The organism is Streptomyces clavuligerus, assembly GCF_005519465.1.
In the GTDB taxonomy this organism is placed as follows: domain Bacteria; phylum Actinomycetota; class Actinomycetes; order Streptomycetales; family Streptomycetaceae; genus Streptomyces; species Streptomyces clavuligerus.
Genome location: NZ_CP027859.1, coordinates 288358 through 346028 on the forward strand (window position 1 = coordinate 288358; position 57671 = coordinate 346028).

The 57671-nt window shown below is 70.3% G+C and carries 40 protein-coding genes and 7 pseudogenes (2 of these 47 only partly in view); 19 read left to right on the forward strand and 28 right to left on the reverse strand.

Annotated elements, in window-relative coordinates; all coding sequences use genetic code 11:
• The 14 genes and pseudogenes from CRV15_RS29565 to CRV15_RS37980 all read right to left on the reverse strand — a co-directional run.
• Nucleotides 1-753, reverse strand: partial view of an acyl-CoA dehydrogenase family protein gene (locus CRV15_RS29565; protein ID WP_003954575.1) — the 5' portion only. The gene continues 435 nt to the left of window position 1, outside the view; the window shows 753 of its 1188 coding nt (coding positions 1-753); the start codon lies at nt 751-753; the stop codon falls past the left edge of the window.
• A 31-nt stretch (nt 754-784) separates the two neighbouring features.
• Complete coding sequence (locus CRV15_RS29570; protein WP_003963017.1) at nt 785-1987, reverse strand: aminotransferase class I/II-fold pyridoxal phosphate-dependent enzyme; 1203 nt, start codon at nt 1985-1987, stop codon at nt 785-787.
• A gap of 65 nt (nt 1988-2052) precedes the next feature.
• Nucleotides 2053-3054: a 2,3-diaminopropionate biosynthesis protein SbnB gene (gene sbnB / locus CRV15_RS29575; protein ID WP_009999030.1), complete on the reverse strand. Its 1002-nt coding sequence runs from the start codon at nt 3052-3054 to the stop codon at nt 2053-2055.
• Nucleotides 3055-3085: 31 nt separating this feature from the next.
• Nucleotides 3086-4105, reverse strand: coding sequence for a 2,3-diaminopropionate biosynthesis protein SbnA (sbnA, locus tag CRV15_RS29580; protein WP_003954578.1), 1020 nt, complete (start codon nt 4103-4105; stop codon nt 3086-3088).
• A gap of 39 nt (nt 4106-4144) precedes the next feature.
• A complete protein-coding gene (locus tag CRV15_RS29585) occupies nt 4145-5725 on the reverse strand; it encodes a condensation domain-containing protein (protein ID WP_003954579.1) in 1581 nt (526 codons plus the stop codon).
• Nucleotides 5726-5767: 42 nt separating this feature from the next.
• A complete protein-coding gene (locus CRV15_RS29590) occupies nt 5768-7057 on the reverse strand; it encodes an ATP-grasp domain-containing protein (RefSeq protein WP_009999032.1) in 1290 nt (429 codons plus the stop codon).
• Nucleotides 7054-7233 carry an MbtH family protein gene (locus CRV15_RS29595; RefSeq protein ID WP_009999033.1) on the reverse strand — a complete coding sequence of 60 codons (180 nt, stop codon included), beginning with the start codon at nt 7231-7233 and terminating at the stop codon, nt 7054-7056. Before CRV15_RS29595 ends, CRV15_RS29590 begins: the two co-directional genes overlap by 4 nt.
• On the reverse strand, nt 7230-11117 hold the full coding sequence (locus CRV15_RS29600) for a non-ribosomal peptide synthetase (RefSeq protein ID WP_003954582.1): 3888 nt from the start codon (nt 11115-11117) through the stop codon (nt 7230-7232). Before CRV15_RS29600 ends, CRV15_RS29595 begins: the two co-directional genes overlap by 4 nt.
• A 13-nt stretch (nt 11118-11130) precedes the next feature.
• Nucleotides 11131-14991: a condensation domain-containing protein gene (locus CRV15_RS29605; RefSeq protein WP_003963018.1), complete on the reverse strand. Its 3861-nt coding sequence runs from the start codon at nt 14989-14991 to the stop codon at nt 11131-11133.
• Nucleotides 14988-16784 (reverse strand): non-ribosomal peptide synthetase, encoded by a 1797-nt coding sequence (locus CRV15_RS29610; RefSeq protein ID WP_003963019.1) that lies wholly within the window; start codon nt 16782-16784, stop codon nt 14988-14990. Before CRV15_RS29610 ends, CRV15_RS29605 begins: the two co-directional genes overlap by 4 nt.
• An 88-nt stretch (nt 16785-16872) precedes the next feature.
• A complete protein-coding gene (locus CRV15_RS29615) occupies nt 16873-18570 on the reverse strand; it encodes an ATP-binding cassette domain-containing protein (RefSeq protein ID WP_003954584.1) in 1698 nt (565 codons plus the stop codon).
• Nucleotides 18567-20291, reverse strand: coding sequence for an ABC transporter ATP-binding protein (locus CRV15_RS29620; protein ID WP_009999035.1), 1725 nt, complete (start codon nt 20289-20291; stop codon nt 18567-18569). The genes CRV15_RS29615 and CRV15_RS29620 overlap by 4 nt, the downstream gene beginning before the upstream one ends.
• 31 nt (nt 20292-20322) lie before the next feature.
• Complete coding sequence (locus CRV15_RS29625) at nt 20323-22665, reverse strand: amino acid adenylation domain-containing protein (RefSeq protein ID WP_157849249.1); 2343 nt, start codon at nt 22663-22665, stop codon at nt 20323-20325.
• An 865-nt stretch (nt 22666-23530) separates the two neighbouring features.
• Nucleotides 23531-24597, reverse strand: a pseudogene (locus CRV15_RS37980) (IS630 family transposase).
• A 244-nt stretch (nt 24598-24841) separates the two neighbouring features.
• Between CRV15_RS37980 and CRV15_RS29640 the strand changes: the two are divergent.
• From CRV15_RS29640 to CRV15_RS29660, 3 genes are all read left to right on the forward strand, one after another.
• On the forward strand, nt 24842-25441 hold the full coding sequence (locus CRV15_RS29640; protein ID WP_029183231.1) for a DUF6058 family natural product biosynthesis protein: 600 nt from the start codon (nt 24842-24844) through the stop codon (nt 25439-25441).
• Between the two features lie 1874 nt (nt 25442-27315).
• Complete coding sequence (locus CRV15_RS29655) at nt 27316-28449, forward strand: pentapeptide repeat-containing protein (protein WP_249042866.1); 1134 nt, start codon at nt 27316-27318, stop codon at nt 28447-28449.
• 237 nt (nt 28450-28686) lie between these two features.
• On the forward strand, nt 28687-28887 hold the full coding sequence (locus tag CRV15_RS29660) for a hypothetical protein (protein WP_009999042.1): 201 nt from the start codon (nt 28687-28689) through the stop codon (nt 28885-28887).
• 228 nt (nt 28888-29115) lie between these two features.
• Here the strand turns inward: CRV15_RS29660 and CRV15_RS36380 are convergent, their stop codons facing one another.
• On the reverse strand, nt 29116-29616 hold the full coding sequence (locus CRV15_RS36380; protein ID WP_174391453.1) for a hypothetical protein: 501 nt from the start codon (nt 29614-29616) through the stop codon (nt 29116-29118).
• 11 nt (nt 29617-29627) lie between these two features.
• Between CRV15_RS36380 and CRV15_RS36115 the strand changes: the two genes are divergently transcribed.
• A complete protein-coding gene (locus tag CRV15_RS36115) occupies nt 29628-29789 on the forward strand; it encodes a hypothetical protein (RefSeq protein WP_003954597.1) in 162 nt (53 codons plus the stop codon).
• Between the two features lie 1095 nt (nt 29790-30884).
• Entirely contained in the window at nt 30885-31289 is a 405-nt protein-coding gene (locus CRV15_RS29670) for a hypothetical protein (RefSeq protein ID WP_003954599.1), read from the forward strand.
• On the opposite strand, the gene CRV15_RS29675 is transcribed toward CRV15_RS29670, so the two are convergent.
• Nucleotides 31230-31742, reverse strand: coding sequence for a hypothetical protein (locus CRV15_RS29675; RefSeq protein ID WP_003954600.1), 513 nt, complete (start codon nt 31740-31742; stop codon nt 31230-31232). The genes CRV15_RS29670 and CRV15_RS29675 overlap by 60 nt on opposite strands.
• 281 nt (nt 31743-32023) lie before the next feature.
• Between CRV15_RS29675 and CRV15_RS29680 the strand changes: the two genes are divergently transcribed.
• Complete coding sequence (locus CRV15_RS29680; protein WP_003954601.1) at nt 32024-32554, forward strand: hypothetical protein; 531 nt, start codon at nt 32024-32026, stop codon at nt 32552-32554.
• A gap of 683 nt (nt 32555-33237) precedes the next feature.
• Complete coding sequence (locus CRV15_RS37040) at nt 33238-33738, forward strand: peptidoglycan recognition protein family protein (protein WP_269075813.1); 501 nt, start codon at nt 33238-33240, stop codon at nt 33736-33738.
• A 338-nt stretch (nt 33739-34076) separates the two neighbouring features.
• Here CRV15_RS37040 and CRV15_RS29695 read toward each other — a convergent pair whose 3' ends face one another.
• From CRV15_RS29695 to CRV15_RS29705, 3 genes are read right to left on the reverse strand one after another with little or no spacing between them, the layout of a single operon-like run.
• On the reverse strand, nt 34077-35423 hold the full coding sequence (locus tag CRV15_RS29695) for a cytochrome P450 (protein ID WP_003954605.1): 1347 nt from the start codon (nt 35421-35423) through the stop codon (nt 34077-34079).
• A gap of 1 nt (nt 35424) precedes the next feature.
• Entirely contained in the window at nt 35425-36408 is a 984-nt protein-coding gene (locus tag CRV15_RS29700) for a (-)-delta-cadinene synthase (RefSeq protein ID WP_003954606.1), read from the reverse strand.
• Complete coding sequence (locus CRV15_RS29705) at nt 36389-37417, reverse strand: class I SAM-dependent methyltransferase (protein ID WP_003963030.1); 1029 nt, start codon at nt 37415-37417, stop codon at nt 36389-36391. The genes CRV15_RS29700 and CRV15_RS29705 overlap by 20 nt, the downstream gene beginning before the upstream one ends.
• 264 nt (nt 37418-37681) lie before the next feature.
• On the opposite strand from CRV15_RS29705, the gene CRV15_RS29710 reads away from it, so the two are divergent.
• The 5 genes and pseudogenes from CRV15_RS29710 (at nt 37682) to CRV15_RS29740 (ending at nt 44789) form a co-directional block, all read left to right on the forward strand.
• Nucleotides 37682-39067, forward strand: a complete 1386-nt coding sequence (locus CRV15_RS29710; protein WP_003954608.1) for a protoporphyrinogen/coproporphyrinogen oxidase — start codon at nt 37682-37684, stop codon at nt 39065-39067.
• Between the two features lie 633 nt (nt 39068-39700).
• A pseudogene (locus tag CRV15_RS37045) lies at nt 39701-40387 on the forward strand (beta-ketoacyl [acyl carrier protein] synthase domain-containing protein); the annotation flags it as partial.
• A gap of 191 nt (nt 40388-40578) precedes the next feature.
• A pseudogene (locus CRV15_RS37050) lies at nt 40579-40821 on the forward strand (hypothetical protein); the annotation flags it as partial.
• 989 nt (nt 40822-41810) lie between these two features.
• On the forward strand, nt 41811-42629 hold the full coding sequence (locus tag CRV15_RS29730) for a DUF5995 family protein (RefSeq protein ID WP_009999054.1): 819 nt from the start codon (nt 41811-41813) through the stop codon (nt 42627-42629).
• A gap of 1770 nt (nt 42630-44399) precedes the next feature.
• Complete coding sequence (locus CRV15_RS29740; protein WP_003954617.1) at nt 44400-44789, forward strand: beta/gamma crystallin family protein; 390 nt, start codon at nt 44400-44402, stop codon at nt 44787-44789.
• Between the two features lie 230 nt (nt 44790-45019).
• Here CRV15_RS29740 and CRV15_RS29750 read toward each other — a convergent pair whose 3' ends face one another.
• A complete protein-coding gene (locus CRV15_RS29750; protein WP_009999055.1) occupies nt 45020-45541 on the reverse strand; it encodes a hypothetical protein in 522 nt (173 codons plus the stop codon).
• A gap of 275 nt (nt 45542-45816) precedes the next feature.
• Between CRV15_RS29750 and CRV15_RS29755 the strand changes: the two genes are divergently transcribed.
• Both CRV15_RS29755 and CRV15_RS29760 read left to right on the forward strand, forming a co-directional pair.
• Nucleotides 45817-46365, forward strand: coding sequence for a GNAT family N-acetyltransferase (locus CRV15_RS29755; protein ID WP_003963035.1), 549 nt, complete (start codon nt 45817-45819; stop codon nt 46363-46365).
• Between the two features lie 53 nt (nt 46366-46418).
• Entirely contained in the window at nt 46419-47333 is a 915-nt protein-coding gene (locus tag CRV15_RS29760; protein WP_003954622.1) for an IS982 family transposase, read from the forward strand.
• Nucleotides 47334-47528: 195 nt separating this feature from the next.
• Here CRV15_RS29760 and CRV15_RS29765 read toward each other — a convergent pair whose 3' ends face one another.
• Together CRV15_RS29765 and CRV15_RS37985 are read right to left on the reverse strand one after the other, a co-directional pair.
• Nucleotides 47529-48698: a cytochrome P450 gene (locus CRV15_RS29765; RefSeq protein WP_009999056.1), complete on the reverse strand. Its 1170-nt coding sequence runs from the start codon at nt 48696-48698 to the stop codon at nt 47529-47531.
• Nucleotides 48699-48772: 74 nt separating this feature from the next.
• Nucleotides 48773-49071: pseudogene (locus CRV15_RS37985) on the reverse strand (Tn3 family transposase); the annotation flags it as partial.
• 190 nt (nt 49072-49261) lie between these two features.
• On the opposite strand from CRV15_RS37985, the gene CRV15_RS29775 reads away from it, so the two are divergent.
• The 3 genes and pseudogenes from CRV15_RS29775 (at nt 49262) to CRV15_RS37060 (ending at nt 51477) form a co-directional block, all read left to right on the forward strand.
• Complete coding sequence (locus CRV15_RS29775; protein ID WP_003954625.1) at nt 49262-50401, forward strand: NsdA family TPR-like regulatory protein; 1140 nt, start codon at nt 49262-49264, stop codon at nt 50399-50401.
• 175 nt (nt 50402-50576) lie between these two features.
• Nucleotides 50577-50828, forward strand: a pseudogene (locus CRV15_RS37990) (DUF6924 domain-containing protein); the annotation flags it as partial.
• A gap of 121 nt (nt 50829-50949) precedes the next feature.
• Nucleotides 50950-51477 (forward strand): DUF6924 domain-containing protein, encoded by a 528-nt coding sequence (locus CRV15_RS37060; protein WP_230864328.1) that lies wholly within the window; start codon nt 50950-50952, stop codon nt 51475-51477.
• A gap of 355 nt (nt 51478-51832) precedes the next feature.
• On the opposite strand, the gene CRV15_RS29790 is transcribed toward CRV15_RS37060, so the two are convergent.
• Nucleotides 51833-52336 (reverse strand): NUDIX hydrolase, encoded by a 504-nt coding sequence (locus CRV15_RS29790; RefSeq protein ID WP_029183233.1) that lies wholly within the window; start codon nt 52334-52336, stop codon nt 51833-51835.
• A gap of 164 nt (nt 52337-52500) precedes the next feature.
• On the opposite strand from CRV15_RS29790, the pseudogene CRV15_RS29795 reads away from it, so the two are divergent.
• Together CRV15_RS29795 and CRV15_RS29800 are read left to right on the forward strand one after the other, a co-directional pair.
• Nucleotides 52501-52689 (forward strand): annotated as a pseudogene (locus tag CRV15_RS29795) (IS701 family transposase); the annotation flags it as partial.
• A gap of 279 nt (nt 52690-52968) precedes the next feature.
• Nucleotides 52969-53736 (forward strand): RNA ligase family protein, encoded by a 768-nt coding sequence (locus tag CRV15_RS29800; RefSeq protein WP_003954630.1) that lies wholly within the window; start codon nt 52969-52971, stop codon nt 53734-53736.
• Nucleotides 53737-53970: 234 nt separating this feature from the next.
• Here CRV15_RS29800 and CRV15_RS29805 read toward each other — a convergent pair whose 3' ends face one another.
• The 5 genes and pseudogenes from CRV15_RS29805 to CRV15_RS29820 all read right to left on the reverse strand — a co-directional run.
• Nucleotides 53971-54354 (reverse strand): peptidase inhibitor family I36 protein, encoded by a 384-nt coding sequence (locus CRV15_RS29805; protein WP_003963039.1) that lies wholly within the window; start codon nt 54352-54354, stop codon nt 53971-53973.
• Nucleotides 54355-54488: 134 nt separating this feature from the next.
• Nucleotides 54489-55448: a hypothetical protein gene (locus tag CRV15_RS29810; protein ID WP_003954632.1), complete on the reverse strand. Its 960-nt coding sequence runs from the start codon at nt 55446-55448 to the stop codon at nt 54489-54491.
• Nucleotides 55449-55956: 508 nt separating this feature from the next.
• Complete coding sequence (locus CRV15_RS37515) at nt 55957-56088, reverse strand: hypothetical protein (RefSeq protein ID WP_009999063.1); 132 nt, start codon at nt 56086-56088, stop codon at nt 55957-55959.
• A 122-nt stretch (nt 56089-56210) separates the two neighbouring features.
• A pseudogene (locus tag CRV15_RS29815) lies at nt 56211-57014 on the reverse strand (IS701 family transposase); the annotation flags it as partial.
• A 49-nt stretch (nt 57015-57063) separates the two neighbouring features.
• On the reverse strand, nt 57064-57671 hold the 3' portion of the coding sequence (locus tag CRV15_RS29820; protein WP_003963042.1) for a GNAT family N-acetyltransferase. 379 nt of this gene lie beyond the right edge of the window; 608 of the gene's 987 nt are visible here — the last part of the coding sequence; its start codon lies off the right edge, out of view; it ends in the stop codon at nt 57064-57066.

The window sequence follows — 57671 nt, forward strand, 5'->3', positions numbered from 1 at the left end:
GCTGGCGAGTATGAAACTGCGTTCCCGCTCCATGGTCCAGTTGAACACCGCCATGCCGGCGCCCTCGGGGCCGAGCAGCGCGTCGGCGGCCACCTCGCAGCCGTCCAGGTGGACCTCACCCATGGGGGAGGTGCGCAGCCCCATCTTCGAGACCGGCCGGGACACCGTGAGCCCCGGGGTGTCCCGGTCCACGAGGAAGGCGCTGACCCCGGCGAAGCCTCGTTTGGCGGGGTCCACGGCGAAGACGAGCAGCACATCGGCGATCGGCGCGTTCGACACGAACACCTTGGAGCCGTTGAGGACATAGGTGCCGCCCGTCCTGGTCACGGTCGTCGCCATGGCGAAGGCGTCGGATCCGGAGCCGGGCTCGGTCATGGCGTGCCCGGCGATCACGTCACCCGCGCACATACCGGGCAGGTAGCGTTCCCGCTGCCCGGGCGAGCCGAACCGGACGATCGGTGAGGTACCCGCCCACAGATGGGCGTGGAGCGAGAAGATGAGGCCGTTGTCGCGGCAGCCGTAGCCCAGGCTCTCCAGCGCGGTCATCATGGTCGTGGCGTCGGCCGCCAGTCCACCGTGCTCGACGGGCACCGGCAGCCCCAGTAGGCCGATGTCCGCGCACTTGCGCCAGTTCTCGGCGGCGAACACTCCCTCTCGGTCACGTTCCACGAGGCCGTCGTTGAGTTCCTTGAGCGCGAATGTCTCCAGGTTGGCGCAGAACTCCCGCTGTTCCGGTGTCAGGTCGAAGTCCACGATGTCCCTCTCGGTGGTGCGGCGGCGCGCATCAGAAGCCGAATTCCCGCTTCGCCTCGGTCAGTGCCGATATCAGCAGTTCACACTCGTCCGCGGTGTGCCGGCTGGAGACACCGACCCGCAGCCGGCCGGTGCCCGCCGCGACGTGCGGATAGACGAAGGGGGCGACGAGCACCCCGCGGCCCATGAGCCACTTCGCCACGGCGACCGTCTTGTCCTCCGGCCCGACGACCACGGGCACGATGTGGCTGCGCGTGTTCAGCAGATCGAACCCTGCGGCGCGCAGGCGCTCGGTGATGAACTCCGTGTTGCTGTTCAGCTGTGCCCGGAGCCGGTTGCCCTGCTCCTCCAGGAGCCGCAGGGACGCCAGGGTGGCACCGGCCACCGCCGGCGCCGATCCGCGTGACGACGTGTACGAGGGAGACATGTAGCGCAGTTCCCGCTCGAACCAGTCATGGGTGAGCACGAATCCGCCGATGCTGCCCAGGGTCTTGCTCATGGTGCCGATGATCACGTCGATCCGGTCGAGTACCCCGAAGTGGTCCGCCACTCCCAGCCCGTTGGGGCCGATCGAGCCGAAGGAGTGCGCCTCGTCGACGACGACCAGTGCGTCGTAGGCCTCGGCCAGTTCGGTGATCCGGTCCAGGGGCGCGTAGTCGCCGTCCGCGCTGTACAGCCCGTCGACCACGATGATGCGACGCCGCTTGTCAGCACACTGGCCGAGAATGGTCTCCAGACGCTTCATGCTGTTGTGGGGGAAGGTCCGTACCTCCGCGCCGGAGAGACGGCTGCCCATGAAGAGCGAGCTGTGGGCGAGCCGGTCGTTGATCACCACGTCCTCGCTCGAAGCGAGCGTGGAGACGGCTCCGGCCGACGCGGACATGCCCGACGGGAACATCAGGGCGGCCCTCCCCCCCGACATCTTGCCGAGGGTCGCCTCGATGGTCTGATGGATTCTGGTGTGACCGCATATCAGCTGGGAGGCATAGGTGTTGGTGCCGAACTGCTCGATCGCCTCGACGGCCCCGGCCTTCAGCGCGGGGTGCTGGGAGAGCCCCAGATAGTCGCAGGAGCCGAACATCACGAGTTCCCCGTGGGGCTCGATCGTCACGGTGTTGTCCCCGTTGGACTCCACGACGGGAAAGAAAGGCGAGACGCCTTCCGACTCCCAGCGGAGATAGGTCTTCTCCAGCGCGGAGAGATCAGCCTTGAGCGCCATGTCAGAGTTCCCCATGTCTGCTTGGGTGGTATGAGAGGAAAGAGCGAGAAATCATGCTTTCAAGCGGCCCAGGGCGTGGTTCACCACCGAGTGGTCTCGCCGAAGAATTCCGGCACCTCCACCGCTGCCCCGGTCTCCCGGGCTCGGCCCAGCACCAGGGCACCCACCGCGAGGTCGAGCACACCGAGCCCGAACGGCGAGAAGACCACCGGGCGGCCCGGGTCCGGGGCCAGCCGGCCGGCCAGCACATCCGCGAGGGTCCCCTTGATGAAATCCCTTCCCCCGGAGAGCCGCTCCGCGAGATGAGGTGAGGTGTCGGCCTTCAGGCAGTGGTCGACGTCGTCGACGAAGTTCTCCGCGGCCAGCACCACCTCGGGGGCGAGGTCCCGCAGGGAGATGTTGAGGACCAGCTGCCCGGGCCTGAACGGCTCGGTCACATAGGGCTTCAGGGCCGTCGTGGCGAAGAGCACGGTGTCTGCCGCGCACGCCTCGCCCAGCTCGGGGGTGAAGACGGCGGGCAGGCCCAGCTCGCTCCGCACATGACCGGCCAGCGCCCGCCCCGACGTCTCGTCGAGATCGTGGATGACGTAGGAGTCCGGCACGCAGCCGACCGTGTGGAGGTAGTCGCAGACGGTACGGGCGATCACCCCGGCCCCCACCACCGCGATCCGTGTTCCCGCGTACCCGCCGGGGCGCAGCGCGGACGCCGCGAGCGCCGCGGAGGCGGCGGTTCTCGCCGCGCTGATGCCTGCTGCTTCGAGGCATGCGAAGGGCTGGCCCGTCTCGTAGTCGTTGAGGACGAGTACGGCCGACGCTCTGGGCACGCCTCTTCGGGTGTTCGCGGGAAAGCTGGATATCCATTTGATGCCGGCGACTTGGACATCGTCACCGAGATAGGCGGGCAGGGCGATGATCCTGGAGTCCGGCTTCTCGGGGAACCGGAGGAAGTAGCTGTCAGGGTTGACCGTGGAGCCCGCGCGATGGCTCAGATACGCGCTCCGTACCGCGGCGATCACGCCCTCGCGGTCGGTCGTGAGGATCCGGTGGACCGCTGTTCCGGGCACCACATGGAAGGAAAACATCAGCAGACTTCTCTCGTGCACGCGGTGTCGGTCACACCGCACCGATCAGATCGGCCGTTCGGCCGGTACGGGCCCGGGGGCGGGCGCCCGGCATCGGCTCAAGGCTCCGCGGGCCGTAGTGCTTCAGCACCCAGGCGTCGTCGTAGACGGTGTCCAGATAGCGGTCGCCCATGTCGGCGGAGATGCAGACGGAGGTGAGTTCCCGGTCCGGGTCGTTGCGCTCCAGCCAGTCCAAGGCGCCGCTGACGACGGTCCCCGTCGACCCTCCGAAGAGCATGCCGTGCGAGGACAGCAGCCGGCAGCCGCGGACGGTCTCCACCTCGGCCACCTCCACGGTGTCGTCGAACAGAGAGGTGTCGAAGAGCGGCGGCACAACGCTCGCGCCGAGTCCGGGTATCAGCCGGCGGCCCCCGGGGCCGCCGAAGGTCACGGAGCCGACCGCGTCGACGGCCACGACCCGTGTACCGCCCCGCCGATCACGCACGTACCGGGCGCAGCCCACGGCCGTCCCTCCCGTGCCCACTCCCACGAAGAGGACATCCAGATCGGGGATGGCGGACAGGATCCGCGGCGCCGTTCCCTCGTAGTGGGCCCGCACATTGGCCTCGTTGGTGTACTGGTTCAGCCAGACGAGGTGCGGGTCCGCCGCGCAGCGCCGCCGGACGAGGTCCAGCCGCGCCCCAAGGAAACCGTCCACGGCGTGGGGCTCCTCGACGACCACGACCTCGGTGCCGAGTGCTCTCATCGCAGCAACCGTGCCCGGATTGCACCGTGCGTCGGTCACACAGGTGAAGGGAATCCCCTTGCCGGCCGCGACCACGCTGAGGGCGACACCGAGATTCCCGGACGAGGACTCGATGAGGGCGGTGCCGGCGCCGAGCAGCGACCGGCGCTCGGCCTCGGCGACCATGGCGACGGCTGCCCGCATCTTCACGGAGCCACCGAAGTTCATTCCCTCGCATTTGAGGTAGAGCCGCCGGTCCAGCACGGCTCGCAGGTCGACGTATGTGTCGGAGTTCACCAGCTCGTGCGGCGCGGAGATGATGGTCATCGGTATTCCTCCTGTCGGCTGCTGTCGGCCGCCCGGTCCTCAGGGACGTACGGCATCGCTGTCCGGGCTCGTGGCGATGCGGTGGATGCCGTCGAGGATCCGTGCCATCAGCCGCCTGCCGAACTCCTCGTCGTGGAACGAGGTGTCCACACCGACATGGATCTTCATCCGGTCCCCGGTGTTCTGCACGTCCACACAGAGGGGGATGTCGAATCGGACATCCGCGAACTGGCGCGCCTCGACCAGGCCGTCCTCGACCAGGCTGATGCCACGCCGCAGGTGCAGATAGTTGAAGGACGCCTCGAACGGGCGGCTCCCGACCACGCCGAGCGCCTCCGCGTGCGGATAGCGCCGGTGGGGAAGCAGGTCCCGCTCGGCGTCGAAGGCCCGCTCGGCGGCGAGCCGCCAGTCGGCGCCCTCAAGACCGACCCGGAGCGGAAGGTAATTGATGAAGAGCCCCAGGGTCAGATCGCTCCCCTCCTGCTCCGGGCGGCCGTTCATCAGCAGGGCGATATCGGCTCTCGATTCGCCGCGTTCGCCGGCGATGGCCGCACTGTGCGCGGCCAGCAGCAGGCTCTTCACCGGGAGCCGCCAGGCGCCGGCACGCGCGATGAGGCCCTCGGCGTCGGCGTCGGGAACGACGGCGTCGAGGTCCACCGTCCGGGGCGTACCCCGGCGGGAAGTGCCCGGCGGCATGTCCGCGGCCAGGGCCGCGAAGTGCGCCGCCGACTCCTCGCTGCGGGCTGCGGCGCGCTCCAGGCGCACGAACTCGGCGAACGGCAGCGGCCGACCGAAATCGGTCTCCTCACCCGCCAGCGACCTCGCGTAGCAGACCACCAGCTCGTGCAGGAGACTCGCCGCGCTCCATCCGTCGAGCACCGCGTGATGGTAGGCGTAGCTCAGTCTGAACGACTCCGGTCCGGTGGCCGCGGCATGGAACCGGAGCAGGGGGGCCTGCTCGGGATCGAAGGGGCGTCCGAGTTCCTCACGGATCGCGGTCTCCCTGCGGGCGCGCTCGGCGGCGTCGAGGGCTGTGTGGTCGGCCACCGTCAGCGGGATGTCCGCCGAGTGGGCGACGATCTGGACGGCCTCGCTGAAGTTGCTGAGGTCGAACCGCATCCGCAGCATCTCATGACGCTCGGTCATCAGGTCGAGGGCGGCTCGCAGCTTCGGCTCGTCGAGCGGACGCCTGATGTCCCGTACGACCGTGCAGACGTACTGCTCTCCGTCGCTCATCAGGCTCTCGTACACCATGCCCAGCTGGAGCCGGGTGGCGGGCATGGCCTCCCGGGATCCGGCGGGGACCTTGGCCCGGTCGGCCGGGGAGAGCAGGTCCGTGACCGTCTGCGGGGCCTTCGCGCCGTCGGCCACGGCAGCCTCGCACATGCCGCGCACGGTGGGGTACTTGAACAGATGCAGCATGGTGATCTCCAGGCCGCGCCGGTGGGCCTCACCGACCACGGTGATGGCCAGCAGGGAGTCGCCACCGCAGGAGAAGAAGTCGTCGTCGGGGCCGACCCCCTCGATCTGGAGGACGTCCTCCCAGACCTGGGCCATCACGGCCTCCTCCGGGCTGAGCACCGGCCGGGATACCGAGGGAGCGATCGATTCGTGCGCCATGGTTTACCGCCTTTCGTCGTGGGTCGGTGGTTGTCTCGCGGACTAGAGCGTGGACAGCTCCGCCGCGCTGACCGACCGGGGTTCCGGCTCCCCCGTGAAGGCGAACCTCAGGCTGAGCAGTGAGCCGACCTTCCCGACGAGCGCGATCAGCGCGTCGTGGTCGGCGGCGATCCCGTAGACCCGAGCGAGTTCACGGGTGGCGACGCCGCCGTCCAGGGCCTGCCCCGGCTTGACGAAGAAGCGGCAGGTGTCCACGTCGGGCAGGGCGCGGACGGCGTCGGCGCCCTCGATGGCAACGACCTCGCAGGGTTCCTGCGGCGCGGGCGGGCGGATCTGGTAATGCACCCCCGCGACACGTGTGAGCCGGGGCGGCTCGAAGGTGCCCAGGGCGATGCGGGCACCGAGTGCGACCAGGTCGAGGCCCATCGAGCTGAGTGCCAGATCCTGAATGCCGCCGCCGAGGCGGCCGTTGACCTCGATCAGCCTCGGGCCCTGGGCGGTGAGCTTGATCTCGGTGTGGGTGAGGCCGTACCGCACGCCGAGAGCCCGGACCGCGCTCCTGGCCAGTGCGAACAGCTCCTCGTCCGCGGAGTCCCCCAGGTGCGAGGGCCAGAACCTGCCGGTCTCCCGGAAGGGGGGAGCCAGCGGCAGCTTCCCGGTCACTCCCAGGTCGTACAGCTCCCCCTCGTACACCGCGATCTCGACAGAGACGTAGTCGCCGTACGGGGCGCAGGGCCGGCCCTGCAGATATTCCTCCAGCACCAGCCCGCCGCCCGCGACGAGTCCCGGCTGGTCCAGCGCCAGCAGTTCACGCAGGTGCGCGAGGCCCGCCTCGGCCTCCTCCACGAGGAAGGTGTTGCCGCTGGCGACGCCGTGGACCGGTTTGAGCACCGCAGGCAGGCCCACCTGTGCCACAGCCGGTGCCCAGTCGGCCTCGGAGTGGACGAGCGCCGTGCGCACGGAGTCGACGCCGCCGGCGCGCAGCGCCGCACGCTGCTGCCACTTGTCGGTCAGCACCTCGGCGGTCGCGCGGGTGTGGTAGGGAAGCCCCAGTAGTTCGGCCAGGTGCGCGGTCAGGCGTTGCAGCGGCTCGCAGTAGGTGATGATGCCTTCCGGGGAGCGCTCACGCAGGCGCTCCGCCGTGGCCTCGACCGTGTCGATGACCACGACCTCCCCGAACGCGGCGAGCAGGGGGGCGACCTTCCGGGTGTAGTCGTTGGACGGGACCACGAAGACGCAGTCCGCCCAGTCCGCGAGCGGTACCGCCACCTCCGACGGTGGCGCCCCGTCGTCGTACACCACGATCAGTACCGGTTTGCGTTCAGTGCTCATGTGCCGCCCCCGTCCGGTGTCCGCGGCCGCAGGTCCGTCCAGACGACGGCTATACGGTCGAGACACTCCTGTCTGGTTCCGGAATATTCAGTCGGAATCCACCCTGCGGGGAGTTCCTTTGCCTTGGGCCATACCGAGTACTGCTCCTCAGAATTAACCACGATTACATGCGTCATCGATCCGTGTTTTCCGTTTCCTTTTCCCCATGACCGGATCGCAGGGCGGATTCCCAGTGGCCCGCCAGACCCTGGACCCCGGATTCGTCCAAGGCTGTCCGGCTGAACAGGAAGACCGTGGTGAGCTGCCCGTCATCGACACTGACCCGGACATCGAGCGGAGCCTCGCGGGGCAGGTCGGCGGGGCGCGCCTCCCCCGAGTTCAGACTCGTCGGTGCGCGGAGAAATCCCAATTGACCGAGCGAGTCCCCGACATTCACGAATCGCGTTTCGCCGAGGAAGTCAAAGACTACCTGAGGAGCGGGCAGGGAATCCAGCCTACGACGTATTTCGGCGTCGGGATGCCCATGCCGCAGCAATCCAAATGCCATTCCCTTGTCGGGTATCCGGGAGAGGTGTTCGGTCACCAGTTCCGCGTACGCCGTGCAGTCCCGCGTGCCCGGCAGGGAGAGCTGGACGGGATAGGCGGTACTGAAGTAGCCGACAGTGCCGGTGATGTCCAGGTCGGTGAAGAGGTCCTCCCGGCCGTGGCCGCCGAGTTGGAGCAGCAGTCGGCCCCCGGGGCGGCCGAGCCATGCCTGAACCGCGTGGCCCAGGGCGGCGACGAGGCGGTCGTGAACCGGGATCCGGTGTGCGCGCGGGTCGAGGAAGCGGCTGGTCCACTCCGCGTTCATCCGAGTGGTGATCACCCGGAGATCACCCTGTGTCCCGAGGTCGCCGGAGCACAGCGTGACATCCGTCGTCCAAGTGTCCTCCAGCCAGTGGCCGGCGTTCCAGCGCCCGGGGTCGCGGCGGACCTCGTCGGCGAGTCGGCGGGCCCAGTCGAAGAAGGACGTTCCCGCGGGGGGCAGCCTGTCGTGTCCCCCGTCCGCCAGCAGGGCGGACAGGTCCTCGGCCAGCACGTCCCAGGAGTACTGGTCCAGCAGGGCGTGGTGGGCGACGACCACCAGCTGGTCGAGGCCGTCGTCCCGGCGGAAGACGCCCACCCGGCACACCGGCCCGCGGGACAGGTCCAGTGAGGTGTGCAGCCGGGTGGCGAGGCGGTGGGTCTCCCGGTCCGCTTCCTGCCCGGCGAGCCCGGTCAGCTCGAAGACGGTGACCGGAGGGGGCTCGTCCACCCACCGCTGTCCGATCCCCCCGGCCGTGCGCTCGAAGCGGGCCGAGAGGACCTGGTGGCGCCGCGCCAGGTGCCTGACGCTCCGTTCGATGTCGGCGGTCGGTACCGGCACCGGCAGGGTGAACAGAACGGAACTGTTCCAATAGTCGGGTTGTGGCACCTCTCGCCGGAAGAAGTCGGCCTGAGCCGCGGTCAGGGGGTACGGCTCCCGGGCCCGGCGGCCGGTGCCACCGGGTACGGCGGCGGGTGGGCCGGGTACGGCGGTCCGGGTCTCGTCCGCGGCGCGCGCGACCCGGACGGCGGCGGCCACCGCCTCGACCGTGCGCAACTCCAGGACAAGCCTCGGCCGCAGGGTGATGCCTCGGCGTTTGGCCTCCTGAACGACCCTGATGCCCATGATCGAGTCGCCGCCGAGGGCATAGAAGTCGTCCCGGACACCGACCTCGGCCACGCCGAGCAGTTCTTCCCAGGTCGCGCAGAGCTCCCGTTCCAGCTCGTCGCGGGGGGCGAGGTACGGCTCGTCGCGGGTGTCGTGAGCCGCGGCCAGCGCGCTCAGCGCCCGGTGGTCCACCTTGCCGTTCTGGTTCGAGGGCAGTTCGTCCAGGACGAGGACGCGGTGAGGGACCATGTACGAGGGGAGGCTCGCGGCGAGGTGAGCGACGAGCGCGTCGCCATCGGGCCTGTCGTCGGCGGTGCCGGCGGCGAAGGCCACCAGCCGTTCCACACCGCCGTCCCTGATCAGTTCGACGGCGGCCATCGAGACCTCGGGGTGTGCCTCCAGGGCGTGCGAGATCTCACCCAGCTCCACGCGCCTGCCCCGCAGTTTGACCTGGGTGTCGGCCCGGCCCAAGCACTCCAGCACTCCGTCGGGGCGCCAGCGGCCGAGGTCTCCTGTGCGGTACATGCGCTGTCCGGGACGGACGGCGTACGGGTCGGGCAGGAACACCGAAGCGGTGAGTGCCGGTTCGCGGAAGTAGCCACGACCGACATTGGCGCCGCCGATGAAGATCTCTCCGACAACTCCGGGCGGGAGAGGCTGGAGATCGACGTCGAGGATGTAGATCCGGGCGTTCGGCAGGGGCCGTCCGATCGGCGCGTACAGGGTCCCCGGATCGGTGATCACCGACCCTTGGACCACGTCGTCGGTGCACTCCGCCGGGCCGTACGCATTGAAGAGCTCCACCTCGGGCACGGTCTCGTTCCAGCGCCGTGCGAGGTCGACGCCCAGGACTTCCCCGGTGGAGATCAGGCCGCGCAGGGTGCCGCGGACCGCCTTCCCCAACTCCGGGTCCACGGTCCACTGGTCGAGCAGTACCGCGATGAAGCTGGGCACCAGTTCGATGTACCGGTGGCCGTGGTCGACGATGAGCCGGGACACCGCCGCCGGGTCCCGGACCGTGTCCTCGTCGACCACGCAGACGCAAGCTCCGGCGGCCAGCGGAGCGAACATCTGCCACACCGAGATGTCGAAACTGACCGGAGCCGTTTGCGGTAGCTCCTCGCCCGGCTCCAGGGCGCAGTCCACAGCCCGTACCCGCAGGAAGTTGAGGAAGGAGTGGTGCTCCAGGGCGGCCCCCTTGGGGGCGCCGGTGGAGCCCGATGTGAAGATCACATAGGCCAGGTCGTGCGGATCGGGAGCGGGCCCCAGCAGCTCCGCGACGTTCCTCTCCGTGGGGAGCACGGTGCTGCTCCGCGCCGCACCGATCAGCTCGTCGAGATCCAGCCGGTACGCGGGGCCCGTGTCCTCGGGCAGCCGGGAGCCGTCCGTGGAGATCACGGCGAACGCGCCCTCCAGCATCCGCGCACGGCGGTCCGCCGGGAGAGAGCGCTCCACCGGGAGGTAGGCCGCCCCCGAGAACAGGACGCCGACGGCCGCCACGACGAACCGGGCGTCGCGGGGTGCAGACAGGGCCACCACGGTGTCGGGCCCCGCGCCCAGCCCGCGCAGCCGGGCACCGATCGCCGTGGCGCAGCGCACCAGTTCCGCGTAGGTGATCTCCTCGGCCGCGTCGTGCACGGCCACGTCACCCGGGCGGGCCGCAGCCGCGCGCAGCAGAAGTTCCCGGAAGGGCGTCCCGCCGCGGATGTCCCTGGTCTCGTTGAACGTGGTCAGCACGGTTTCCCGGGCCCGTTCGTCCAGGATCCCGATGTCGGTGATCCTCCGCTGAGGATCCCGAAGGCCCCGGCCGAGTACCTCGACGACACTATCGGCGATCACTTCCAGCAGGCCCGCGCCGACCGTGTCCCCGCTCGCCTCGATCCATCCCTCGCCGATCGTCACGGACAGGCCGGGCCTCTCAGGGCCGCTGTCGCCCGTGTGCCCGATCCGTACGAGAGCGGGATCGGCGCGGAGGTCCGCCGGCACCGCGTCGAGGGAGCCGACATGGGCACAGGCCTCGCCCACGGCACCTCTGAGCTGCCCGAGCAGTTCCCGGAACGTGTGACCGGCCCCGGTTCGCGCGACCACGGGCAGGCCGCCGGGCAGGGGCGCCGCCGTCTGGAGTGCGCACAGGTCGCCGGCGCCCAGCCGGCGGAGCACGAGCGCCGTGGCAGCGGCGACCGCGGTCCACATCAGCACGGGCTCCTCGCCCGTCACCTTCGCCAGCTGCGCCACCGTCGGCCCCGGGACGGCCCGGCGGACGCGGTGCGGCTCGCGTGCGGCGCCGAAGGGCAGGGCACCGCGCGTGCTCTCCAGGGCTTGCGCCAGGAGTCCCGCGCGTGCCTCCCAGAAGCCGCGACCGGCGTATTCACTGCTTGTGGTGTCCATTGCCTCTCACGATCTAGAAGTCGAAGTCCGGGAGGTCCGGTACGGAGCGGGGCGCGGGCCAGTCGTCCGCGAGCGCGTCCAGGCGCAGGGCCACACCCTCGCCGGCGATCCGGCCGAGCACCCCGGCGAACCGATCGAGCAGGGCCGATGCCGTTCCCGGGTCGAACCGCCCGGTGGCGTACTTGAGGACGAGCGCCAGGTCCCGGCCCCCGTCCAGCACCGTGAGTTCGAGCGGGAACTGTGCGCCGGACTGCCGCACGTCGAGGGGGTCGAGCAGCGCCCCTGTCCCACCCAGTCGGCGGGGTACCTGAGGCAGTTGGAAACCCAGCATGGTGGCCGCGAGAGGGCGGCCCGAGGGGTGTCGAGCCGTGCTCAGGATCCGGTCGGCCGGGAAGTCGCCGTGCGCGATGGCCCGGAGTGAACTCTCGCGGGCCTGGGCGAGGAGGTCGCCGAAGGTCTCACGGGGGTCGACGCGTATCCGCACCAGGACGGTGTTCGCGTAGCAGCCTATGACCTGCTCCTCGCCCGGCCCGCGGTTGGCGACGGGCATCGCCACGCACAGATCCGTGTCACCGCTGATCTGCCACAGCAGCGCCGCCCAGGCCGCGGTGAAGAGCATATTGAGCGAGGAGCGGTCCGCCGCGACCGTCTCCCTGAGCCGGACGGCCAGGTCGTCGCCGATCGCCAGGGTCACGTCCGCACCGCCCGGGTCGTCGCCCCGGGCGGTACCGTCGGCGCCCGGCAGGCTGCCGGGGACGGCTCCGTCCAGATAGCCCGCCCAGAATCGGCGCAGTTCCTCGCCCCGCTCACCGTCCAGCAGGGCCGACTGCGCCCGGACATGGTCGAGATAGTCGGCTCCGGGGACGGCGGACGGCGCTTCCGCACCGCACAACTGGGCCAGTGCCAGCCCCCAGGACCAGCCGTCGAAGAACAGATGGTGGAAGTTGAGGAGCAGCACTCGCTGCTCGCTGTCCCGGAAGCGGACCCGGACCAGGTGGAAGCGGTACGGGGGCTCGTCGTACAGGCGGAAGGGCTCGGCGATCAGCTCCCTGAGCCGGGTGCTGAGCAGATCCCGTCCCCGGGCGGCCGTCACCTCCGTGAGGTCCAGTTCCCGGCGCCGGAGCGGTCGCGGGTGGGCGGTCGGCGCGGTGACGTACTGCCGAGGTCCGTCGTCGGTGTCCCTCAGCACAGCACGGAGCATGCCGTGCCGGGCCACCAGCCCGCTGAGGGCGGTGTCCAGCCACTCCTCGTCGGCCTCACCGCGGAGCAGGAACGCGGCCGGAACGCTGTAGGAGTCCGACTCCGGGTCGAGGGCCACCGCGGTCCAGATCGCGGCCTGCTGCCCGGAGAGTCCCGCTTCCTGGCCGGACGGCGGGGAGGCGGCTTCCGGGCCGTTCGGGGCACCTTGGGCGGCGCTGTTCCGGGCAATGTCCGATGGGGTCGTCCCCAGGGCCTCGCCGATCCGCTCGGCGAGGGCCGCGAGGCCGTGGAGGTCGTACAGGTCCAGGACTTCGAGTGCGGTGCCGAAGCGCTTGTTGACACGTGCCACGAGAAGGGCTCCGCTCAGCGAGTCCCCGCCGCTCTCCAGGAAGTCGTCGTCCAGCGTCACCGGCTCGCCGAGCAGTTCCCGAGTTATCTCCAGAATCGTTTCCTCAATGGTCAGCGGCGTGTCGTCCAGCACTTCGCCCACCGGTTCAGCGGACTCTGCCGCCACCGGCGCGGTCTCGGGGACGCGGGCACGCAGCCGCGGCCAGCACGGCTGCTCGCGCAGCGGCGCGACGGGCACCCCGGCCCGCCGGGCGACAGGGCCGAGGCCCCTCCCCCAGTCGGGGGAGCGTCCCTGGAGATGGAGCAGCCGCAGCAACTCGTCGGCCGAGTCGCGGACCGTCACCACCCTCGATTCCGGTATCACCGCGCGCAGTTCCTGGGAGAGTTCCCCGCCCGGGCCGAGATCGACGAGTGTCGTCCGCGGGCCGAACCGGTCGAGGGCCACCAGCAGGCGGGCACGGTCCGGTGGTCCGTCCGCGGCCCCGTCTGCGGCCATGGCTTCCGCCAGGCCAATCAGCCCGGCACCGAGCCGGTGGGCAACCGCCCCCGCTCCATGGGCCAGCACCGGATCGCCACTCACGCCGAAGGCGTCGAGGACGGCGTGACGGCCTGCGAGTGCCACGAGGGCACGCTGCCCGGCGGACCACAGACGGCGGGGGGTCAGCGCCTGAGCCCGTTCCACCAGATCCGCGACGACGGTGTGCGCCGCGGCGAGCCGGTCCAGCTCGGCGTCCGTCACGGGCGACTCGCCCAAGGCGACGAGCAGCGGAGTGGGCGGCAGGGCTCGGTCGGCGTCCTCGGCGAGCGCGGTGCGCAACTGTACGGCGAGGTCCGCGGAGTCACGGGCGATCCAGGCGGCGCGGTGCGCGAACGGTTCACGCCCCACAGCCAGCACGTCCGCGATCGCGTCGAGGCCGACCGCCCCGGAGGTGACGGCGGTGAGCAGCTCCCCGGTCAGCTCCCGCAGCCCGGCGCGGTCGGGTGCCGATGCCACCACGAGCCGTCCCCGGCCGGTGGCGTCCACGGGGGGTGCCTGAGGCGGCCCCTCCTCGACGATCACGTGGGCGTTGGTCCCGCTGAGCCCGAAGGAGCTGATCCCGGCCCGGCGGGGACCGTGCGCACCGGACCACTCCTCGGCCGCGGCGGCGACGTGCAAGGGCACACCGGCCAGATCGATCAGCGGGTTGAGGCGGGTGAAGTTGGCGGTGGGGAAGACGTGCCCGGCCCGGAACTGCGCGATGACTCGGATGAGTCCGGCGAATCCTGCCATGGCGTCCAGATGACCGAAGTTGGCCTTGACCGAGGAGACAGGCCTGCTGCCGCCGCCGGCCGGGAGACTCCCGTACGTCTCGGCCAGTGCCTGCATCTCGATCGGGTCGCCCACCCGGGTACCCGTCCCGTGGGCCTCCACGTATCCGACGGTCGCCGGGTCGACATCCGCGTCCCTCAGCGCGGCCCTGATCACATCCGCCTGGGCCGGCGGGCTGGGCGCGGTGAGGCCGTTGCTCCTGCCCGCGTCCTGGTTGAGCGCGCTGCCCCGGATCACCGCATGGATGGTGTCCCCGTCGCGCAGCGCCGCGTCGAGCCGCTTGAGCAGAACAAATCCGCCGCCCTCGCCGATGACCGTGCCGTCGGCGTCCGCGTCGAACGAGAGGCAGCGCCCGCTGGGCGAGTTGACGCCCAGGCCCTCACCCGCGACCGGTGCGGCCGGGATGTCCCCCAGCATGGCGGCGTACCCGCCGACGAGCGCCAGTTCACTCTCGGAGCGTGCCAGCTTCCAGCGCGCTTCGTGCAGCGCGACCAGGAACGATGAGCACGCGGTGTCGACGACGAACGCGGGACCGCGCAGGTCGAGGTGGTAGGAGACGCGGCCCGCCGCGTAGGCGGGCAGGCTGCCGGCGAACGCCCGGCCCGTGTTCCGCTCCTCGTCCGTCAGTAGGTGCAGCAGACTCGGCAGGATCCCGCAGTAGCCGGCGACGACGACCGCGACGTTCCGGCCGCGCAGTTCTTTCGGCGCGTAGCCGGCCCTGCCAATGGCGTCCACCGCGAGGGTCAGCGTCCGCCGCTGGCGCGGATCGATGAGTCCGGCTTCGGCACGGGAGAGTGCGAAGTACTCGTGGTCGAAGTCGCCGATGCGCTCCTGCCAGCACCCCCGGGCGTCCCGCTCACCGCGGACCAGGCCCAGTTGCTCCGCCCGGGACGACGGGTACGCGGAGACCCGGTCGCGGCCCTCGCTCAGCACGCGTTCCAGCTCCTCCCAGCGGGAACAGCCGGGCAGTTCGAAGGAGACGCCGATGACGGCGACGTCCGTGTCCCGTACGGTCACAGCTCGATCACCTCGGTCGAAGGAGATACGGACGCGGCCGGTCCGCCGAGTGCCCGCGCGAGCTCCGCGACCGTCGGATGGGCATAGAGCTGGGCGATGCCGAACTCCGGGTAGTGACGGCGCAGCCGCCCGTAGACGCCCAGTGCCTTGAAGGAGGTGCCTCCGAGGTCGGCGAACCGCTCGTGCCGGCCGACGTGGTCCCGGCCGAGGACCTCGCGCCAGATCTGCGCCACGGTCTCCTCGACCGCACCGACCGGGCCCTCCGCCGAGGGCTTCTGCGGCACCTGCGAGGCCGCGAGGGCGCGCAGGGCTGCGAAGTCGGCCTTCCCGTTCATGTTGACGGGGATCCGGGGAACGGGGTGGATACGACTCGGGATCAGCGCCGCCGGCAGCCGCTCGGTGAGCCATGCCACGATCTCGGCCCGTTCGGCGCCGCCCACGACATACGCGGCCATCTCCATCGGCGCGTCCTCGGCCGACCGCTCGCCCGTGACGACGGCGAGCCGCACCCCGGGCACGGTCAGCAGGGCGGTCTCCACCTCACCCGGCTCGACGCGGTTGCCCCGGATCTTCAGCTGACCGTCCACCCGGCCGAGGAAGTCAAAGCATCCGTCCTCGGCCCGGACGACGAGGTCGTCGGTGCGGTAGAGGCGCTCGCCACCCACGGTGACGAACTTCGCGGCGGTGGTTTCGGCGTCCCCCCGATAACCGCGCGCCAGGCACTCGCCGCCCAGGTAGAGCACACCGGGCACACCGTCCGCGACAGGGACACAGGCGTCGTCCAGCACTCGGGCCACGACGCCCGGCAGGGCGTGTCCCACGGGTACGCGCTCGCCGCCGGTGTCGGCGGCGACCACTCGGTGCACGGTGGCGGCGATCGTCGCCTCGGCCGGCCCGTAGCCGTTGTGGATCTCGATGCCGGGCGAGGCGTCGAGGACGGCGGCGGCCAGCCGGGGCGGCAGCGGCTCCCCGATGAGGACGAGCAGCCGCCCCGGCAGCAGCCCGGAGATCCGGCCCTCGCTCGCCAGGGCCTCCAGGAGTGAGGGGGTGCAGGTCAGCGCCGAGACCGGGTGGGCGCGCAGTTCCGCGGCGAGCAGCTCCGGGTCGAGCGTGGTGGCGCGGTCGTAGACGTCCAGGCGCGCCCCGGACAACAGGGCGCCGTAGACGGACGCCTTGCCGATGTCGGCGGCGAAGGTCGTCGTCACCCCGAAGCTGTCCAGCGGCTCGACGGCGGCGGTCACCTTCCGGAATCCAGCACAGAAATTCAGCAAGGCGCGCTGGGTGACCTCGACCGTCTTCGGCACACCGGTCGACCCGGAGGTGAACACCGCGTAGGCGAGGTCGTCGTGGTGCGTGCGGTCGTCGACCCGGTACGGAGCGGCCGGGTGTCCGTCGCTCAGCGAGGCGACCGCATACGGCCCCTCGGGCACACGGCCCTGATGGGCGCCGTCGGTCAGTACGGCCCGGGGGCCGACGCTCTCCAGCAGGGCCGCGATCCGGGCGTCGGGGTCGGTCGGTTCCAGGTGGACGTATGCCGCGCCCACGGCCCAAGCGGCGAGGACGGCGACCGCGCACCGGTGCGATCGGTCCAGCACGGTGGCCACGACATCGCCGCGTCCCACTCCCCGCTCCCGCAGCCACGCGGCGACACTTCCGGCGCTGTCCGCGAGTTCGGCGTAGGTCAGGACCGTCGATCCGTACCGCACCGCCGGACGGTGCGGCTTTTCGGCGGCCACCTGCGCGAACACATGTGCCGCCGTCCGCGCGGGATCCCGCGTCTGCGAGTCGATCACGATGAGTACCCCTCCAGTGCGAGGTTCGGGAAGTGGTATGACATGACGGTGCCGGGGCGCCCGGGGCCCCCGCGCGGCGCTGCGGGTGTCAGCACGCGTCCGCCGGGACGGGCTCCGCGGGCGGCGGGCCCGTCTCGGGCTCCCGCACCACGGTCACCACGACATCGGCCATGGCCAGCAGATCGGGATTGTGGGAGACCACGATCCAGGCACCGGGCCACTGCGCGGGAAGGGTCTCCCAGATCAGGCGGGCCGTCGGGGCGTCGAGGGACGAGTCGCAGTCGTCGACCACGTACACCTGCGCGGGTCGGCAGAGCATCCGCGCGAGGGCGAGGCGCTGACGCTGTCCGCCGGAGATCTGGCGGGCCTCGCCCGAGTCCAGCAGGGTGTCCAGTCCCGCCGGGAGCCCGCTCGATCCCGGTGCCAGCCGCACCGCCGCCAGCGCTCTCTCCATCTGTTCCGTGGTCACATCGGATGAGCCGAGAGCCAGATTCTCGCTCACCGTCCCGCGCAGGAACCGGGGTGACTGGCGCGCGTATCCGACCCGCGGGGCACGGAAATACGCCGCGTCGCCCGCGATTTCCCTCCCGTTCCAGCGGACGCTGCCGCGGACATCGGTGCCGAGGCCCAGCAGGCCCCGTACGAGGGTACTCTTCCCCGATCCCACCTCGCCGGTGATGGCGACGAGCTGTCCCGGGCGGACCGTAAACGAGACCGGCGGGGACGCGGTGGTACCGGGACCCGGGGCCCGGGTGAGGCCGGTGACCTTCAGCTCGGTCAACGGCTCGGCCGCGGCAGCCGGCATCCCTGCCGCCGCAGCCGTACCGACCAGTCCGGACAACCTACCGTACGAGACTCTGCCGCTCTGCACCCGGGCGAGGATGTAGCCGAAGAAGAACATCTGCTCGCCGAGCCAGGCGATGTAGGTGAGGAATAGCACCAGCTTGCCGATGCTGAACTCACCGTTCGCGATACGCACGCTGACGATCAGCAGCACGGCGGCCGTGCCGACCATGACCGTGATGCGGAACAGGTCCGATGTCAGATCGGCGTAGATCTGATGGCGTACCTGCGTCGCACGCCGCGCGGCGAATCGCCGGTCGAGTGCCCGCAGCCGTCCTTCGACGGTGTCGGAGAGGCGCACATCGCGTATACCGGTGAGTACGTCGGTAACGGTCGCGGAGATCTCGCCCTGCTGCGCCCGGATGTCCTCACGGAGTGCGCCGACCCGGCGCTTGAGATGGACCGACGCCCACAGGCCACCGAGCAGCAGGACCAGCGGCAGGGTCATGACCGGGTCAGTGCTGACGAGGACGGCAATGGCGGCCACGAGCAGCACCGAGCGGTAGATCAGGTCAGTGCTCCACTCCAGCAGCCCGCCGATCTCGTCGGTGTCCTCCCGGAGCCGGTTGAGGATGTCGCCGTCGCCGCGTGCGGTCGAGCGCCAGGAGGGCGTCCGCAACACCTGCCCGAGCACCTGGACCTTGATCCAGGAACTGATGCGGAAGATCAGGGTGAAGGTCAGCCGGAGACCGCCCATCAGAACGGCCGCGCGCAGCACCATCAGGCCGACCGTCAGCCCGAGCAGCCACCACACGGTGCTGTCCACGGCCTCGTCCGCCCCGTCGATGAGGCGGGCCGTCACCAGACCGATGATCAGGGGAAGTCCGTGAATCACCGTCCAGATGCCCATGGCGGAGAGATAGAGGCCCCTGAATCTGCCACTCACCCGGTTGAGGAAGGCCCAGAACGTGTCCCGCCCGAGCCCGTCGTCCATGCGGCTCATGAGGCGGCTCCCGCACCGTCGAGGTCGCCCTTCAGAAGGCCTGAAACCGGCTCGGCCACCCGGCCGTCCCGCAGGACCAGCACGCCGTCGACGTCGCGCAGGGTCTCGGTACGGTGCGCCACCATGATCACTGTGCGGTCCCGCATCAGTGTGCCGACCACGGCCGCCCAGCTGCGCTCCGCCTCCGGGTCGAGGCGGGACGTTCCCTCGTCGATCACCAGGACCCCTCCGGGGTGAACCAGGGCACGGGCACCGGTCACCAGCTGTGCCTCTCCTTCGGACAGTTGCCGCCCACCCGTGCCCACCCGGGTGTCCAGGCCTTCTGGCAGCGCACGGACCCAGTCAGCGGCACCGAGCCGCTCCAGGACCTCCCAGATCCTTTCCGTGGGGATCCCTTCCTTGTGGAGCGTGATGTTGTCCCGCAGCGAGTCGGCGAAGAGGTGCGCCTGCTGGCTGAGGACGGTGAGCTGGTGGGCCAGTTGTTCCGGGGGGATGGCCGCGGCGTCGACCCCGCCGATGGTGACCCGGCCCTCGTCGGGTGCGGCGATTCCGCACAGGAGGTTGACGACCGTGCTCTTTCCCGCGCCGGTGGGCCCGACGATGCCGAGGCTGCCGCCGGCCGGGACACTGAAGGTGACGTCGCGCAGTACGGGCTCGTCCCCGTAGCCGAAGGTGACCTTCTCGAAGGAGACCGTCTGCGGGCCGGTCGGCGGTTCCCCTGCGGGGGCACCGGCATGGGCAGGGACGGTGCCCTCCCGGTCGAGTGTGCGCGCCGACAGGGTGAGGACGGCCATCATCCGCTGAAGCTGCTCCGCCTGTGAAGAGATCTTCTCCAAGGGCTCCTGGAGAAGGTTGACATAGAGGTAGAGCATGGTGAGGGTCCCGACGGTGACGTCTCCATGCCCCAGCGCCCGCAGCCCGAAGCCCAGGGCGAGTCCCAGGCTGAGCGCGAAGAAGAGCTGGGCGAGCGGCCAGAGCGACCGGCCCGCCATATAGGCACGGCCCTCCACACGGAAGAGCGAGTCCAGCCGCAGCCGTGTCGCATCGGTGGCCCACTCGGCCCGGTCGAGCGGCAGCAGATCATCCCGGGCGGCCAGACCGTCTCCGACGAAGCCGAAGAACTCGGCCTGCTCCTGCCGGGCCGCCCCGAATCTGCGGGTGGCCCGGCGGGTGAGCCGCGCGAAGGCGAAGAACATCACCGCGGTGAGGAGGGTGATGCCCGTCCCTGCGGCGGGAACCACCACCACCATGACGGCGAGGATGCCCACGGCCGTCACCACATTGGCGACCATCCGGAAACCGGCCTCGGCGAAGGCGGTGCCGACGATGTCGGAGTTCCCGTCGATCTCCTCCAGCACGGCGCCGGTCTGACGGCCTTCCGTCTCCAGCACAGGACGCTCGACCGCGGCATTGCGCAGCAGCCGCCTGCGCAGTCCGTCTGCGATGCTCCACCCGGCCCGCGCGGCGAGGTAGCCCGATATCACCCGTACGGTGGTACCGGCGGCGGCCACTGCGAGATAAATGAGCGCCACTGCCATGAGGGCGGACTCGTCCGCCCCCGCTCCGGCGCGGTCGACGAAGCGCTGGATCAGCAGCGGTCCGGCCAGTGTGGCCGCTACCCCCGCGAGCGCGGCGAGGAGCGCCACCACCGAGGCGGCACGCACCGGACGCAGCTGCTGGAGCAACAGGCGTCCCCCGGTCAGGGGGGACTCGTCTTTCATCAGGGGAGGCCTCTTTCGCGGAGGTGATTCGTCAGACATCGGCGGGGAGCGGCGCGCCGAGGGAGGTCACGGCCTCTTCCAGTGCGGCGACCGTGGGATGCAGCCGTACGTCGACCGCGTCGAACACGCCCGGACACTGCGCCATCAGCGCCTTCTTCAACCGCACCGCGAGCAGCAGGGGGTTGTCGGCGAGCGCTGCCAAGTTCTCGTCGTCCTGCACGGGGCGGCCGACGGCCGTGGCCGCCGCGCTCCGGATCCGCTCGCGCAGACCGCCCCGGGTCACGGCCCCGGCAGCAGGGTCGGGCGTCCGCAACTCGTCGTCGATCCGGCGCATCCGCCCCAGGTCGGGCTTGCCCGTCGCGGTCGTGGGGAACTCGCGCACCACGATGAACCGCGTCGGCGCGGCCTTCGCGCCGAGCACCCGGGTGATACCTGTGCGCCAGGCCGCCGCCTGTGCGGGGGCGGCGAGCGCGTGGCCGGCAGCGGTCGGCACGGGATCCGGCCCGTGTCGCCGGTCCGGCTGGACGAGGGCCACGAGCTGGACATGGCCGGCGGCCACCCGGACGTCGACCACCTTGCACCGGCTCACCCCCGGCTGGGCCGAGAGAATCGCCTCGATCTCGTCGAGATTGACACGGACTCCCCGGACCTTGATCTGTGCGTCGCGGCGCCCCAGATAGCGAAGCGTGCCGTCGGGGCCCACCCGGCCGAAGTCCCCTGTGTGGTAGACGTTCTCGCTGCCGTCTGCCCCGCGCCCGCCGGTGCTGTCACCGTCGTCGCCACCCTGTGTCGGCCGGAAGCGTTCCGCGGTCAGCGCCGGGTCGCCGACGTACCCGTCGGCGAGGAAGCGGCCGACGATGCCGATCTCGCCGACGGCCCCCCGGGGTACCGGGCGCCCCCGCGGGTCCATCAGCAGGATTCTCCGTCCGGTGATCGGGTGTCCGACGGGCACTCGCCGGTTCGCGGGATGGCCCACGGGTATCTCGTACCGCGTGGCCAGCACGCACTCGGTCGGCCCGAACATGTTGTGCAGGCGGGCGGACGGGAACACGGCCCGCATGCGGGACACCAGGGCGGGCGGGAACACCTCGCCCGCCACGATGACGTTCGCCACAGCGGGCAGAACGGACCCTCGGGCCTCCAGCGCCGCGACCAAGTACTCGATGAAGCTCGGAATCCCCTGGAAGAAGGTGACGTCCGACGCGGCCATCCAGGCGGCGACGGCCCGCGGGTCACGGCGCTCGCCCGGCGGAGGCACACACAGGGTGGCGCCGTAGCAAAGGGCGCCGAAGACCTCCATGTAACAGGCGTCGAAGACCGGAGCGGACCACATGGCGACCCGTGAGCCCGGGCCCAGGCCGAGCTGGTCCCGCTGCCAGGCGATGAACTGCGCGAAGCTGCGGCGGGACTGCACGACCCCCTTCGGGGCGCCCGTCGTTCCCGAGGTGAAGGCGATGTACGCGGCCGACGAGTCCGCCGCGCGGGGAGCGGGCGGGGCGGTATGGCCGTCCGTCCCGGCTGTGCGGCTCCCCCTGATGGCTGCGGGCTCCGTCCCCTCCGCCTCGGTCCGGGCGACCATGTACAGCCCGGTGGCGGCCCCGAGGGCGGCCGCGTAGGCACGCGACGACCCGTCGTGGAGCAGGACCTCGCAGCCCGCGGCCGCCACCAGCGCGGTGTTCCGGCTGTGCGGCGCGTCGGGGTCGAGCATCACGAAGCAGCGGTCCGCGAACTGACAGGCCACCATCGCGAGCGCGGCACCCTCGCTGTCGGAGGCGAGCACGGCGACCGGGCCGCCCCGCCCGGCACGTTCGAGCCGTGCCGCGAGCGAGTCGGCCAAGGCGCTCAGCTCCCGGTAGCTCAGCGCGGAGCCGTCGGCCCCGAGGAGCGCCACCGCGTCGGGGGTGGCGACGGCCCAGGAACGCACCAGATCGCCCGGCATGAGGAGGTCACCGGGGCCGGGGTCGGACGCCTGCCCCGGCAACTGTCCGATGGCGTCTTCCCACGACGGCCTCGTCACTTCCACGACCGGCCGGTCCGGCTCGGCCAGCAGGGCGTCGAGAACGTCGAGAACGTGGTCGGCGAGCTGCCCGGCGGTCGACCGCTCGTACATCTGCTCCGCGTAGCGGACCGTCAGCTCTCCGCTTCCGCCGGTCAGACCGAACACGAGATGGAGCTCCCCGGCCTCGGGCGCCGCGGACGCACCGGCCTCGCCGCGGTACACGGAGACGGCGCAGGGAAGGCGCTCCGTACCGCCCGGCGCCCTCGGTGCCGGTTCCGGGCCCGGTCGCATCCGGTTCGCGACACGCGCGGTGAGGGTCCGCAGGGTTTCCTCTTCCCGGAGTTCCACGGAGAGTTCGACGGGTGCCCCACCCATCTCCGGCAACTCCGAGCCGCCGTACCGCGCACCGACTCGGAGGGTCCGGTTCCCGGAGAAGTCCGCCAAGGCCACGAGCGCGCCGGCGATCAGCACCGGGGGCACCGGGGCCGAGACGGGCGGCACGCCGGAGGCAACCGGCCCGACGTGCGCCCCGCGCAAGGGGCGGCCAACCGATCCGAATGATTCCCCGACCCCGGGAAGGAGCATGAGATCACCGACTATTGATGTCGGCTCACAGGTCTCGACAGGGTTTTCCATTGAAGAAATCCACTCCTTTGCATGCGCCCAAGAGAGGATATTCAACAATCATCGTGTGATTTTTCTTTTCTCCTGTGAGGCAGAACGAGAGTCTAGGCCGAAAAACGATCAACACCCGCACGATGCCAGGTGATCTGAATCACAGGATCGATGTGTTTCACGAGCACGTCGCGCCGACCGACCCGTCACCGGACATCAGAAATGCGTCCGCACGGACCCAATCGACCATGTGACCTCTCAATGCGGAAGCATGCCCCCATCCCCGGAAGATCGGACAGTATGGATTATTCCCAGCGAGCTGGTACCTGGCGTGGCACTCGCACCATAACCACCTCTTCCGGAGGACGACCCACGCCAGACGGGTTCAGCGCAACTGCGCAGAACGACACTCCGCCCTCTTCGCAGATGCCGAGGCACATAGCTCTTCCACCCACCCCTCGGCACCGCCCCTTCCCGTTGCCTCACGACGGAGTCATAGATTTCGGCCACATATCACAGTCCACTGCCTCCGCCGGATTTACGGAAATATTCGACGGGTGCGATCGAGCGGACTTTCGCCACTGGATATTTCCCGGAACCCGCTAGAGATCTTCAATGGCCGAGGTTACGGTGGTCGGAAGTTGAGGCCGGTTTTGGTGATGAGGCCGTCGATGAAGCTGGGACGGTACTGCAGCCGCCTGAGCCGGGTCTTCACCAATGTGGTGAGCTGATCGAGGCTGTGCTTGGTGAGGTTGGCCAGAGATCTTTTCAGGTGTGACCACACGCCCTCGACGGATTGAGCTCGGGAGCGCAGGGCGGCAGCTGGTAGACGGTCAACCATGGCCGGGTGTCGATCAGCTGCCGCATGGTGCGGCTGACGTGCGTGTTCAAGTTGTCGCAGACCAGGACGATGGGACCGCCGAGCTGCTGGTGCGCGGCATCCAGCAGGCGAGCGTAGCCGGTCTCGGTGAAGCCCTTGCGCCGGTTTTTGGCGGGGCCACGGCCGAGGTGGACGCGGTAGAGCAGCCGGGAGCGTTGACCGGGTCTGGTGCAGATCAGCGCCGCCACGGAGACGCGTTTGGTGCCCGCGGCGGTAACCCGCACGACGGGTGTGCGGCCTCGCCGACCCCAGGTACGGCCTTTGGGCGGCCTCAGCCCTTGGCCTGCTTCGTCCTCGAAGCAGAGCCAGGCGCCCAGGTCCGCCGCCGTCTTTTTATGACGGGCCACTGCTCGTCCCTCCAGACGGCGATCCTCGCCTCGTCGCGCTCGGTTGCCTTACGAGAAGGAACCTGCACACTCCAGCCGATGCGGTGCAGCAGCAGGTCCAGCCCGGCCAGGGTGTACGCCACGCCGAACCGGCGCCGCACGACCTCGGCGATCCTCGCCGGAGTCCAGCACTGGTCGCTCCAGCCCTCCGCAGCCGGACCAGCATCCAGCACCGCCCAGGAGACGCAGTTAACCCGCGTCAAGCTTGCAGCGGGCACCGCCTGGCCTTTTGGAGACCAGTGTCTGCCGACCACCCGCAGCCAACGCGCGCCGCCAGCGGTTCGCCGACATCCGCGTCGCTCTGAATCGCCGGGCCACCTCCCCGTCACTGACCCCCGCCTCGATCAGATCAGCAGCCGCCAACCGGACCCGCTCGCGCCGAGCCCGCTCCTCAGCCGTCAGCCCTCCACCATCGGGATACCTCATCCCTACGGCATAGCGCCGGCCCACCCCAACCGTCACGACCCCACGTAACCCAAACCCTTAAAGATCTCTAGTACTCGAAACCCGCCAGTAATGGTCAGGGGTTGGGATCGGTGGGCGGAGGTGAGGGTGCCCTCGTTCTTCGTGATTCCGTCGATGGTTCGGTAAGTGCCGAACTGTCCGGCCGGTAGCGTGCGGAGCCCTGGTGCGGGAGATGCCCGCGTTGGTAGGCACCGGAGGCGACCCGATGTCGGAGACAGACCTGAAGCAGCAACTCGTCGAGCGATTCCGCGAGGTCAACGGCGCCCATCCGATGACCGATGCCGATGACGCATATGTCAGCGCACAGTTCGTTGTTCTGGAGGAACTGTGCGCAGCCCATGGCCGTGATGCCGATGCGGTCCGCCAGATGATGCTGGGGCAGTGTCTGCCGCTTCCGGGGTATCTGCGCTCCGACGGTGCGGAGATGGTGCCGGCCGACCTGTTCGCTCTTGCCGACGAGGCTGGCGGCGTAGAACGGCTCGAAGCGTGGTTCACCGCTCACTGGGCCGACCCGGTCACCGGGAGGGCGGAGTGGAATGCGTATCTCAGTGGACAGTACGTGTGTCTGCACTCGGTGACCCCGGCCGCCATTCAGCGCAAGGATTACCTGACGACTGCGATCAGCGCCGCAGCGAACGAGCCGGATGCCGGTTCAGCACAGTGGTCGGAGCGGCTGCACGCGTCGGTCGACGAACTGGACACGCTGGAACCCGCGTTCACCGCCTACGACCGTCTTCGGTTTGACGGGCCCACGTCCCGGGACACCTGTATCGACGCCGTGCGCGCCCGCTTCCCGCACCCGTGACCCGGAGCCATGGCTTGCGTTCTGCGGATCGGTTGCCATCGCTCATGCCGCGCGGACTTCGGGATGTTCGGCGAGGTTGCCACGTTCGAAGCGGGCTCCGGCACGGACGAGGGTGACGAGGTGGGGCACGTTCACGGCCCGCCACCCCGTTGGGCGGACTCGACGACGAGCTTCGCGCCAGACAGGGAGAATCCACCGGATTCCGCGGGGAAACCCCACAGAGATCACTCGCTCGGATGATCCCTGCGGGGGTCTCCGGGTATGGAGCGTCCCAGACCGTTATGCCTTGAGGACGGTCAGGGCGGTGAGAAGGGCGGTGTTGGCGGTGGTGTCGTGGCTGAGGGTGATGCCGTGCCAGGGCAAGGCGGACGAGGTGGGCACGGTGAGCGGTGCCGTGGTCCGGGGCGGGGAGGAGGCCGAAAACGTCCGGATAGCGGTCCTCGGTGCCCTCGGTGAAGAAGTCGGCAGCGGTCAGCTCGTGGCCGTCACCGACGACGGCCGGTGCGGCACCGGGGCTGATGCGGGGGGGGGAAGAGGACACGGGCGGCCCGGCCCTCGGTGGCCAGGGACGTCCCGAGCCAGGTTTCGAGCCGGTCGGGGAAGAACTGGGCCTTGAGTTCCCTGCCCTTCTCGCTGAACAGCGGGGCACGGGAGCCCTCTGCGAGGGCAGTGGTGAGGCGCTCCGTGCTGGGTCGGGTGCAGGCGCTGGCCGGACAGGGTCCGCTCGCGAACTCCGTCGGAGAGACCGAGCGCGTCCAGCAGACGAGGCCGATCGCGGCCGCCGCTGGCCACGGCGGGACCCGCGGTGTGCCGTCCTGGGGGTCGGGGCGGATGAAGACGCGGTCGTTGACCAGCAGCGACCAGCCCGCGCACCAGCAACACCGGTGATGCTCTTCCCCGCGCCCCTCCTCCCCCGAGCGTGAGAACCGTGTCCCCGTCCCTGTCGGCGGCGGAGGCGTGCAGGATCTGCCACCCGTCGGCCAAGAGCCAGCCGCGCAGGAGTTCACAGGCCAGACGGGCCGCGGCGGTCGCGACCGGGGTGCCCTGGTCCCCGGCGACCCGCAGGCGCCTGGTGGCGGGTCCGTAGCGGAAGGCGAGGTGCTGCCCCGGCTGGGCGGCGATCACGGTGCCGTCCACCTCACGCCGGTGCGCCAGCGCCGACCCCGCGTACAGGACCTGCTCGTGCGGCTGGTCGTGGACGACCGCGGTGAGCTGGGCCCTTTCGGCCGGGTCGACGTCCGCCGTCACTACCGGCTCCCCGTACCCGGCGGCGACGTCGGCGGTGATGGTGTTCCACCAGGCGTCGAAGTAGCCGGCAGACCAGGCGGTCACCACAGACTGGTGGCTGGTGACGGTCACTGTGTGCCCGGCGGTGGTGATCCGGGTGGTGTACGGGGGCTGTTCGGTTTCGGTGTGGTGGCGGACGGTGGTGCAAGCGGCGCGGATCTTGCGGTCCGCGTCGGCGAGGAGGCGTTGCTCGGCGGGGTCGAGTCCTGGATCGACCCCGGTGGGCACCCGGCGGTGAACCGCAAGGGCATTCCCCGGCAGGCGGTGCGGTCGAGGTTGACGACGGACAGTTCAGTGACCGTGTCGGCCGGGCCGAGCGCGGCTGTGAGCGCGACGAGGTCGGCTGCGGCCGGGCCAGAGCGAGCCCGCCTCAGCCCCGGGGTGATCCGGCGCGGGCGGGCGACCCAGTACCACCAGCACGGGCTGCCGGGCCGTGAACGGAACCGGCCGACCGGCCCCGGGTGTCCTGATGGGATGTGAGAACCCCTTTATCCCTGCGTGAGAAGGGTCAGCGCGGGCTGCGTCTGTGGCCCGTCGGCGCCGTCCTCACGCTCGTCTTCGCCTCAGCCGTCCTCATCGCCGCGGCGGTGTTCGCCACCGCTTGGGGCCTCCTGGACGCCCAAGGGCTCAAACGCGAACCCCGCCTCGACTCCAGAACCTTCTTCGACCTGGTGAAGCTCTCCTTCGGGGTGGTCGCCGGGGCCGGTGCCCTGGTCGCCCTCGTTGTCGCCTACCGACGCCAGCGGGTCGACGAGGACGGAGCCCTGCGGGAAGCCACCCGCCTGCACACCGAGCGCTTCACCGCGGCCGTCGGCCAGCTCGGCGACCCCTCCGCAGCTGTCCGCCTCGGCGGTGTCCACGCCCTGGCCGGACTCGCTGACGACGCCCCAACCCGCGCCCTGCGACAGACCTGCGTCGATGTCCTGTGCGCGTACCTGCGGCTCCCCTACATCACAGAAGCACACCTCCCCGGCGACGATGCCGACGCCCGGCACGCGTACCTGTCCCTGCGGGAAGTCCGGCACACCGTCATCCGCCTCATCCGTGACCACCTGCGGCTGGACGCCGACCACCCCCACTCCTGGCAGGGCCATGATTTTGACTTCACCGGAGTCGTCTTCGACGGCGGAGACTTCACCCGGGCGGTGTTCTCCGGCGGCATCGTCGACTTCGGCCGCGCGGTGTTCCGAGACGCCAGGGTCAGCTTCGAGAATGCGCTCTTCACCGGCGGCATCGTCGACTTCGGCCGCGCGGTGTTCCCGGACGGCACGGTCAGCTTCGAGAATGCGCTCTTCACCGGCGGCATCGTCGACTTCAGACGGGCGGTGTTCTCCGGCGGCACGGTCACCTTTGCGCGGGCAGTGTTCTCCGGCGGCGGCGTCGATTTCACGCGGGCAGTGCTCTCGCGCGGCGTGGTCGATTTCAAGGGCGCGGTGTTCTCCGGCGGCACGGTCGATCTGGTGCGCACGGTGCTCAGCGGCGGGTGGGCCGACTTCAGGCAGGCGGTCTTCAAAGGCGGCATCGTCGACTTCACGCAGGCCGTACTCTCGGGCGGCGTGATCGACTTCAGGAACGCCGTGTTCTCCGGCGGCACGGTCAAGCTGGCGCGCACGGTGTTCACCGGCGGCGCCATCGCATCCGAGGGGGCAGTGGGTGATCTCCCCCTCGGCCTGGTCGACCAGGCCGAGCCTCCGCTGCCGGACGACCCCTTTCCCGCGTGACGGTCATGAGGAGGATGACAGGGCCCGGACCTCGATTACGGCCTTCGTTCAAGGGACGAACGACGGTTCTCACCGCCACAGAGCCTTCAACCCGTGGCCCGGCTTCCGGCTGACCGAGCACAAGACGGCCCTGCCCGGCCGGTTACGTCCTTGGGCCCGTACGGCCCCGAGCGAATCTACGCTCCTCGGCGCGCTCCCGCAGAGAGAGCGAAGACGGAACCGGCCACGGAGGCGCAGGTGAAGTACCTGACCACGCTCGCGGAGAAGGTCGGCACGGAACGGTTCGACGCCGAGTTCGCCAAGGTGACCAAGATGACCAAGATGACCAAGGGCAGCGACATCGAACCGCGGACTCCCCGGCAACGGTGCTCGACCGCCGCGAAGCGGCTGACCAAGGCGAAGGCCCGCACGCTGATCAGCGCTCTGGTCGGCGGCTGACTCACTCCCGCTCGGCGCCGCCGTGGACACGCGCCCGGCACCACCCCGCTCCCTGCCAGCGCCCGCGCTCGGTGCGAACTCCGCCGCGGCGGAGCCTCCGTGAAGTACTGCGCAACGCCGCCCCCATGTTCGCCGCTCTCGAGGCGCTCACCGAATTCCTCGGACCGGACACAAGCCCTTCCGGCGGAGAACACGTGATCATCGCCCCGCTGCGCGGACGGCGGCGCGTCATCGGCGTCGCCGTGCTCCTGCGGCGCCCCCCACCGGGCCCTCTTCCAGCACGGCGCCCTCCTCATCGCGGCCCAGCTCGCCTCCTCCCACACCGCGATCACGGCCGAGCGGACCGCCGTGCGCTGGCACGGCCTCCGCCAGCAGGCACAGCCCGACCTGCCCGAACACCCCAACATCACCCCCAGCATCCGCCGCTTCGCCGCCGAGCAGATCAAGCACGCGACCGCCTTCCTCGCCTGGCTCGGCGAGCGGGACACCGCCCTCGCCGCCTGCGGCCAGGCCGACATCGACGCCTGGTGGGCCGAGAACGGCGAGCACAACCGCAACTGCCTGCGGGCCTTCCTCAACTGGGCCATACAGAGCCGCCACTGCCAACGCCCGCTCTCCATACCCGCGATGAGAATCACCCGACGGGCCGCACTCGGCGAAGACGAACGCCTGGACGTACTCGGCCGACTGCGGCACCACCGCGCTCGCGGCGTTCTGCCAGATCCTCACGCTGCGCTACCGTGCCAAGGATCGGCCTCGCCAACTACAAGGGCACCTACACCATGAAGTACTCGCTGTGGCCGCAGGTCTCCACGGAACCCCTGGGGATGCGCACGGTCGAGTGGACCTACAAGGTGGCCTCCACCACCAGGGAGACCGTCCCCGTCACCATCTCCGTGTAGTCCGGTCCCCGTCGGCGAAGCCCACACCGCTCTCGCCGCCCGGCTCCACCAGTCCCGAATCCGGCACCTCCGCCACCGTGTTCGCCCTCGGTCCGATCGACCGACCACCATGGCCACCACGCACGGCACGCTCCCGGAACGGCTCCTTCCCGCCCGCCGGGCACGTTCGGCACGGCCCGGCGGCGGTGCCGGGCGCGGGCCCGCCTGATCAGGGCGGGGGACGTCGTCCGGAACGATGTCGTACTCGGGGAACGCGCGGAGGGACAGCTCACGCAGGGCGGCGGCTGGGTTCGCCCGGAGCGGCCGGGCCGCTTCCAAGTGCGCGGCGGACGCGCGGCGGTAGCCGGACGGCGAATCCGCTGAGGCCCGCACATTCCACCCCGCCGGAGGCCGGTGAACCGCGCCGGTCCGGCTCGGCACGGTGCTCGGCGCCCTGATGCCCGGCTGCGGGCGGTGGTGAACGCGATACTGCCGCGGGCCTGCCCGACGAGAGCCGGGTCGGCCCGGCGTCCGGGCGGACGTCGTGGGCGCGGAGCACTGCCGGGGCCGTGGCGGCCGTGGCTTCCACGGGTCGCGGCCCGTCGCGCGTTCGCTGCCGCGGCCGGTCGTTCGGCGTGCTCGCGTGGCGCCCGCATCAGGGTGGCGGGTGCGGGGCGCCGGCCCTTCTCCGTGCCGGCATGTTCCCGACCGACGGGCCGGCTGCGGCCCCGCGCCGCTTCGCGACCGGCTTGCGGCCCTCGCCGTCGAGAGAGAGCACTCGCCTGATCCCGCGGCCCGGCACAACGTCTCCCTGATGCTCCGGGCGGATCACTGCTTCATGATCGTGACGCCTCTCCCTGGATGGCCCACTCGGATCGGGAACCCAGCCGAACGGGAGAGGCACAGGGCTCCCCGCCGTTCCATCCGGGCGAGGCGCGCCGCGACACCATGGTGCCGGTGGGTGCCGGGCCCTGCGCGGCCGTCCAGGCCGACACGACGCGACCTCGTGGTCGTGTTCGGTCGAATGAGTGGTTTTTAGGCAGAACGCTCTTGGCCAGGGGCGGCTGGCTGATCACAGGATGGGGAATCAGCGGGTCCTGCGAGAAATGTCATTATATGTCGGGCGTAGAGGTGGAGTTCCACAGCAGCACCGGCCTGAGGGCTTCCTTCAAGGGGGTGGTGGAACCGGACGGGGTCACCGGCCACCGGTACTCCGGGACGGTCAGGGCCACCTGCATGCTCGACCGGTCCAGCCGCGACTTCGCCAACACAGTCGCCCTCGGCAGCGGCGGGACGTCCGCCCAGTACACCTACCTGGAGAACGAGACGGCGGACTTCAGGATCGGGATCAACACCGGCGCCGGCAACCAGTTCGAGTACGGGCAGAAGGCCACGGCCGCACCGGGCGGGCCGCCCCGGAGGATCACCAAGGAGTCAAGGAGTTCACGAGTTCCCACATCTTCACAGCCCGCGGCCCATGACCCGCCGGCCAGAGCACGGACAGGACGGAACACGCGCTGATGCGGAGCACCTTCGGCTTCGCGTGTCGCGGTCATGGGACGGGACGGAACCTTTCGGCCGCACAGGGCCGTGGCCCGACCATAGGCCCCGAGCCGTGGAGTCGCCGTGCTGCTCCTCGCGGGCGATCGCGTTGGCGACCTCGCTGATCGAGCGGTTCTGATCGGTGGTGGAGGAGAGGGTGTCGGCCTCGGTGGTCTCCTCGGTGCCGGTGGCCCTGGTGGTGCCCTGCCCGTCGACGACCGCGACCTTGGTGCTCTCACCGGCGGCGAGGGCGAGGCTGTGCAAGAGGCGGCCGAGCGTGACGCCCTGGGCCGACCAGCTCTGCTCGGTGGTGACGATCATGCCCTCGGCCGGGCGGTCGTGGAACGGCAGGTTCTCCTCACCCAGGTCGATCGCGCCCGTCGGCTTCCGCGTCGGCTCGCGTTGGGGATGTCGGTGAGCACCACCGAGCAATACCGGGTTGTCTCCGTCGGGTGGTTCCGGGTGGCGGGAAGCAGATCCTTCGGCGTCGCGCCGTCGAGCATCGCCTTGTCCACTCACCAGAGCACCCGCCCACCCGTCACCCTCACGGAGACCATCGACCCGCCGCCCGCGGTGCCCGCGACGCTGAGATCGCCGCGCCCGCAGGCATCAGGCATTTGCGCCGTCCAGGTGGACCCCGTATCCGGGCGGGCTGACCCTGACCACAGGAACCCGGTCGCCGTCGGTGACCGGGCCGATTCCCGGGAGGAACCATGAGGATCAGAACCGTCCTGCTCGCCGCCGTCCTCGCTGCGGTCACCGCCGCCGGGCTGCCGATCACGGCCAGTACGGCCCACGCGGTCGGGGACGACCTGGTGTGCACCCAGCAGCAGACGGCCGACTACAACCCCCCGCTGCGTCTGGGCCTGCCCCGGCCGCAGCACGCGACGGTCACCGGGGATGTGGGCACCTGCGCGGACCTGTCGGGCAGCACCCCGTATGTGGTGTCCGGGTCCTACACCGGATCTGTGGACGGCAATCTCAGCTGCCTCGCGGGCTCCGGCAGCGGAACGCTCCACTTCACCTGGAACCTCAGCGACGGCACCCACGACACCAGCACCGTCGCGCTCGACGTGGTGGAACGCGGCGTCATCGTCGCCCATGTCACCAGTGGCAGGTTCACCGGCGACACCGTCCCGGACGCCTACATCCTGGACCCCTCACTCCACCTCCTCGACTGCGCCGGGCCCACCGGGCTGGCCAGCCTCATGCAGACCGGCACCCTGACCTTCGCCACGGTCTGACCCTCTCGCCGCAGAACCGGGGCCAGTGGTGTCGTCGATGGCACCCAGGACGGGGCGGGGACGAGCATGACTGACTCGGACCCTGCGACGACCCGACCCGACAGCTTCACCGCCTCGTCCAGCACTTCGCCGCTGACGGCGACCACCACGTCGGGACAGTCGGGTCATGTGCCCCTCGACGGTGAGCGAGTTCTTGTTCAGCTGTGTCTGATGAGGGAAATGACCCATTCCCGTTCGCGTCCTGAACGGTCCGCGCGCCCTGCGCGAAAGGAGCCCCGGCGGTGCTCCCGCGCCCGCTGGGCTCCTGGCGGTGGTGACCGGGCGGTGCGGGCGTCAACGGATCGGGGGCGGTCCTGCGGCTGTGCGATGTTGCCGTCCCATCACATCGTCATAGACCCGTGATCATGATCACGGGTCATGTTGGAGCCCATGGCGATCTCCTGCAACAGCAGTGCGGCAACCGGCGTCGACACGAGATGTCCATGACGGGTACTCATCGGCGACCGACCCGGCGCGGCGTCCTCGCCCTCGGCGCGGGGCTGGCTCTCGCTCCGGTGCCGGTGGCGCTCCTCCTCGGAACGGGGCGGACCTCCGTACGGCAGCCTCCGGCCGTGCCGCAGCCACGGACCGTCCGGAAGTTCCGTGCGACGTCGGCCTCCCCCGTCCCCGTGCCGCCGGGATGGATGGCGGGTGTCCTCCGAAAGCCGATCGGTGTGAACTTCCGCAGGGGAGGCCGGGGCGGGCAACGGGGGCTGATACTTCACGTCCAGGAAGGGGAAGGATCGCTGTTCGAGCGGTTCTCCCATCCGATGACGCGGAGTTCGGCTCATTTCTGGGTCTCACAGGCGGGCGAGATCGAGCAGTATGTGTCGGTCCACGACCGCGCCTGGACGCAGAGCGCGGGCAATCCCGACTGGGTGTCGGTCGAGACGTCCGGCTTCGCCACCGAACCGCTCACCGCGCCGCAGGTCGAAGCCGTCGCGCGGGTCTACGTCTGGGGCGCCCGCGAGCACGGCTGGCCGCTTGAGGTGACGGACTCCCCGGAGGGCAGAGGTCTGGGCACCCATGCCATGGGCAAAGGTGCCTGGGGCGGGCACGCGTGTCCCGGAACCCTACGGGCGCGGCAGCGTGACACCGTCATGGACCGCGTACGGCACTCTCTGCTCAGCAGCCGGACACCATGACCGAACCGCAGGTCAAGCGCGAGTGGTTTCCGGCTTCGGCTCGTCAGGGTGATGGTGGGTCGCCAAGGGTCGGGCCGGTGCCTGCCATGAAACGTTGAGTGTGCCGGGCCGGTGTCGACGGTGTTCGGTCCGGTTGCGGACGACGGCTTCGAGGCGGTCGAGGGCCATGACGGCGAGGCTGGCCAGGCTGCGCGTCCGGCATGTGCCCGGACACCTTCGACCGGGTCCAGGGCAGGTGCGCAGGCGGGCAGGCCCGCGCACCCCGGTGCGGCGGTCCTCACCCGGGATCGAGGAGTGCGCGGCTTCCCCTCGGCACCACCACCGTCTCAGGAACCGTCTCAGGAACCGTCGCCGGAGTCCGCCGGGCGGGAGCGGCGGCTGACGGTCATGGTGACGGGCTCGGGGCCGAGTGTGGCGGCTGCCACGGGGCGGGGGCGGCTGCCCGGTGCCAGGTCCAGGTTCCACTTGGCTGTGAGGGTGGCGGCGAGCAGGGTGAGTTCCGCGAGGGCGAAGTCGCCCCCGGGGCAGCCGTGGACACCGGCGGCGAAGGGGATGTAGGCGCCGCGCGGGGGCTGTTCATGGCGGTCCGGGTCCCATCGGTCGGGTTCGAAGGTGTCGGGCCGGAAGTACCAGCGGGGGTCGCGGTGCAGGGCGTAGGGGCTGTAGAAGAGCTGGGTACCGCGCATGATCGGGTACCCGTCCAGCCGGAGATCGTCGGCGGCGCGCCGGGGGAACAGCCAGACGGGCGGGTAGAGCCGCAGGGTCTCCTGCACCACGCGGCGGGTGTGGACCAGCGCGGGAAGGTCCGCCGGGGTGGCGGAGCGTCCGCCGAGAACGCGGTCGACCTCCTGGTGGAGGCGTCGGCGGGCCTCCGGGTGCCGGCTGAGGAGGATGAACAGCCAGGAGGCCGCCGCTCCGCTGGTGTGGGAACCGCCGATGAGGAGGGAGGTCACATCGTCGTGGAGCTGGCGCTCGTCGATTCCCTCGGACAGTGCGGTCATGGTGGGGGTGTCCCGGTTGGCGGCGATGAGGGTGTCCACCACGTCGTGAATGCGGGTGAGGGCACTTCGGTACTTCGTGCGTTCGGGGTTGGGGACCCGGTCGAGGAGGACCGCCGCCGGTCCGTAGGCCCGGCGTGCCAGCCCGGCGACGACGAGGGGGAGCTGGTGGTGGATGACGGAGCCGAACCCGGCCGGGAGGCTCTGTCCGAAGACGGTGGCGGCGACGACGTTCATGGTGACATCGGCCATCTCGGCGTTGAGGTCGATCCGCCGGCCGTCGCTCCAGCCGTCCGCCCGGGCGGCGGCCAGCTCCGCCATGCTCTCCAGATAGGTTTCCAGGCGGCTGTGGCTCAGCAGCGGCTGGACCGCGCGTCGGCGGTCGCGGTGGTGATCGCCGTTGGCCACGGCGACGCCGTTCCCGAACAAGGGGGAGGCGATGGCGAAGATCTCGCCGCGGTCGAAGCGCCGGCGGGACCCGGTCAGCAGGGACTGGACGAGATCGGGATGGTTGAGGATGTAGGCAGGCTGGCGTCCTATGCGGAACTCCACGACGTCCCCGCGGCCGCGCTGCTCGTCGAGGAAGGCCAGCGGCTTTCCGATCAGGCGCACCGCGTGGCCCAGGAAGGGAAGACAGCCGGGGGCGAGGGGGATGGGGCGGGCCGTGTGTCCGGGGGGTGCCGTCATGTCAGTCCGTTCCCGTCCCGGTGGTTCCGGGTCGATAGCGCGGTGTCTCCAGGCCCCATTCCAGATGGCCGCGGACCCAGACGAGGAGGGAGGCCGCACAGTCGTCGGCATGCGTCCGTACGGTGTCGGGCAGGCCGAGTGCGGCGGTGAGGCCGGTGAGATCCCGGCGGGCGGAGGTATGGGCGCGCATCCGCTGTTCGCAGGCGGCCGACACCGCGGCGCTCGCGGTCCGCCGGTCCTGGTGCCGGTCGTGTTCGGTGACGAGCACGAGGTTGTGGAGGTCTCCGTGCGCGGCCTCCTTGTCCACCGTCATCAGGTCGTTGGTCCAGCACACCAGGTCCGCCGCGGCGGTCAGGAGGCTCTGGTAGGGGCGGGAGTAGTAGACGCACGACGGCAGTGCGCCGCCGTCCGTTCTCTCGATCAGGTCGAACGACGGCATGATCGCGCCGAACGCGCGGCGCCAGTGGGGGAACACCTCGGGGTCGGGGAACTCTCCGGCCTGTCGGTGGGCTGCCTGCCAGACACAGGCGAGGAGGTAGTCGCTGATGTTGCGGCGGAATCTGAGCTGCCAGGCGTCTCCCATCCCGGCCGACGCCTGCGTGATGATCTCTTCCAGTGCCCGGCTCATCGGGCCGGAGGCGGTGCGGATGCCCAGGGCCACCCCCTGGAGGTCTTGAAGGTGTCCGTCGAGGAGGTCGGCGTCCCGGCCCAGGTCGCTCTCGTCGATCCGGTCGTCGAGGAGGAAGAGCCAGGCCATCCACTTCGTTATCAGGGTGAGGTCGTCCTCGGTGGCCTTCGGATGGCAGAAGGCGGCCAGCAGGCCGGGCCGGATGCGGGCCAGGTTCGCCGACTCCGCCGTGTCGTGCCCGCAGAGTTCACCCGCCTCCACCCAGACGAGCGTCTTGCCGTCGGCCGCGGCGGCGTGGGGGCTGTGCGGGGAGAGGACGTCCCAGATCGCCGATCCCTCAACCGGTCTGGTCGACACCGTGCCTCCGTTCCCCGGGTCGGCCCGCCGGGCGGACACCCCACATGCCGATCATCGCGTGGGCCACATCGGCGAACTCCGGATGCTCCAGGTGCGCGAGGGCTTCAACGGTGTCCGCCTCCGGCAGGACGCCCAGCCGGTCCATGACCGGCAGCAGCTCGGCCACCGAGAGCCGCCAAGCGGTTCCCGCCGCGTTCTTCGAGGTCAGTGTGGGGCAGTGGACACGCATTCCCACCTCGGCGAGTCCCAGGCCGAGGAGCGGTGCGGGAAAGGACCGCGCCCATCCGTCCACATCGCTCCCGAGCGTCCCGGCCAGGGTCGCGATGACCGCGCCCCCCAGGCGCCGTACCACCGGATCGGCCGAGGACGCGGCGGGGAAGAAGGAAGGATCTTCGACATGGAGGCGTCCCCCCGGTCTCAGCCAGGACACCATCCTGGCCAGTACCGCCTCCCGCTCGGGCAGATGGCACAGAACGCTGCGGGCCACGATCAGATCAAACGTTTCTTCAGGGAATCCCTGGGTTCGCACATCATGCTGAAGAACCCGCAGGGCGGGGTGCTGAAGCCCGGCCATGAACCGGATATCGGTATCGGTGGCCGTGACCTCGCCGCCCGTGCACCGCCCGGCGAGCCACAGGGCCACGGTCCCGGCACCCGCGCCGATCTCCAGACACCGCGCTCCCGGCGGTAAGGCCCATTCCGACAGACTGGCTTTCGTCACAGGGTCGCACACGGCGGCCAGGGCTCTGAGGCGATCCATCTGTGCGGGGTGGCCGGAGGCGAATATCTCATCACCGTAATCCGGAGGATCGCTGTCGGCCGAGCATCTCCTGCGCATCCGACACTTCCTTCTCGATAAAAGGAACATATGCCTGGTGCTCTGAATCCCTGGCGCGTATGCCGGGGGTACCGACGGCGCGCCGCGCTGGTCTTCGTGGTGCGGTGCGCTGGTCTTCGTGGTGCGGTGCGGTAACGCCCGGGCGCCGCCATGTTCCCGGGTGTGCCGCATCGCCAAGGGGTGAGTCCCTGTCGATCAGACCAGGGCAGTCGATCCGTGTCAATGGCATCTATCTTGTTCCCGCCCGCGGGCAGCCGGGGTGATGTTCGGTCATTCCGGACATTGCTCGGTGAGTGGCGGGTATCGCAGCCGTGCTCCGCGCGACAGGGGCGTCATTGACAGGGAACCTGCGCAGGTGCATGGTCATGCTGCTGCCGGACTCCATGGCCTTTGCGCAAGCACCCAAGACATCAGGGACGCCCGAGGAGGCGCTGAATGACAGCGAGCGCACAGACGAGGAAAGCGGTCGTCGTCGGCTCCGGAATAGCGGGAACAGCCGCCGCATACCGGCTCCGGCAAGCAGGCTACGACATTCTGCTGCTGGAACAGGAGAATCACCTCGGTGGCCGCATGTCCTCGTACACCAAGGACGGCGACGGCGCCCAATACCGTATCGACCGGGGCGCGAGCTGGCTTTCCCACAATTACCGGCCCATGATCGAACTGCTGGAGGAGACGGGACTCGCCTCCCGCATGCTGCCCTGCTCCAATGAACTGGGCGTACTCCGTGACGGAAGAGTCCACCGCCTGTCCTTCGTCCGGCCATCCGATCTGCTCCGGACCCGGCTGTTCGGATGGCGGTCCAAACTGAAGGCCGTGAACCTCCTGCGTGACCTCGGGACGGCACGCCGCGTGCTGCGCTGGCACGACATGTCGAAGGCCGCCGGAATCGACACCGAAAACGCCCGGGACTACGCCCTGCGCCGACTCGACCGGCCCCTGCTCGACTATCTGGTGGAACCCCTGTGCAGCACCCAGTTCCTCGTCCCGGCCGAGGAGGTCGCGGCCGTCGGGACCTTCTGCATCATGTGGGGCACCTTCGGCGCGGCGAGCTTCACCTTCGACGGCGGCATCGGCCAACTGCCCACCCTCCTGCTCGACCTGCCCCTCATGCGCACAGAGCGGACCCGTGTCGAGACGAACGCACAGGTGACCGACGTCAGGCCCGACGGGGACGGCGTTCGCGTCACCTGGGAGAGCGGCGGAACCCGCCATACCGAGAACACTGACGCCTGTGTCGTGGCCGTCCCCGGACCGGCCGCGGCCGGGATCGTCGCCTCCCTCACCGACGACCAGCGCTCCTACCTCGACGGACTCCGCTACACCAGCGACGTCCACGTCACCTTCGGACTTCGCGAGGCACCCCGGGAAACCGCCCTGGGCATCTCCGTTCCCCGGGTGGAACATCCCGACCTCTGCGTCGTGCTGTTCGAACACAACCTCGGCCCCGGCCGGGCCCCTGCGGGCCGGGGCCTGGTCACCCTCCTCTTCCGCCACCACTGGAGCGCCGAACGTCTCGCCCTCGACGACACCCGGATCGTCGACGACTCCCTCACCGCTCTCCGGGAGACGCTCCCCGGCCTCGCCGCCCATATCGTCGGGCACCGCGACATGACCACTGTCCAGCGGTGGGACAGAGCCGTCCTCGCCCGCCCCGCAGGCGGCTACCGCGACCTCGCCCGTTTCACCGGCAGCCTGGACCCCCGGTCGCCGATCCAGCTCGCGGGGGACCACTTCTCGTACAGCACCACCAACGCGTCGATGACCACAGGGGAACAGGCCGCCCGGCGTATCATCTCCGCCGCCGGTCCGACGACATGAACCCCGGCTCGGGGACCGGCCGGCCGACGACAGAACCACGCCTGGGGGCCGGTGGGAGTACCAGCGGGCGGGTCCTGCTCAGGCACCGGCGCCGTGGGTGAGGCCGCGGAGAGCGAGCAGACCGGGGCGGTCCGGGCCCGGATTCGCGGCGGCCAGCGCTCCGTGCGCGGTACCGGGCTGGTACCCGCCCGGTCACGGTTCACGGTTCCCACAGCGGCCGGCGCGGCCGGTGCCCCCGCGGTGGAAGCACACGCCGGCCCCCGATGCGCGATGAGCACCGACGGTGTCGGGTCCGCCGGACGCCGGCCGGGCTTTCGTCTCCCGGGGTGAAGGAGTGCGCCCGTTGAACCGCGAGGCAGGACACAACGCCCGGTATCAGCGTGCGTGACGGGTGCCATCAGATCGGTGTATTGGTCTATTCACCGTCGGGTGCAAAGACTGGGTCGGGTGCAAAGACTGGTCGGCGTCCCCTCGGGGGGAGGCGGCGGGAAGAGGGCCACGCCGGGAGCTGGTTGGTGGAGGCCAATGCGCCCGAATCACTCCTTCCTCAGGGGCGGTCGGGACTTCGGTGGATGTTCGAGCCGGGCGGTGAAGGTGTGTGGTCCGTCCGGAACAACCTCGGTGGGGAGTCTCATGCGTGACACCACAGGTGGCGGCACCGAACCGGCGGACGAGCCCATTGCCGTCATCGGTCTGTCCTGCCGTTTTCCCGGCGCCCGCGACACCGACGCGTTCTGGCGGCTGCTCAGCACCGGAACCGACGCGGTCGATCAGGGCCCCGTGGAACGCACGGGCGGCGGGGCGAGCCGCGCCCGGGGTGGATTCCTGGACCAGGTCGATCGGTTCGATCCCGCGTTCTTCGGGATGAGCCCGCAGGAGGCCGACGCCACCGATCCGCAGCAGCGGCTCGTCCTGGAGGTCGGCTGGGAGGCGCTGGAGAACGCCGGTGTCCGGCCGGACGGCACCGGACGCCTCGGTGTGTTCGTGGGTGCCATGTAGGACGAGTACGCGTCCTTGACACGGGCGGCGGGACCCGACGGCCTCACCCGCCACACGGCCCCCGGGGTCCACCGTGGCGCCATCGCCAACCGGCTCTCGCACGTGCTCGGCGCGAGCGGCCCGAGTCTGGTGGTGGACACCGGTCAGTTCTCCTCCCTTGTCGCCGTCCATCTGGCCTGCGCGAGTCTGCGCGGCGGTGAGTGCGACACAACCCTCGCCGCGGGCGTCAACCTGCTGCTGGGGCCGGACAACTCCCGACTGCTGGCCGAGTGGGGCGACCTCTCACCCGATGGTGTCTGCCGTACCTTCGACGCCCGGGCCGACGGATTCGTACGCGGTGAGGGAGCCGCCGCGCCGCTGCTCAAACCGCTCTCCTCCGCGATCGGCGACGGCGACACCGTCCTGGCGGTCATCCTGGGGTCCGCGGTGAACCGGGGCGGCGATGACCCTTCACCACGCCCGGCACCGAAGCGCAGCGCGCCGTTCTCCGCGGTGCCCGCCGGGCGGCCGGGGTCAGTGCCGGTGACATCCAGTACGTCGAGCTCCACGGCACCGGTACCCCGGTCGGTGACCCCGCCGAGGCCGCCGCGCTCGGCGCCGAACTGGGTACGTCGCGAAGCGCCGACGCCCCGGTGGTGGTGGGCTCGGTGAAGACCACCATCGGTCATCTCGGAGCCGCCGCCGGTGTGGCCGGCCTGGTCAAGACCGTGTTGGCGCTGCGCCATCGCGCGATCCCCCGCGACCCTCCACCATGAGGTGCCGCACCCGGACATCCCCCTCGACGAGCTGCGGCTGACCTTCCCGGGCGGTTACGGCCCTGGCCGCACCCCGAGCGGCGGCTCGTGGCGGGCGTCAGCTCCTTCGGCATGGGCGGCGCCAACTGCCATCTGATCCTCGCGGAGGGCCCCCCGTCGTATCCGGAGCCGGACCCAACCCCGGCCCGCGAAGACGCCGTCTCCTGCCGTGCCCTGGGTGGTGAGCGGCCACACCAGTCGGCTCTGCGCGCGCAGGCGGACCGGCTGTCCTCCTTCGTGGCCGGCTCCGCCGAACCGCCCCCCGCACGACCGGTCTGCACCCCTCGGCAACGGCCGCCTTCGCCCCCACAGCGGCCGCGCTCGCGACCCACCTCGACACCCTCCTCGTCGACCGGACCGGCGGCCCGGACGGCCCGGCAGACGCCGGTCCCGCCGCCCGGACGTCCCCCATGGCTCCCGACGACCACCGCGTCGCACACGCCGACGGCCCCTCCGCCCCCGACCGCACACCGTTGCCCGGGGACCGGCCCCGCCCGGACGGCCACCCGTCCGGGCCGCTGACGACGCTGTTCCGGGAGGCCGTCGCAGCGGGCAGGACGGGTTCCGCACTGCGACTGCTCGCCGGCGGCGGATCTGCGCGCCCCACCGGCCGGTGCGGCGCCGACACCCCGCCGTACGCGCCTCACCGACGGCCCGGCGGAGCCCCGGCTCGTGTGCTTCCCCTCGCTCGTCTAAGCCCTCGCCCGGCCGGAAGCGCGCGCCGACGACACGAGCGCACTCCGAGACGGTCCTTCGAGGCATGCCTCGAAGGATCATCAGCTACAGGTCCCTGTGAGCTAGAATTACAAATGGCACGGGCTGGATCCCCTGCACTGGCACATCCCGGCACAGACCCCCTGCCCCCAGTGCCCCGAGGCGAGCAGTCCCGCCGCCCCGGAACGACTGGTCCCGGTCGCCGCGACCGGCGACACAACCGCGGCGGAGCCTGCGTGCCGATCACGACCGAGGACATCAACTGGCAGCCCCGCACGGCCCTCCAGGCCCTCGCGGCGTTAGAATTGCTCAGCAGCCGCCTGCGCGAGAGCGGGGACCAGCGTGCCGTCTTCATCGACGTCTACGCGGTCATCACCCGCCGGGTGGTCAACGTGATGCACACCGAGGACCACGCCGGATTCCTCAACCCGCAATGGCTCTCCGAAGTGACCGGCCTGTTCGCCGAGGAGGCCCTGGTCGCCACCCGTCGCTCTCTGCGCGGCGAGCCCGTCACCGCTTCCTCGTGGCGCTTCGCCACCCACTACGCCGCACACCGGCTGACGCTGCCGTGCCAGAGCGCGTTGCTGGGCATCAACGCGCACATCAACCACGACCTGGGCTTGGTCGTCCACAACTACCTGCGGTCCCACCACGAACGGATCGACGAGGCCCAGATGCGCCGCTACCACCACGACTACCAGCAGGTGAACCGACTCCTGGAGCAGTCCCTCGTCGAGTGCGCCCAGCTGCTGATCGACCGCTACCACTGCCAGGTCACCACCGGTGTCCGACGCCTGCCCGGCGTCCGGCAGGCGGGATTGCACGCATTCATGTCGATGCTCGTGTCCTGGCGCAACCAGGGCTGGCGGGACGTCCTCGCCCTGTGGCACGACCCGGACGAGCAAACGCAGTCCCGCACCCTGCAACGGATCGACCAGCGGGCGGGGCGGATCGCCCAGGCCATCGTCCTGGGACCCGCGGCGGGTCAGTGGGTACGTGGCCGCCGTCCACCCGTGTCCCTGCACAGCGCGTCCTTCTCCACCGTCCCCTGGTGATCGATCCCCGCGACTGAACAGACCAAGGGCGGCCAGGGACGGCAGACAGAGGTCACCATGTCCCTGCTGCGGCCACCGGATCACACAGGGCCCCCATCGCCGGGCAATTCCGGCAACAAGAAGCCGTGCCGAACATGCTGCCGTACAAACGGCGAGAGGCGGGCGGCGTCTTGGCCCCGGACCCCGGGTGGACTGTTGAGCCGATCTCCAGCACGGCGCTCCCCGGCACCCGCTGAAGGCAGTACCGCAGCACCCCCCGTACCGTCTCCCCGGCCGGTGCGGCGGAGCCGGAGGCGGCGGTGGGGCGAGGACCAGTCCAACGCGGCGTGAGCGGGCGATGTCGGCCCGAGAGCTGGTCCATGCAGGGCGTTGTTCCCACGGGGCGAAGGTACGGTGCAGTGCCTGGTCCGGGTTGAACGGGGGGGTTGATACCGCGGTGTCCGATCCGGCCGCCGGTGTACTCCAGCTCTCCGTCGCGGGTGCGGAAGTACAGGACGCCGTCGCCGCGTTGCACGGCCGCGATGTCCTCTTCCAGTTGCGCCGGTTCGTCCTCGTCGCCGGGTTCCCCGTCGTATTCGCTCCAGGTGAAGGTACTGACGGAGACGAGGGTGGCGCGTCTCCCGGGCTGTTGGTGTGGACGGGACCGGCTGTGAGCAGGCTGTCGCAGAGACGCGGGATACCGGCGGGGCGACCCAGCGAGGCCGGGGGCCGGTTCACCGGGCAGAGCTGGAAGAGTTCTTGAGGTCCGCGGCCTGCGGGAGGACGGGCGGCACGGGCCTGGTCCGGGCCGGGGAGGCTGGGGGCCTTCGCCCGGCACGGCTGCGGGGCGGCATGGCGGACCGGCCGGTTGGGGGTGTCACACGAAGTGGCCCAGGCGCTGGTGGACGCCGCCCGGAAACACAGGGTCCGGCCAACGCCGGGACGGACCGCCTTCACCAGCAGCAGGAGAGCACCGAGCAACGGATGGCCCGCAGGAGGATCATCCCGGTGTGCCGCCCCGCTGGCCGACGCACCGGCTGAAGGAAGATCAGCGGGGAATGGCCGGGCTGCCTTGTCCACGGCGGCCACCACGGGACGCCCGGAACGACCCGCCCGGTGACGGAAGATGACGGCGGCGGCGGGAAGGAGGACAACGGCGAAACCGCCGGCAGCCCCGACCAGGGCCCTGACCCTCGTCCAGGCCGCCGCTGACCAGCTTCAGCCCACAGCGGGCGGTTCGGCGTCCGCCCGTGACCGTTTCGGCCTCACCACCACGCCCAGCCGGATCGAACGCGGACCCTGCCCTGCTGGCGATGGTGAGCGACTCGCTGGAGCGGGTCGTGGACCGCTGCGAGGCTCTGGGGCCGCGGCCTTCCGGTGGGCGGGACCCGGCTGCGGCGGAACCTGCTGCAGACCCTCGTCGCCGGGCAGCAGCCGCCCCGGGCCCGCGACCAGCTGTTCCGGCTCGCCGCCCGGGCCACGCGGATGATCCGGCCGCCGGGGAACCCGGCTGTGCCGTTGTCGCCCGTGCCGCCGTTCGCGCCGGGTCCGACCCACCCATACCCCGGCTCGGCACGCCGCAGGGCAGGTCCGGGACCCGGCCTTGCGGCGGGACGGCGAGGCGGCGGGGGCCCGAAGGGATCACACTGTCCGGAAGGACAGAGACCTGATGATCCGTCAGTGTTGTGGCGGCGAGGCGGCGGGCTGTGAACCTGAGCCGGATCAGGCCCGTGGAAAGGTGCGGCCCCCTCGGGCACGCACAGTCCACGCGACCTCCTTCGAAGGACAGCCATGCTTCAGCGACTCGTCCCGGCCGCGCTCACGACGGCGGCGGCCGGCCTCTCCCTCGTACTCGGCGCGGCAGGCACCGCGGACGCGACCCCCGCACACGAACGGATCGGCGTCGGCGCGTTCCGAGTGGCCATCGTGTACGAGCACGCGAACTTCGAGGGGGCCGCTCTCTCGCTCTACGCCAGCGACTGCGTGTTCAGCCGGTCCTGGCGCAACCTCCCGCACGAGTGGAACGACCGGATCAGCTCGATCAGCATCGAGCACGGCTGCTCGATGGTGGCCTACGAGCACTGGGACATCAGCGGCGCGCTCACCCGCTACCGGCTGCTGGCTCCCAACCTCGGCACCGAATGGAACGACCGGATCAGCTCCCTCGCGTTCATGCCATGACGACTCGGGCGCACCTCCCCACGCACGCGGTTCGGGGGGTGCGCCCGCGAGGTGCTTCCCGCGCCAAACAGAGCCCGCCGAACACGCCGCAGCCGCCCGGGCCCTGGACACCACCCACCCCACCGCCCCCAACCACCACCTGCTCCGCGCCCTCCTCGACGACGGCCGCGGGCAGTTCGAGGACGCCCTGGCCACCCTGACCGACCAGACGCACCCCTCGCCACTGCGGATCACCCCCGGCTACCTCCCCACAGCCCTGACCGGCGCTCCGCCCCGGCCCGGCGGCGTCCTGTGGTGGTGGTGCCGGGCAGGGCGTGGGGGGCAGTGAAGGCCCAGGTGTCCAGGGCGGGCAGGAGCCGGGCGGGGTTGAACGGGGCGTGGGGCGGGGATGGGGTGCCGGGGTGGTGGGTGACGTGTGCGGTGGTGGCCTGGGCGAGGTCGGTCAGGAGTTCGGCGGGGCCGCGGTAGCGGGTGAGGTCGCCGGGGTCGGGCTGGGCGAGTCCGAGGTCGGCGGCGGTGAGGTGGTGGCCGCACCGGTCGGACAGGACGGCGGCGATCAGGTCGGGGACGGGCGGGCGGGGGCGTTTACCGCCCAGCCAGCGGCGTACCCGTGATCCGTCGGTGCGGATCTGGGGGTGCCCGGTGCGTACCGCGTGGGCGTTGACGGCTGCGGCGAGGCCCTTCTTCGTGAATCCGGACCGGTCGAACCAGTAGGTGAGCGTCGGCTCTCCACCCGGGTGCTGAGGCGGCATTGGTCGGGGCCCTCCACCGTGCGTGACCAGCGTGCTGGGGCACTGCCGACGGTAGCCCACCCGAGACTGCCCCGGGGCGCTTCCCGTGGTGCGCTCCCCTTCGCTCCCCCCCGGTGCGCCCCGTCGCGCGCGGGGCGAGTGCCCCGGGCCCGCTCCCTGTCTTCGCTCGCCGGGGCCGGTCGAGACTGCTGGTCCAGGCCGGGCACGGCGCACTCCCCCACAACACCTGGCGCCGCCAGGGCGGTCTGGAGTACGCGGCACCTGTTCACCTCTAGATGATCAATTCCAAGGGGTCGCCGGACGCTCGTAAACGGTTTTGCTCCGGCGGATCGGCCTGCGAGATTGTGGCCATGAGTGACGCGGTTATCCGTCGGGCCGAGTTCGACGACGCGCCTGCGCTGGCAGCCATGCGCTGGCGGTTCAAGGTGGAGGACGGCGGAGATGAAGTCCCGCAGGACGAGGAGGGGTTCACCGCTGGATGCGAGCGGTGGCTGCGTTCCCGGATGGCCGGGCCGTGGCGTGTCTGGCTCGCGGAAGTGGACGGACGGCCTTGTGGTCACGTGTTCGTGTGTCTCGTGGAGAAGGTCCCGAGTCCCTACCCTGGCTCCGACGCCCTCGGTTACGTGACGAACTTCTACGTCACCCCGGAACAGCGCAACCGGGGCCTGGGCAAGGCCCTGCTCGACGAGGTCACCCGCTATGCGCGCACGCACGGCCTGGATACGTTGATCGTGTGGCCATCCGAGCGCAGTGCGCCTCTGTACCGGCGCTGTGGCTTCGATGGACCGGACGAGCTCCTCGAACAGCCTGTGGCGCCCAGCTGAGCGATCTCTCGCAGTGACTGCGCGGACGATGCGAGGGCGCCCAAAGTCAGTCTGTGACGAACAACCTGGACACCCTCGCGACCGCACTCTATGTGAAGACCGACAACCTGCTGAAGGACTCGCCGCAATTCGCCCCGCAGCGTCCGACCGTGGGCATCATGCCGCAGCTCAGCGACGCGGAGCTGGTGACACTGGCGATGATGCAGGCGATGCTGGGCTTCACCTCCGAGGCCCGCGGGCTGCGTCACGCCGGCGCCCACCTCCGCCACCTGTTCCCGTACCTGCCCCAGCAGCCCGGCTACAACAAGCGGCTACGCAAGGCCGCCGAACTGATCCGCTGCGTCACCCGGACACTGGCCCGCGACACCACGCTGTGGAGCGACGACGTGTGGGTGGCCGACTCCACGCCCGTCGAGTGCGGACGCTCCCGAGAGACCGTCAAACACTCCGACCTGGCCGGATGGGCCCAGTACGGGTACTGCGCCAGCCACTCGCGTTACTTCTGGGGGCTGCGGCTGCACCTGGTCTGCACCCTTCACGGTCTGCCGGTCGCCTTCGCACTCTCCGGGGCCAAGGCGGACGAGCGCGAGACCCTGCTCGACCTGCTCGCTGTCGAGCCCCGTCTCACCGCCGAGCACCCAGGACAGACACTGATTGGAGACAAGAACTACTTCGGCCGCGAGTTCGAGCAGCGGCTCGCCGACTTGGGCATCCGCCTCCTGCAGCCGGCCCGCGAGGGGGAGCCCCAGCGGGCCGGATCAGAGCTGTTCAAACCACTGCGGCAGGTCATCGAGTCGGTCAACGAGACCTTCAAGGGCCAGCTCGACCTCGAACGACACCGAGGCCGAACCCCCGGCGGGGTAGCCGTCCGAGTCCTGCAACGCATCCTCGCGCTCACCACCGCCGTCTGGCACAACGACCGCACTGGCCAGCCGACCATGCGCGCGCTCACCGCCTACGACCACTGAACCCCTTGGAATTGATCATCTAGTAGGGGCGGAATGGGGAGGCGGAACGACGGACCGGATTCGATTGGATCGGCGGCCGGTTCCGGCAGGTCGGCGGGCTGAGCTGATGGGATCTGCAGCCAGGGGCGGAATCGACCGATTCCGCCCCCGCTCGCCGATTGATCGGGAGGAGCGCCTCAGAACAAGTGGGCAGGGTCAGTTTCTGGTCGGGGACGAGGTGACCAGGAGGCTGCTGACCAGACGCTGGGTGGTGTACGGGCGCCAGACAGGGGCGCTGGCGAGTGCGAGGTCCGGTATCCGGTCCACCAGCGTGGTCAGGGCGATGGCGAGTTCCATGCGGGCGAGCTTCGCGCCGATGCAGGTGTGGATGCCTTCACCGAAGGTGAGGTGGCGGGGCATAGCGGGACGGTCCGGGTCGAAGGTGTCGGCGTCCGGGAAGGCCTCGGGGTCGCGGTTCATCGAGGAGATGAGGAAGCGGACAGGGGTCTGCGCCGGAACGGACACGGTACCGATGGTCATCGGCCGGCTGGTGGTGAGGTTCGCCGAGTTGATGACGTGTGGGCTGCGGTAGCGCAGCGCTTCCTTGACCCAGGCGTCGGGCCGTTCCCGCAGGGCCTGGATGGTGTGGGGGTGTTCGAGGAGGGTGAGCACCGCCAGGTCGATCGCGGCCAGGGACGAGGTGTACGACGCCCACCACAGCAGCCAGCACAGCCGGACCAGGTCGTCCATGGAGGCGGTGTCCTGCATGCGGGCAAGGCGGTCGAAGCCGGAGTCCGGGGTGAAGCGCCGCCGGCGCAGGCCGTCTTCCACGTACGCGGCCAGGGCGCGGGAGGCGTCGTCGGCATCCGCGAGGGTGGCGGGGTCGGCCTTGGGGTAGAGCGCGGAGAACATGCGCCCGGGAAGGGCTGCCAGCAGGTCGAAGTCCTCGTCGGGGATGCCGAAGACGATCGCCGCGGTCCGCTGCGTGAACGGCAGCGAGTACATGCTGTGCAGATCCGCCGCGTCGCCGTGGGCCGGCTTCTCGGCCACCTGGTCCGCGAGGTGCCCGGCTGTTTCCCGGACCTGGGCGCCGGCTCGCTTCAGCAGGTCGGGGTCGAAGGCGACAGCTCCCATCCGGCGCAGGTCCGTGTGCTGCGGGGGCACAGTTTTGATCAGGCTCTGGTTGTACGTGTTCAGGGTGTGGGAGCTGCCGTCGCCTTCGGCGGCGTCGCGGATGTCGGGGTTTTTGAGAAGCGCGGAGTCGCGGTAACAGGATAGGTACACCGTGCCGTCGGGGTCGAGATGGACGGGACGGTTCGCCCGCAGCCAGTCGTAGAAGGGGTAGGGGTCGCTGAGCTGCTCGGGGCGGGCAAGGGTATCGAACAAGTCGAGTGCATCTAAGGAAGACATGTGGACTCCGTATCTGCTGTCAGGTCGCGGGCGGGCCGTCTGCTGCGGGCTCATCGCGTACCGCCCACCGTTCCAAGTCCGCCCAGGTCGGCATGGCCGATCTCCAGGCGGGAGGCGAGGCTGAGCTTGGCCTCGCCGTAGGGGCGTACGTGGCCCCAGAACAGCGGGGTCAGGCCGCGCCGGTCGGCCGGCCCGAGCAGGCCGGACCATTCGGGTTCGGCCAGGACGCCTGCAGCATCAGGGTGTTCACGTAGACCAGGCTGGCCTGGAGGATGCGCAGGCACAGCGCGGCCATCTCGAACTCCTCGCGCCGGTTGCTGGAGATCTCCCCGCCCTTGCCGTAGCAGATCACCGCGTTGGCGCGGTTCCATGCGCACCGGCTGCCGCCCCATGGCCCCGCATCATGCCGGACAACCTCAGGTCACCGCGGACAAACGGCCAAAGATCACCCGCATTTGAGGCTCATAACACGGTCGTTAACGGCACCCCAGTAGGCGCGCAAACTCCTCAGCGGCGACCGCAGACCCGGAGCCCACTGGATGCCCCACGTCATCGGCGTTCTCGGGCTCGGCCAGGGGGCCGGTGCCCCCTGCCCGCCGGGCGCTGCGGTCGATACTGTGGAATCGATCCTGGCCCTTGGGAGGAACGGAATGGACCGTCGCAGCTTCCTGACCGCCTCGGGCGGCGGGGCCCTCGCCTTCCTCGGCGTGCCCGACGCCGACGCCGTCACCCGCCGAGTCCGCTCCGCCCCGAAGACCGCCGTGAAAGTCGGCCGGGGCGAAGTCGCCGCCATCGGGCAGATGGTCACCGTCCTCGGCGACAGCTCCGCCGAGTACGGCGGCGGCCACGCCCGCCACCTCGCCGTCAGCTACCTCACCCACAACGTCGGCCCCTGGCTGAACGGCCGCTACACCGAAACCACCGGCCGCGGCCTGTACGCGGCCACCTCCCGTCTCGCCCACCTCATCGGCTGGATGAGCCAGGACGAGGACAACGAAGCCGCCGCCCGCGACTACTACGTCCACGCCTGGCGGCTCGCCGAGGAGGCCGGTGACGCCGAACTCGCCGCCATCGCCCTGCGCGGCCTGACCGTCCTCGCCGTCGGCCAGGGACCCCGCCGCTCCGGCCGGGCACTCGCACTGGCGCACAAATGCATGGACAGTGCCCGGGGCCTGAGCGACCCGCGGGCCACCGCCTACTACGAGGCGACCCTCGCCGAGGCCGCCGCCCTCGACGGCGACCACCGCCTCGCCACCCGCGCCCTCTCCGCCTCCCAGACCCACATCGAGACCGCCACCAGCGCACCCACCGGCACGTCCTGGGCCTCCTACTTCACCATCGGCCGCTGGCACCAAGACGCCGGACTCATCCTCGCCGGCATGGGCGACCTGAACGGCGCCCAGGCCCAGCTCCACCAGGCCCTCGCCGTCCACGGCCTCGACCGGCGCCGCAGCCGCGCCAATGTCCTCGGGCACCTCGGATCAATCCGCCTGCGCCAGGGCGACCTCGACGGCGCCCTCACCGCCTGGAACCAGTTCCTCGACACCGCCGACGGCGTCCGCTCCGCCCGCGTCCGCGACAGCGCCGACGACCTGCGCACCCGCCTCGCCCGCTACCCCCACGACCCCGACGCCCGCAGCCTCACCGAACGCGCAGCCCACCTCCTCGCCCGCCCGTAGCGACCCGGGGCCGGGATGGGGGTCGGCGGGCAGGCCGTGCGCGGCTGCGTGCCTGCGGCGGCGGCCGGTTGCCAGTGGGGCCGGGTAGCGTGCCGGTTCCGCTGCCGTGCGAGTGTCCTGGAGGAGAGTCATGTCCTTTCCCGTGCTGCCCCGGTCCGCTGCCGGTGAGGTGCTGATGGTCTGCGCGTGCTACGAGCACGGCGCGCCTTCATGGGGTGAACTGTTGGACGGGATCGGGGGCCGCCGGGACGGTGATGTCCTGGTGGCACCGGACGGTGGTGTGCGGCTGCGGCTGCGGCTGGTCGAGGGCGAGGGCTGGGACTTTCTCCACGGCGGCCATGTACCGGCGCTCGCTCCCGGGGGCGGCTTCACCGCTCCCGTGGTCGTCGTGGCGGACACCCCCGTGGTGTACGGCGCGAGCGGGCCGCTGCTGGTGGACCTCGCGCAGATACCGGGGCGCGGCGTGCGGGTGCCGGCGGAGCGGCTCGGTGGGGGTCCTGGCCGCCGTGCTGGAGGGCACGCTCTCGTTCGGGGACCTCGTGAGCGGTGTGGACACACACGGCACCTATCAGGGAGGCAGAGGCCGTCCCGCGTTCACCCCGTCCGTCCCGGTGCGTGGGGTGTTCCCGGCGCTGCCCGCCGCCGACGCCGCACTGCTGGTGCGCACGGAGTTCGGCGACGAGGCAGGCTGGCGCGCCCTGCTGGTCTCGCTGGGCGGGGTGGACGAGGACAGTTGGATCGGCGCCGACGGGGCTGCGGACGAACCCCCCGGGGGCGGCTATCCGTTGCGGGCTCTGGTCGTCGACGACCCCGTCTTCGACGGGCTCGCCCCGGGCCAGGTACCCGCGCTGGTCCCGCCCGGGAAGCACACCCCCCTCGTCACGCTCGCCGACGTGCGGACCTTCACCGAGCCCGGCCGCCCGCTGACCGCCGTCGACCTCTACGACGCACCCGGCCACATCGCCGTCCTGCCCGCCCGCATGGCCGGCTCGATGGCATGCAACCTGGAGATCAGCAACATGGACTTCCACTCCTACGTCCTCGAAGACGGCACCGAGCCCTGGTGGGACAACTGACCGACCACCTGCCGCGCCGCCGCCCGTGCGGGCGGGCGGTCACGGTCCAGACGACCGTACGGCTGCAAACGGTCCCGGTCTCCCGCGGGAGTCGGAGGTGAACCTCCGGGCCCGGCCCGCGGCAGTGTCCAGAACCAGGCCGTCATGCGGCGGGCCCGAGCGGACCCGCTCTCCCATGCCACTCGGCCGTCGCGTCCTTCGACCGCTCTTCGCCGCGGAACCCGGTGATCGTCAGCAGGAGTCGCCGAAGAGCACCGGGCGTTGTCGTTGTAGGTGTTCACCAGGTTGCAGTGCTGTCTGTATGAGTAAACGACTGCGGGGCCGTAGATCTTCATGTGGTGGCCGCTGTCTGGCGTCACCAGCGGGCGACAAGCGTCTCCTCTTTGTCCCGGTTGCGAAATAGCCAGGTGGTCCCCGGCGCGATGACCCCGGTCAGATAGCCGACGATGGGGTCCCGCTGCGTTGCGCTGTCCAGCTTGCCGAGCAGCTTCAGGGCGTCAGGCAGAGGGAAGAAGGCGGCCTGTTCGATGTCGTCGTCCTCCGGCGCAACGTCTCCCGACCACTCATCGATCTCGAAGGCAACGGCCAACGCCGAAGGGTGCTGCTCGGAGTCGATGTGCATGAGAAATGCGGTCCGCGCCGGGTTGCCCACCAGCAGCCCTGTCTCCTCCCGGAGTTCGCGCCGGAGAGCTTCGTTCATGAGCTCGCCATCCTCGACTCCACCGCCGGGGAGGGACCAGAGAATCTCGCCGTTGACGCCGAGGCTCTCACGCACGAGCAGGACCTCGTCGCCTTGGCGGATGATGCCAATGACCAACTGCACACGGGGCGCTGGGGCCTTCGAACTCTCTGCTGTCATGCCGCAGACCGTATGTGATGGCAGGTTCGCCGGTGGCCCGGACCGCCGCGGACACAGGTGACGGCCACCGTTGGTCATCGTGAGTTGTATGGACTGACGAAGAGACATTGGCCGCAGGTCACAGCATAGATCCCGGTCGTTGGCGGGACGCGTTCGAGGTGGCCATGGGCCGTATCTCGGGCCGGTTCGCCCGGGTCGGACCCCGCCTACGGGCCGGGCGGCTGGTACTGGGGCTGCTGTCGGACCTACCGCGCAAAAACTGCTGGACGATCGCGGAGTGGGCCGGGGAGAAGACCCCGCACGGCATGCAGCACCTGCTGTGCCGGGCCGGTGACCGTCGTGGCGTTCGGGAAACGACCGGGCGGAGCGACGGCAGCGCACTGGGTCCTGTCACTGCCTCGATGAAGTGCCACGCCTTCTTCTCACTCCGGGACCCCATGGGTGCCCCCGTGGGGTCCCGGGGCGCGGAAACGGGTTTCCGCGGGGCCCGGTCAGGTGGCAGGGTGGCCCAGGACAATCCGACCGCCTGCCGCACGGGACGACTTCCTGCCTGTATCGCCGTGGTGATCCCGCGGGAGCCAGGTGAAACGTTCCCTTCGCCCTGATGCCGCACCCGCACCACTGGAGTTCCCATGACCCTGCTGCGCACCGTCGACCTCACAGCCCTCAACTCGGCGACCAAGTACCCGTCCATCCCCACCTACCACGAACTCGATCCGAGGAACGGCGGCCTGCTCGACACCGTCACACCCTTCACCGGCGACGTCCTGCTGACCGAGAAGATCGACGGCACCAACGCCCGCATCATCACCTTCGCCGGAGGCGACTACGTCATCGGCAGCCGCGAGGAACTCCTCCACGCACGCGGCGACCTGATCCACAACCCCGCACTCGGCATCGTGGAGACTCTGCGCCCCCTCGCCGACCGCATCACCCCGCCCCAGAACGGTATCCGTGTCCACTACGTGGAGGTGTACGGCGGAAAGGTCGGCAGCGCGAGCCGCCAGTACACCGGCGACCAGCGCCTGGGCCACCGCCTGTTCGACGTCGCCACCATCCCCCTCGACATCCTGGAACACCCGCTCACCGCCATCTCCACCTGGCGGGACAACGGCGGACAGCACTACCACACCGAGGACGAACTCACCCTGCTGGCCCAGACCGACACCATCGCGACCGTCCCCCGCCTCGCCACCCTCCCCGCCACCGCGCTGCCCACCGGGATCGACGAGACCCACGCATTCTTCCTCCACCACCTCACCGGAACACAGGCCGCCCTGGACGACGGCGCGGGAGGCCGCGCCGAGGGCATCGTCCTGCGCACCACCGACCGGTCAGCGACCGCCAAGGCCCGCTTCCAGGACTACAACCGCACCATCAAACGCCGCAACAAGCACTGACCCCAGCCCTCAGACACACCCCACGTATACGGCCACGTGCCCGCACACCCAACTGCCGGAGGGGTGCCCGGTACCGGGGGCAGCCGGTGCGGCGCGGTCGCCGGCGCGGCGGTGACCCGGTCCGCAGCGGGCCCCGGACCGGGCCGTCATGCGGTGGGCCCGAGTGGCCGGGCAGCTCTCCCGTACCCCTCGGCCACCGGTACCTCTACCGCTCTTCGCCGCGGCCCCCGATCGTCAGCAGGAGTCGACGAAGAGCACCGAGGCGTTGTCGTTGTAGGTGTTCACCAGGTTGTGGTGCTGTCTGTATGAGTAAACGTCTGCGGGGCCGCTGTAGTGGGAGTTGAAGTAGACGACGACTGAGCAGATGACCAGGCTGTGAGCGGAGGCTGCGTTGTTCTTCACTCTCTGTCCCTGTCCGGCGCCGGCGGTGGTGAAGGTGTATCCCGCCAGGTCGGGCACGCTGCGGACCAGGCTGATGTGAGAACCTCCGAGATTCGAGTTGTAGTAGAGGCAGAATCCTTCCCGGCAGGCGGCTGCATGGGCCGGGGTGGCCGCGAGAGGAACCGTCAGAGCGGCACCCAAGGCCGCGGCAACGAGGGAGAGAACACGCTTCTTCATCTCACTGTCCAATCTGTGGGGTCACGGGAGAAACAGAGTTGACCCATGACACAGGAGCGGTTGATCCGGATTTCCCGGCCGGTCCGCGCGATATGTGCAGTGATGAGGCACCCGATCGTTTTCTGGCGCTCTCGTCAGGATTTCCGGGATGCGGCGGCGGCCTGGGTGAGTTGTGATTGCTTCGCCTTGCGTGCAGTGTCGAAATCTTCCGGGTTCCGCGCGATCAGTTCTTTCTGGACGGCGGTCTCGGCGGCGAACCAGACACCGATGAGATCGGTCTCCTTCTTGCAGGAGACGTCGGCAGCGGCCACCTCGCGCTCCAGTGGCGTGGCGGTCTTTCCCCGGAACCGGGGGTCGCTCATCGCGGCGAGCGGGTCGGGATACTCGTACTTCTTCCTCTTCATGCAGGCCGACCAGGCGTCGAGGGCCTGGGTGACGCGGGGGTGGTTCCTGGAGCCGGTGAAGCCGCGGAAGTTGAGCTGCCGGGCCGACTCTGTGGGGCCGATCGCCCCCTTCGGACCGGCCAGCGCCCGGTCCGCCTCCCCTATACATCCGCCTTCCGGGATCTTTGCGTGTCCGTCCCGGCCCGCTTCCCCGTGCAACAGCCCTGCGAGCTGTGCGTCCGGCTGCCTGGGCCGGGTGCCCGCGGGACGGGAGCTCGGGTCGTCGCGGAGGTGATAGCCGTGCGCCCTCGCCCCGGCCGCGTCGGTCACCCCGTATCTGCGGTCCATGACATCGGGCGCACCGGTGGGCGCACCCGGCAGCGCGAACCCCTCCTTCTGTCCGAGTCTTCGCAGACAGCGGTCCACCAGGGCGGACCTGCCCCGGTCGAGCTGTTCCTGCTCGGCTGACGAGAAGAGATATTCCTGCATGGGAAGTCTCAGTTCCGCGCTCTCCAGCAGGACCGGAGCCTGTTTCTCCGAATGCTTTTCCGTACCGGCCTTGCCGGCCGAGCAGCCGACCAGGAACAGCAGCGATATCCCGGCCACGCCGACCGGCCGCAAACCTGTCGGCCAACCGGAAAAGAAGCGCTCCATAGATCGAAACACCCTTCGCTGAAGAAATGAATCAATGCCGTCAGAACGTGATTCCACGGAACGGGGATGCGGTGCGCGGAGAGACGCACCCTCTCAGCCGAGTACGCTCGATATCGAAGCATGTGCATGACCGCCCGTTCAACCTCCTCTCCGTTATCACTGGCCGATCGCATTCCGTATGAATCATGAGGCTGAGCTTCCGGTTACTCGATCAGTCAACACCGCAGGGGTGGGTGTCGGGGCTGACGGCCTCTTGCCGACCGCGAGCGACAGTTCCTGACCAGCGCTCCGTCCGGCGGCGGATACCAGCCCTGGCGGTCACCCTTCGGTCAGGATTCCGGGGCCGGGCGCAGGTGCAGGAACGCGGTTTCCCGGAAACGATCGCACGGTACCCGTGTCCGGCCGTCCCCTGGAGTGCTTCTGTGCGTGCGCAGTGTCTGTTCATGGCCGTCTCCGTGCTGCTGGCCGCCGGTACCGCCACGCCTGCCCGGGCGCTGGGACTGCTGCCGGACATCTCCCGGGCCGGGTCCGTGGACGTGTTCCAGACCGGAGGTGACGCGGTGCACTACTCCAGCACGCCACCGCCGACCATCTCGGCGCACGGGTGGTGGCTGGACAGGGACAGCGGGAGTACGAAGGCGAGGGTCACGGTGGAGCTGCAGATCCGCAGCGGTGGGAGCTGGCGCACCGTGGCCACAGGGTCCAAGACCGTCAAGCAGGGCGGCGGAAGCGCCCGGCGGGCCAACGCACGCAGAACGTGCGCCGGCACCCGTGCGACACGGTGGCGCAGCCGTGTCGACGTGGATGTCGTCGGGGTCGCCGATTCCTCCAGCAGACTGGAGACTCCCCCGACGGTGCCTTGTGACGGTAGCGGGGCTGGGGCCAGCAGCCGACATCTCCCTTGCGGTCCGGAGCCACCGGCTGTGTGCCGAAGGGGTGGGCGCTCACGTCCGACCGGATGGACAGGACATAGGTGAGTCCTCGCTCCGACAGCGCGGCCCGCAGGTGTGCGTTGGTGCCGTAGGCGGCGTCGGCCACCACCGCTGGCGGTGTCATGCCCCAGTCCGCGAGGCTGTCGAGCATGTCCAGGGCCAGCCGCCATTTCTCCTGGTGTGTGACCTCGGGCGGAACCAGGGTCCGGGTGCGGCGGTGGCTGTCCGCGGCCCACTCCCCGGGCAGGAACAGCCTCCACTGCAGCGGGCACGAGGCAGTGTCGCTGGCGGCGTGGACACTGACGGCGACCTGGCAGTTCGCGCGTTTGCCCAACGCTCCGCAGTACTGCGGAGCCACCCCGACCGACATCCGGCCGTCCTTGGGGACCGACACATCGTCGATCACCCAGGCCAGCGGGCGGATCAGCGGCAGCAGGCGTTCGTTGATCCGCCGCTGCACGGGCACCGGATCCCAGGTCGACTGGTTCACGAACTGCTGCAGGTTCTGCTCGTTTCCGTCCGGCAGTCGTTCAGCCATCGCCTGAATCGACTTGCGGCGGCCGTCCAGCATGAGTCCCCGCAGATAGCAGTCGCCCTTGGCCCGCTGGTCCTTCCGCGGCACCGAAGCCAGCACATCGGCAACAAGCAACGCCAACGTCGCCCGAACACGCCTCACTTCATGCAAGTCCACACATTCAACATGCTCTTGATCAGCACAAACAGGAAGACCTAACGGAGTCCTATGAGGGGCGGTTGTGGAGTGGCTGTTCGGCGACCACGTAGTCGAAGTGACGGTGGAAGCCGCAGCGGGCGTACAGCTCCGTGGCTCGGGTGGAGCCACTCGCGTCGACCATGAGGTGGGCGGTGCGCAGGCCGCGAGCCGCCAGGTGGTGCAGGGCGGTATGGACGAGTGCTTCGGCGATGCCGCGGCGGCGATGGCCGGGGTGGGTGCCGACCACTTCGATGAACCCGGCGGCCCCCGCACCGGCCGTCCCCGCACCGGCCGCCCCAGCATCGGCGGCCCCCAGACCAGCCGCCCTCGCAGTGACCCGGGCGAGTAGCACCCCGGCGGGTTCCGAGTGGCGTAGGGCCAGTATCTCCAGGCCCTGGTGACCGGTGGCCGCGAGGCGCTGTCGCCAGCGTTCGGCGGTCCAGGGCTGGTAGCCGCCCCAGTGTTCGGCGAAGGCGCTGTTGATGAGGTTGACCCAGGTCGAGTCGGCGAGCGCACGGCCTGTGTCGTCGGTGTACGACAGGAAGGTGAGGTCCGGGCGCACGGGCCGGGCGGCGGCGGGTGGGGTCAACGCGGTGTCCATCCGCCAGATCCGTCGTACCTCGGTGAACCCCGCGG

Bases quoted from the DNA above. Each gene is read 5' to 3' on its own strand.
- sbnB (WP_009999030.1), bottom strand. From the start codon at position 3,054: ATGTTTTCCTTCCATGTGGTGCCCGGAACAGCGGTCCACCGGATCCTC.
- CRV15_RS29805 (WP_003963039.1), bottom strand. From the start codon at position 54,354: ATGAAGAAGCGTGTTCTCTCCCTCGTTGCCGCGGCCTTGGGTGCCGCT.
- CRV15_RS29600 (WP_003954582.1), bottom strand. From the start codon at position 11,117: ATGGACACCACAAGCAGTGAATACGCCGGTCGCGGCTTCTGGGAGGCA.
- CRV15_RS29590 (WP_009999032.1), bottom strand. From the start codon at position 7,057: ATGAGCACTGAACGCAAACCGGTACTGATCGTGGTGTACGACGACGGG.
- CRV15_RS29570 (WP_003963017.1), bottom strand. From the start codon at position 1,987: ATGGGGAACTCTGACATGGCGCTCAAGGCTGATCTCTCCGCGCTGGAG.
- CRV15_RS29775 (WP_003954625.1), top strand. From the start codon at position 49,262: ATGCCCCACGTCATCGGCGTTCTCGGGCTCGGCCAGGGGGCCGGTGCC.
- CRV15_RS29625 (WP_157849249.1), bottom strand. From the start codon at position 22,665: ATGGGTGGGGCACCCGTCGAACTCTCCGTGGAACTCCGGGAAGAGGAA.
- sbnA (WP_003954578.1), bottom strand. From the start codon at position 4,105: ATGACCATCATCTCCGCGCCGCACGAGCTGGTGAACTCCGACACATAC.
- CRV15_RS29615 (WP_003954584.1), bottom strand. From the start codon at position 18,570: ATGAGCCGCATGGACGACGGGCTCGGGCGGGACACGTTCTGGGCCTTC.
- CRV15_RS29680 (WP_003954601.1), top strand. From the start codon at position 32,024: ATGAGGATCAGAACCGTCCTGCTCGCCGCCGTCCTCGCTGCGGTCACC.
- CRV15_RS29740 (WP_003954617.1), top strand. From the start codon at position 44,400: ATGCTTCAGCGACTCGTCCCGGCCGCGCTCACGACGGCGGCGGCCGGC.
- CRV15_RS29595 (WP_009999033.1), bottom strand. From the start codon at position 7,233: ATGACGCATGTAATCGTGGTTAATTCTGAGGAGCAGTACTCGGTATGG.
- CRV15_RS29640 (WP_029183231.1), top strand. From the start codon at position 24,842: ATGTCGGAGACAGACCTGAAGCAGCAACTCGTCGAGCGATTCCGCGAG.
- CRV15_RS29695 (WP_003954605.1), bottom strand. From the start codon at position 35,423: ATGACGGCACCCCCCGGACACACGGCCCGCCCCATCCCCCTCGCCCCC.
- CRV15_RS29755 (WP_003963035.1), top strand. From the start codon at position 45,817: ATGATCAATTCCAAGGGGTCGCCGGACGCTCGTAAACGGTTTTGCTCC.
- CRV15_RS29800 (WP_003954630.1), top strand. From the start codon at position 52,969: ATGACCCTGCTGCGCACCGTCGACCTCACAGCCCTCAACTCGGCGACC.
- CRV15_RS37040 (WP_269075813.1), top strand. From the start codon at position 33,238: ATGGCGGGTGTCCTCCGAAAGCCGATCGGTGTGAACTTCCGCAGGGGA.
- CRV15_RS29750 (WP_009999055.1), bottom strand. From the start codon at position 45,541: ATGCCGCCTCAGCACCCGGGTGGAGAGCCGACGCTCACCTACTGGTTC.
- CRV15_RS29585 (WP_003954579.1), bottom strand. From the start codon at position 5,725: ATGGCGCACGAATCGATCGCTCCCTCGGTATCCCGGCCGGTGCTCAGC.
- CRV15_RS29710 (WP_003954608.1), top strand. From the start codon at position 37,682: ATGACAGCGAGCGCACAGACGAGGAAAGCGGTCGTCGTCGGCTCCGGA.
- CRV15_RS29705 (WP_003963030.1), bottom strand. From the start codon at position 37,417: ATGCGGCACACCCGGGAACATGGCGGCGCCCGGGCGTTACCGCACCGC.
- CRV15_RS29790 (WP_029183233.1), bottom strand. From the start codon at position 52,336: ATGACAGCAGAGAGTTCGAAGGCCCCAGCGCCCCGTGTGCAGTTGGTC.
- CRV15_RS29620 (WP_009999035.1), bottom strand. From the start codon at position 20,291: ATGAAAGACGAGTCCCCCCTGACCGGGGGACGCCTGTTGCTCCAGCAG.
- CRV15_RS29670 (WP_003954599.1), top strand. From the start codon at position 30,885: ATGTCGGGCGTAGAGGTGGAGTTCCACAGCAGCACCGGCCTGAGGGCT.